Below are 57,671 nucleotides of genomic sequence, written 5' to 3' on the forward strand. Positions count from 1 at the left end.
TACTAATAAAGTTAAGACAATTTTCAAATATGCATCATTAGGTTTCAATTTATTGGGAGTCTCAGAGTATTTTAAAATTGATGACTGTTTTATTGTTAGGGGTTAGACATAGATTCAACCATTGAAGTGATTTTGCCCCAGGTGTACAACAATCCATTGGTATATATAGATCCCACTGGGCATGATGCATACTTTTTTTATGGTCTACCACATGGGAAAAATGGGGGATTCCAAGAAAGAGCGGAAAAGGATGCTGCAAGATGGCTGAAAGATCATAACACAAAAGCACATGTTGTTGGTATTGATACGGAAAAAGAATTTATTAATGAGTGGGATTCAATGGGTTCAGACGATGAAGATATTGAGTTAGTTTCATTGTATTTTCATAGTAATTCTAATAATTTGATCTTAGATTATACAAAAGATGAATATATGACTACTAATAAAAAGGAAAGCTAACGGCTTAGTCAAATATTATAGAATTGGTAAATTCCATTTTAGCTATGAAGTGATTAACCATAATAAGAAAAATTGGGCTGGCAAAAGAGTATGGGGACCAATTAAATAGGGGGAAACAATGAAATATAGGTGGGTTATTACGATTGCTTTCTGTTGTTTGGTAATAATTATATTGTCGTATTTATTCTATTCACAGAAAATAAGGTTTTACGAAGTCACATCGGTCATGAAACATAAAGATGGAACTTCCTTAGTTTATATCGTTAAGTCAAAAGATGATGCTATTCTTGAATATCATCATATTGATTTGCCTGAGATGAATTGGGAAGAAAGCAATTTAGTTATTGCTGAAGGCTGGCGATTAAAACAGATTTTATATGTGGATTTTAACCCGTTTATTGGAGGAAATGAGAGGTTAGTTAAAGTGAAGCTGGATAAGACAAGTAAAAGCTCCAGGATTTATATTTATAAGATTAAGAAGATAAATATATATTTGGATGAAAGATATGCAAATGGTGGTATTTTCATTGAATAGTGAAGGTCTGGAAAAGAGGGAGATGCTGAAGAACTCCAAAGATTGATTGGTGCAGCGTAAAGAATAAACAGTTGGCTTCGGTGGGAAATATATTCTTGGCCCGATAAAAGGGGGGGATAAGTGTATCCTAATATTGAAGTTCCATTTGAGCTTGGTTCTTTCGATACTATGAGCAAGAGAGAAGCAGATCACTTTTTTATGTGGTTCTTAGAAAATCGAAAAAATAGAATACAAGTATTGGTTGACTATTATGAAAGTACCGGAGGTGGTAGCCCAAAAGATTTAGATTTGACTACTAAATCTTTAAATTTACTATGGAATTGGTTTGTTCCGCGTATAGTCCAGATTAAAAAGACGAGTGAGGAATTAGCAGAAGAAAATGAACAGTTGCCCTGGTGGATAAAAACAGAATGTAGTGAAAATGAGTATAAATTAAGTAAAGAAACAGAAATTATGATTATGGATATAGGTCTCTATTTCGGCGAAGTTCTAATTCAACAATTTGTTCAACTGAAATGGGGGATAATCTATAAGCCCCGGAATTTCGTTGATGTAAATAGGCCAATCATCGTTGGATTTAATAAAAACATGACTTTAAATCCAGTTAGAGTAGTTAATACTTGCACCTATAAAGCAGCCAAAGGGATTCAAAGTAATGACCTTTATAGTTTATATCAAATATGGGCTGAATACGTGGAATAAGAACTTGGGATAGAGATCATTTTGGTTGAAAGGGGCTCGACAACCTAAGGGAGGCGCATATGCGGGTATGGTTACGGCTTCTAATAATAATACTAATTATATTTAGTGTCTCAGCATTCGTTTGGTTTCTTTTAGGATCTACGGCATATTTCAACGAGGGATGGATATTACAGGAACTTTTTATTTTTGGGGAGCAGGTATCCCTGTTCTATTATTGGCTACGTTGTTTACTATACTACTCATCAAAGGATGGATTCCGACGAGTAGAGTCGACTATGCTGGCATTTGTGTAATGCTAGTAATCACAATACTAATCTCGATCTCTCTAATTCAAAGCGTTAACACCAACGGTTGGGCCAACGAAAAGATAAGAAGTGATTCATTAAAGATTACAGCGGACGAAAAATATGAATATCAAATTGAGTTAATTAATTTATTTCAAAGAAATAGCCGTGCACGACTCTATCTAAAGGAAATTGCCTCGGGAGGGGAATCGTATATCATGATTAATATTCAGACACGTATGATTGAGGGACTTCGCATTGGTGATGTTAATCACTGGGTGAAACTTGAACCAACGGACGATTCAACACAGTATATTCTATATACGACAAAAGATCTTCACATTCCTGAGGAGAAGTTCACAATCGACGTTGTTGCTGGAACATCAAATAGGATTCAATAAAGCAGGATTATTCTAAACCACAGGCGATCCCCTCTCGCTTGTGGTCCTTTATTAAGTTAAGAATTGATGTTTAATATAGTTGACTCTATTTTACAGACTATACCTACTTATAATAAATTGTTCTATCCATTGAATGTATATTAATTCCAATCACATTAATTGCTTTGAAATTGTCATTATATATCATAAGATTATAATCCAAGTTATTACGTAACAGCTCAATCTCTTCATCTGATAATTCATTGTCCATAATCAGTGGCAATTCTATAGCGTACGTTCTTTTCCCAGTAGACTCGATAGGTTGAAGTTGAGAATAGTCGGATTCTTCAACTTTAAGAATATTTGAGACTTCTTTAGGAAAAAGTAATTTGTAATATATTTTTGGTTTTGTTATTAATAATTTTTGATAAAATTTCTCGTGAAATGTAAATGTCCAAGTATACACTAGTTTATTATTTCCATACTTTATATCAAATGAACTTACACTGAAGTTGGCAGGGACAAACCAAAGATTATTCTCAGTTCCAGACGCATCATCCAACTGGCGATTAATATTTTCAAACGTCATATTTTGATTAGTGCTACAACTAGTAAGAAACGAACATAGAATTATAACAAATAATAATCGTAATTTAGGCATGTATATTCACATCCACAATGTAAACTATTGATACGTAAAAGATTGAGTAAAGAGCATAACACCTTGTTTATACTCCAAGATTGTTATGCTCTTCGAATAAGTTAATTAAGAGCACCTGGTACAGTCACAACAGTCATAGGAATCTTGTGTACATTTACATCCTTAATCCCTAAAACTTGAAGCTCATTTAAGAACGATTGACCTGGTTGATAAACAGGATCGAGATAGGAGGCCACTGCCTGTGAGCCATCCCGATGTTTTGGTGCTTTATATGAAAATTGTCTATTTATAGTGCTAGATGTTGAACCAGAAGTAGCGCCATTAGGACCATAAGTAAAAACAGGAACAATTGCAGTTGTGTCACCTGAAACTTCATTAGTTACAAAAGTTAATTCTGAGTAGTGTCAGCGTTTGCTTTTACCTTAACATAAATGAGCAAAAATGGATACAGAAAATACCAATAGATAATTAGGCTACATGGAATCGCTCACAAACCGTAGAAAACGGAATACCCTTTTGGGCGTACTCGTAGACATACTTAAGGCGGTCTTGCTGAACCTGCTTGCGTACAGCACGTAATCCCTCCCCAAAAGGGCAAGATCGTCCTAAACCGACTGTGCAATAGAGATGCGTCCAGGCCAAAAGTGCCCATAAGCGGATAAACGCTTTGGCAGAACGAACTTGATAGGTGTCAAAACCCAAATTGTTCTTGGATTGACGAAAGAAGATTTCAATGGGCCAGCGCTTGGCATAGTAAGCCGCAATCATTTCGGTTTCCAGCGAAACATCCGTGCATAAGAACGCTCGTAAGGCCTTCGGTTCTCCAAAAGCCTGCTCGGGCCAACAGAGTAGCACCACGGCATTACCGATCTGATTGAGTGCCCCTTCATAACGATACATCCAGTACGAAGAACCGTTCACGGTCACGAGGCGAACGTCTGGCTTACGGATGTGTGCCGCGAAGTCTTGCACCGAAATTCGGATGCCTTGGGGATATAGAATTCGGTTCGTTTTGAGTGCACCGATAAAATGGTAGCCTGCCGCGGCGTAAGCGTCGATGACGCGGGGACAGGTAAACCAGGAGTCCACTAAAGCATAGCCGCCATGGAGTGGGGGTGGCAGAGTCTAGACCCGATCGATTTTCGTAACGACTTTACCGTCTGGGTGCTTCTGGCTCTTGTCGCACAGGTCGATCGAGTGGATCAAGGATGTATCGCCACAAGCCACAACAGTGGCTTGGATTTGATGACCAAATACGATTTTACCGAGCAAATACGAGTGATGGAAGCCAGTGCACTCCATGGGAGACTGTGCCTGTGACGAAGGCTTGGTCTTTTGTGCAATCGTATCATCATGAATGACAAAGTACGGTTCGGCGGTACGCCCCGAGATAGCCATAACCTGAGCCAGAGAATCCGCTTTGACCTGGCGCTGTAGTACGCTTTCGTCCCATTTGCCTTCAGCCAGAAAATGACCAATAGAAGTCCGATGGCAATCACTATATTCGGCCAGGTCTACGACTTTCCCTCGAAAACCTTTGGCTGTCGCAGCCACCATATACGTCTCGATATGCGCCATCACCGGTTTTGAAAAATAGAGTGGCAAGCGATGTTGGGACAAATAGTTGCGAATAGCAGTATGTTCGGGTACGATATCGGTATGAGACATAGTGATTCCTCCTTGGTTGAAAAAATTGTTGTGGTGACTACTTTTAACACAAGGGAAGCATTTTGTCTCTATTCTTTTTGATTTTACAATTTACTGGAAGTGAATTTGCTCATTTATAGTATTAAGGTTAATTGTTACTAAATGGTTTTAACTGGAACAAGATACATAATTACATTGCGAGAAATTCGTAGACTAAAATCGTTATCATAGAAATAAGGAGAACTGAGATTGATAATTTAAAATTGATGCTATTAATAAAGTTAAGACAATTTTCAAACATGCATCAGTAGGTTTCAATTTATTGGGAGTCTCAGAGTATTTTAAAATTGATGACTGTTTTATTGTTAATGTTGAAATTCCTCTGAGTATAAATTCATTAGATGAAATAAGAGACGTTCTTATCAGGTTTTTTAGTGACTGGAGATTAACCGGATTTGAGGCATTTAGTGAAGAATACGTTTTGGATGATAGTATAACATCATTGAATGTTTGGTTTAAAGAAGCGAAACTATGATATTTCAAATCACATGGTAAGCTCCCCATGTAGTTTTCTTTTTTACAAGTGCACAGTGCCTGTTGAATTATTTACACACAAGACAGCAGTTTCGTGCAATATATCATCCTGCCGAGAAAAAGTTAGAGGAATTAATTGACTTTTTGTACAATAATATGATTGTCGGGAAAGATGCCTCTATTGGTTTTGATCTATGGATTGCAATTACTGGAAATTTGGCATATGCATTAAAGTTAAATACTCTAGGAGAACAACAACAAGGTGTAGTAGTGATAGATATAAATAAAACCACGTCAAAGAAAGTAAATCCGTACTATGAATTTGTTGGGATTAATGAGTTTGCTGCCGCTTTAGCATATGCCGAAGAAGAACTTCATTCAATATGTTTATAGATCAATCAGCGATTGTGGGGTACTTGCTATGAATAAAGAACGTATTGACGAGTTAGAGAATCTATTGTTGAAATCTATGACAATTCTATTGCCTAGGCTAAAGGTTCATAAAGAAGTATTAATGGACGAACTTTACAAAATTTCGCACTATCTAAAGGAAATATATACATTAACGCATAATCAAGAGTATATAAAGCATAGTTTAGTCCACAAGCTATTCGTGTTATATAATATGCTTCAGGCAGAGTCTGGGTATCTCCCTGACTCAGAATCAGAACGCAGTAGTGAGTTGATTATTCGAGTACTTAATGAAATTAGTGATGTAATAAGTGTTGAAAAACGCTACTTGTAGCTAACTTACTTTATAGTCAGAAGAACTAAAGAAAATGATTAAATAAAGTGAGGAATTTTTGCATGAGAAATATAGAGAATATACGTGGTCATTGGGCAATTTCATTTATTAATAGTACATTTTCATTTGATCAAATTTCTCAGTTAGTTTTATTAAACCCTACAAATATAACTATGAAAGGCCAAACAGTAAGTGAGGCTCTACGGTTAAAATCAGAGAAGAATATCTGGACATATAAAGAGAACATTGAAAATTTTAACAATCTATCAGAGTCTTTAAACTCATGAACTGTAGAATTATTTGACACCACTAAACCAATAACTGCTAATATACACTTATTTTCCAATGAATGATCCCGAAATCGGAAAATAGATGCAAAAATACAACTATTTCCCGGAGAAAGCCCCGTTTGCGAGCGGATCTGTCAGATTAGATGTATAAATGCAGTTATTTCTCAAGGGAGAGCGAAAATCAGCAATATAACTGCATATTTGCATTTATTAGCTGGGCCTTACTCTACCATGGCAAATGGACTTGATGGCGATGGGGCGATTTCCAGAACGCGAGCATGCCAGAACGTAAAGAACGCCATCACCATCCATTCCACATTTATCCTTTACAAATATTTTTCAAGTTTATGCCCCGTCCTTTACGGAAATAGTTTAAAATAAGGGTATGCAGGATAAATAGGAGATGTAGATAATGGCTAATGAAGAAGAAGTAATATTGACACAAGAAGGGCTCGAGAAGCTGGAAGCTGAGCTTAAGGAACTGAAGGGACCACGGCGCAGTGAATTGGCTGCACGGCTCAAATTAGCCATCAGCTATGGCGACTTGAAGGAGAACAGCGAGTATCACTCCGCCAAAGAAGACCAGGCATTTATGGAGACACGTATTCTCACCTTGGAGAAAATGCTCAAGAACGCCAAGGTTGTGGATGCGGACAGCGTGGAAGAGGGGACAGTCGGCATTGGCTCCACTGTAGTGCTGAACGACCTGGAGTTCAAAGAAAAAGTGGAATATCAAATCGTCGGTCCGACGGAATCAGATGCGTTCGAGAACAAAATTTCTTATGAGAGTCCCCTGGGTAAGGAGATTCTGGGTAAGAAGCTCGGAAACATCATCAACGTCGAAGCTCCCGTAGGCATTATCAAATATGAAATTTTGGAAATTAAATAAAATACGATGAACTTGAGTAAAACGGGCCTGAGGTGAATGAACATTTACCTTGGGCCTAATTTTTGTTCAGAATCTCTCCTGCTTGTCGATTATTGTAGAATCAATGGAAGCTATGTATAATCCCGGATATTCTTAATTGACAGAGTTATCTAATTACGAGATGATAAGCTCGTTATTGGTTATCACCGAGGTTGCGCAAAATATTAATCGTTTCGGGGGTAATGTATGATTAGAGTTGACGAAATCACGCGAGAATACAGGCAATGGAAGAGATATGCCGGATTGATGGGTTCCATACGAGGTTTGTTCTCGAGGGAATACACGACAATCAATGCGGTGAATCAAGTATCTTTTACTATCGATCAGGGTGAAGCCGTCGGTTATATAGGCCCGAATGGTGCGGGGAAGTCAACCATGATCAAGATGTTAACGGGGATCCTAGTGCCTACAGCAGGAGAACTGACGGTTAATAATCTGATTCCGCATATGAACCGGAAGGAAATCGCCAAGCATATCGGAATTGTCTTCGGACAGAGAAGTCAATTGTGGTGGGATTTACCGGTATCCGACTCCTTTGAATTACATAAGAGAATTTATCATGTATCCGATGAAGCCTATCGAAAGAACATGGATATTTTCATGGAATTATTAAATCTGAAGGCTTTCATATCTCAACCTGTCAGGCAATTAAGCTTGGGGCAACGGATGAGAGCGGAGATCGGGCTCGCTTTATTGCATGATCCTGAAATTATATTTCTCGATGAGCCGACGATCGGCCTGGATGTGGTTGCGAAGGATAGTATCCGTTCCTTCCTCAAGTACATAAATAAGGAGCGAAATGCCACTATATTTTTAACTTCTCATGACTTGAAAGATATAGAGGAGATTTGTCCGCGACTCCTCATTGTCAATCAAGGCAAGCTCATCTTTGATGGAGCGGTCAGAGATTTTAAAGCGAATATTTCGTCGGGTAAACTGCTTACGATTGAATTTCAATTCGACCCCGGAACTCTGGAGTTCGAGGACGCTATACTTATAGCAGATGAAGGCGCCAGGAAAATGTACAAGATCGAGAAGGGCCTGTCTTTTATAAATACGTTTATTGGGCGGATCTCCGAGAAGTATATCATTACCGATTTCTCCTTGCAGGATTATGATATCGAACAAGTCATTCGCATGTACTATCAGGGACTTGAATCAGAGTCAGATCTTCAAGGTGACTTATCGAAAGTGGTGAGTTGATGAGGTCGGTGATGGCGATTGTTCAGAAAGCATTCCTTCGCAATATGTCGTACAGATTTGAAATATGGCTGCGATTAATCGGCAATATTTCCGTCGTTTTCATTCAAATTTCAATCTGGTCTGCGCTCTTGGGTACAGGTGCCATAGAGGGAATCGATCTTAGCACGATGATCACTTATTCAATCATTAGCACATCCGTATCCATGATATTAATGTATCAGATGATCCATACGATCGATGGTAAATTAAAAAATGGGGATATCGCCATGGATCTGCTTAAGCCGATTTCTTTTCCAATCCTCATGTTCTTTGATCAAGTGGGTAATATCTGCTTCCAAGTGCTGTGCACCTTAGTTCCTACAATAGTTATCTCCTCACTTTTATTTGGACTTACCTTTCCTCATGAATGGACTACACTGCTACTATTTTTCATAGCTATCCTATTTGCTGTATTGATTTCCTTTTTTATCTCTTATTTAATCGCACTGATCTCCTTTTGGTTTCTGACCACCTTTGCATTAGAGTGGATGTTTACGGCATTGATCACGGTGTTTTCCGGATCGTTTTTGCCGCTGTGGTTTTTCTCGAAGGAGTGGAGGGGCGTGGCTGAAATGCTTCCCTTTCAGTTTTTAGGCTTTATTCCTGCGGCTATTTTTATGGAGACGATTGAAGGGATGGAGGTCCTTTGGGTGCTAGTGAAAGGGGTTCTATGGATTATTACCCTGTGGATCATTGTGCAATTGCTATGGAGAAGGGCCATTCGAAGACTGGTTCTGCAAGGTGGTTAACGGTTAACGAGGCTATGGTGGGAAGAGGTGGATAAGTGTCCATACGGCTATTTACTTACATTGTACAATTGGTTATAAAATCCAAGATGGAATATAAAGAATCATTTATCTTGGGAGCGATGGGTCAGATCGTCGGCTATACTGCGAATTACTTAGTGATCTGGCTGCTGCTTCAGAAATTTGAATCGATCAATGGTTGGGGCTGGACCGAGATCGCTTTTCTGTACAGTCTGAACTTGCTTACATACGCTATTGGGGCTTCGTTTGTATATTCGCCCATGATTGGCCTGGGGCAAATATTAATCGATGGGAAGTTTGAACAGTATATCACGAAGCCATTAGCTTCTTTTCCTTACTTTATCGCCAGCTTGTTCAACATCGGATACATCGCTCATATTCTCATCTCTGGGACGGTGCTGATCTGGTCCTTAGTGAATACATCGATAGACTGGACTATCGTCAGGATTCTGTATCTGATTTTAGCGATTATAAGTGCCTCTTTCTTGCAGGCTGCCTTTATGGTCGTCATTGGCTCCTTATCGTTTTACTTTTTGCGGGTTCAATATCTGTTTACGATTTTATTCAGGGTCAGAGAGTTCATAGCCTATCCTATTTCAGTATATGGGACCTTCTTCCAAATCATTTTAACCTGGATTATACCGCTAGCTATGATCAATTATTACCCTAGCTTATTTCTGTTCTCTCATGGGAGTTCGATTGAGACGACGCTGTATGGACTGGCTGCATTGGTGGTGGGCCCTGTGGTTTTCTTATTAGCCTATCAAATTTGGAGGCGGGGGATCAATCGGTATTCTGGAGCGGGGGGTTAATACGCTTTATAAGGATTATGGATTAGCTTAAGTAGCTTAAGGGGGCTGTCCAATAAGCCTCCAAAATAAAAAGTTGGGCGGAGAAACGTCATGTTTTCCGTCTAACTTTTTTGTGGGCCAAAGCCACAATCCCAAACTCAGTGTGAACCTTGCTAGCCCCCGCAAGGAGAACTGACGGAACGAGCCAGGACTTACCACTGACAAGCGGTCAAAAATGACCGTTAGAGCATGAAAACAACAACTAGGCTCTTCTAACGGACACTTTTGACCATTAGAAGCGAAAAATGCAATTTTTCGCGGCTATTTCCCTTGTAATGGACATCATTGTCCGTTACAAGGGCAGGATGCCACCGGATTAACGCTAACGGACAATGATGGCCGTTAGCGTTAATCCGGCTAGAACATGGGGCTGTTCACATTTTAGGGCACGCAAAAGGGGCGTCTTTAAGTCGGAAGATCGACTTTTGAGACAGCCCCCTATTTTGACATGCTTCAATTAGTTACTATAATACTTCCCCTGCACTTGCTCCTCTTGTTCAACATATACCCGGTTAGTAGGATAAGCGAGGCGGACGCCTTCTTCCTCCAGAATCTGCAGGATCATCAGGTTGATGTTCTGGCGAACGGCGAGATATTCAGCCCACACGGTCGTCTTGGTGAAAAAATAGAAAAAGATGCCCAGGCTGCTCTCATTGAACTCGTTGAACCGGACCATGATCGTGCCAGGATCGATATCATCATGATGCCTCAGCTCGTCTTCAATACGAGATAAGGCCGTGGCCAAGCTCTCCCGATTAGAATTTAAGGCGACGCCGAGGTTAAAGGTAATCCGCCGCTTGCCCATGCGGCTCCAATTCGTGATCGGTTCATTGGCGAGTGTGGCATTCGGCACGGTTACGATGGAATCGGCAAAAGTACGAATCTTGGAGCTCCGGAAGGTGATGTCTTCCACGATGCCCTCGGTGCTGGGCGACATAATCCAGTCTCCCTTCGAGAAGGGCTTCTCCAGAATAATGACCACGCCTCCGAGAATGTTCCCTAGCGTGTCCTTGGCGGCGAGCGCAATCGCTAAGCTTCCCAGCCCCAAGCCCGCGACCAGGCCATTGATGCTGTAGCCCCATTCGCCGCTGACGATCGTAATGATCAGTACGATGATCACTAATCGCATCACCTTGGACAAGAAAGGGATGAGCATACTAGAGTCGTCAATCCCCAACCGCTTGCTGATGCTTCCCAGCAGGAAGGAGGACGAGGCCGACAGATTGAACACTCCCCAACCGATAATGATGACGGTTACACTGCGAAAGATCCGGTTAATAGAGCTCATGAACAGAACATGGTCATGCATGAAATAATGAATCAAGAGGTAGACGCCGATTGCCAGAATGAATAAACTAAGCGGCTTCTCGAAGGCGGAGCTCCATTTATTTGCCATTTCCGATTTGATCCAGCGTTTGTTGATCCAGTTCAACAGGACATGGGTCAGAAATTTGCGCAGCAGGAGGAATACAATCAGGATTCCGATAGAAATGGATAGATCCGTCCATCTGATTGTTTGTACTAGTTGCTGAATCCACTCCAAGTTCACAATTATCTCCTCCATCTGAACGTTCATAGTGTTATATAATAAGCTTGCATAAAAGTAATTATATCTTACCATGCGCCTCAGAGGAAATTAGCAGTAGATCCCTTAATTTGGCGCGCTTCTCAGCACAGTAAGGGTGGATAATGGCCATAAGTCAAAATAATGCACATTAAGGTCAAAAATAGCCCCTACTAGTCAGGCACAGGACTTCTTATTATAGGCTTAAGACAACATGGACTCGAAAGGAGCAAGAAGAATGTGGAATAGGGCGATTGAAGATGCGGTAAGTAAGGTCAGGGCAAATATGGAGCGGTTCGGCACGCGATTCCCGCATATCAGCACGAACGGCGTCTATCAGCTGAATGACAACGAGGATTGGACGAATGGATTCTGGAGCGGGATGCTGTGGCTGTGCTATGAGTACACGGGGGATGAGGCTTTCCGTCAGAAGGCGATCGAGACGGTTAAGGATTTCCGCCGCCGCTTCGATGCCAAGATCGTGCTGGACCATCATGACATCGGTTTCCTGTATTCGCTATCCTCGAAGGCACAGTGGATCATTGAAAAAGATGAAAGCGCTCGCCAATTGACGCTGGAGGCGGCTGATCTGCTCTTGAAGCGCTGGCGTCCAGCCGGAGGCGGCTACATCCAGGCCTGGGGACGGGAAGGAGATCCGAAGGAGGCCGGCCGGATTATCATCGACTGCCTGCTGAATCTGCCGCTTCTGTTCTGGGCGGAGCAGCAGACGGGAGACCCGAAATACCGTGAGGTTGCCGTGACACAGGCCGAGAAGACGAGACGTTATATTGTGCGCGGGGACGATAGCTCCTATCATACCTTCTTCTTCGATCCAAGCACCGGCGAGCCGATCGGCGGAGCTACGCACCAAGGATATACGAACGGATCAACCTGGACGCGGGGACAAGCCTGGGGCGTGTATGGATTCGCACTGGCTTATCGCTACACAGGCGATCCACTATTCCTGGAGACATCCAGACGAATGGCTCGTTATTTCCTGGAACATCTGCCTGAAGATCATGTGGCTTACTGGGACTTCAATGCTCCAGTCGATGAGAATACCTATCGTGACAGCTCAGCCTCCGCTATCGTAGCGGCAGGTCTGCAGGAACTGCTTGAACATCTGGATGAACAGGACCCGGATCGGGCTTACTTCAAGCAAGGCTTGACCGATTCCTTGACCTCCCTGGTGGAGAATTACTCCACGATCGGCGAGGATGCGGAAGGACTTCTGAAGCGCGGCTCTTATTATGTGCGCGGCGGCCTGTCGCCGGATGATTATATGATCTGGGGCGATTACTACTATCTGGAAGCCTTGATGCGCCTTGAGAAAGGCTTTAAGGGGTATTGGTATGAACGATAAATTATATTCGGTCTTCTCGTTGCTCCATCTGGAGACTCCGGAATTAGCGGATGTAGCTATAGCAGTCAAGCAAAGCCGCTACGAGGATGCGCTGCTGGCCTTGCATCAATATTATCGACAGCGTGAGATCCCGGGTGGCCGCTGGACGAAGGAAGAGACCGTTCAAATGACGGATTACGTCAAGCAGAACTGTGCGGATGAAGTGGCAGCGGTCATGAAGACGGCGGATGAGGTCGTTGAAAATACTTTTCTGTTCCAGTTCCCTTGGGATATGGAGCGTACGCAGGTTCCAGTTACGTTCGAGAGGAAGATAGATTGGAACTATATTCCCGACGTCGATCCGGAATGGTCGTATATGCTCAATCGACACCGTTACTGGATCGCCCTGGGTCAGGCCTATGCTATGACCGGGGACGAGCGATACGCAGCGACAGTATGTCGCCAGCTTGAGGATTGGATCGACCGCAATCCGGTGCCGAGCGAGCCTACCAGCGATACGCTAACCTGGCGTACGATTGAAGCTGGGCTGCGCGGCAGCAACTGGATCAAGACGCTGCGTTACATCTGGGATTGTCCGCAGTTCACGCCGGCCTTATTGGCCAAGCTGCTGATTTCCTTGTCGGAGCATGCCCGGTATTTGGCCGCCGCCTTCACCAGCTGGCGAAGGATTAGCAACTGGGGAGTTCTGGAGACCAGCGGGCTGCTGCCGATCGCGTTATATTTCCCTGAATTTACGGAAGCCCAGCAGTGGCGCAGCCTTGCCAAGCAGAGACTGGAGGAGACAGCCCGTATTCAGGTCATGGCGGACGGAGTACACTGGGAGCAATCCCCTACCTATCACCATGAGGTGCTGAACTGCTATCTGGACTGTCTTTATTTTGCCAAACTCCATGGATGGAAGCTGAGTGAAGACTTCCGTAGTAAAGTGCATGATATGGCCGTAGCTTCCCTCTACTGGGCCAAGCCGAACCATAGACAGCCTATGCTGGGCGACAGTGATGACAATGATGTTCGCTCGATCTTAAGCTTAGCTGCGGCCTTGTTCGCGGATGAGACCCTGCGGTTCGCTGCGGATAAGCGGCTGGATTATGATAGCGCGTGGCTGCTTGGCATCGAAGCAATTGGAAGCTACGACAGCCTGACTTCTGCTGAGCCGGCTGACATGTCCCGCGCCTTCATCCACTCCGGGCATTATGTGATGCGTTCGGGCTGGAGTGAGCAGGATCTCTATCTGTACTTCCATTGTGGCCCGCTCGGTGGGGGGCATGGCCATGCCGATATGCTGCATATTGATCTCCATGCCTACGGGAAAGACTTGCTGACTGATCTGGGGAGATACAACTACAGCGATCATACACCGCTCAGACGGGCACTCAAAGAAAGCGCAGCCCACAATACGACGACGGTCGATGGGATCGGCTTTACGGAAATCGCAGACACCTGGTCCTTTCACCGCATCGCCGGGCCGTTAGGCTGCAAATGGATCAGCCAGCCTGATTATGATTATGTCGAAGGCGGTCATGACGGCTATCTTCATCTGGATGATCCGGTATTCGTGAACCGCAGAATTATTTTTATCAAGCCGCATTATTGGCTGCTCGTGGATCGCTTCCATAGCAAGGGGACGCATCGGTTCACCCAGCATTTTCATTTTGCTCCGGGCGCCATTGAGCTTGAGGACGGCTCGTTAATCTGCCGCACGCGCAATGAAGACGAAGCTAATTTGCTCATGATCCCGGTTCCGAGTGAGGGCTTGCAAGCTGAAGTCACTGAGGGCGTCATATCCCGGGAATATAATCTGCTGGAATCAAGCAACAACGTAACCTATTCCAGAAGCGGAAGCGGGATGACTACGATGCTGCAGGTCCTGTATCCGCAGCGGGCTGGCGAGTCGGCACGTCCGCAAGTGAGCAAGCTTCCGGTGTATCGTCATACGGGGCAACAGGTAGAGGACGCGCAGGCGGAGGCTTGCCGCATTGTCCATCCTGAGCTGGACGGGGAGCATATCCTGGTCATCAGCCACCAGGTTCCCTCTGGCCATTATGATTCCTATGTAGTGGATGGCGTGCAGATTTTCGGTGAAATCGTCCTTATTTCCGGCGTAGCCAATGAGAGGAAGATAACCGTAATTAATTAATGAATGCTTAAGGGATGACAACCTGCTAGAATAGAAATGCAAGTTCACCTCAAGTAGAGAAAAAGGTTGAGAGAGGCGCTGAAGTGCATGTTCAAATTAACATACTATAGAAGGATTCAGTTGTCATTCCTTTTGCTTATTTTTATTCCGCTGATCGCAGTTTCCACCGTATCCTTCCTATTAATCCGAAGCTCTATGGTCGAGAAGCTGCAGCTTAGCAATGAGAATTTCCTGAACGTCATGACGGAAGAGATGAACAAGACGGTCGATGATGTGACGTTCGCATCGCATTTTATTGTAAACGATACCAATGTTCGAGCAAATCTGAAATCCTTTGCCGATACGAAACGGTTGGATAATTATCAGGATTATGTGCTGTTCACGCAGATCCAGGATCTGTTCAATCTGATTAATACGAAGCCGCTCAACAATAATATCCGTATGTATCTGGTGAATCGCCAGAATTTCCTGATCTCCTCCGGCACGGAGGATTTAACCGGGATCACGTCCAGTGTGGACAAGCTGATCAAACGGGTTAATCTGAATGAGCCGGAGAAGCTGCAGTGGCTCGGTATGACTGACAGTGCCCTGGGCAACAGAAGCTATTATATTGCCAGAGTGATCTATGACAGTAGAGAGAAGCAGTATATATCTGTGCTGCTGGTCTCGATCTCGGAAGCTTACTTCACGAAGCAGCTCAGACCTATAGAATTTGGCAAGGTAGCGATATTCGATTCCTCCGGTGAACGGATCGCCGGAGACGAGGGATTGTCGTTGGATAACGTAAATTCTGACGGCAGTGTCCGAACGGTTCGCAATATCTCCAAGTCCAGCTGGAATCTCGTCTACGAGGCATCTGAGAAAGAATGGGCGGGCCAGATCTCCCGTACCTTCTACATGGGATTAATCGCAGTCATTCTGTTATTTATCGTCTTCTCCGCAACTTCCATTCTGATTGCCAAGCGGCTGCATAGCCCGATTCATAAGCTGCAGCGGGTCGTTCGTCAATTCGGATTGGGCAATCTGGATGCCAGGCTGGAAGTCAAGGGTCGGGATGATATTGCAGAATTGGGCAACACCTTGAATACGATGCTGGATCAGCTGCAGCAATTGATCCATGATATCGAGCAGGAGCAGGAGCAGAAACGGGTGATGGAATTGGAAGCGCTGTTTATGCAGATTCGTCCGCATTTCCTCATTAATACGCTCAATTCAATCAAGTGCAGCCTGATTCTGTCGAATGACAAGCTGCATAGCGGGATCATCGATTCGCTGATGAGCTTGCTGCGCGCTTATTTGAAGGTGAATGAACCGACTAGTCTGGCAGAAGAATGCAAGCTGCTCGCTCATTATGTAGATATTATGAAGGTACGAAATGAGATTCCGCTCAAGCTCGTGATCAATCTCGATCCGGCAACCGAAGGACTGATCGTTCCTAAGCTTATATTGCAGCCACTTGTAGAGAATGCGATTGTGCACGGATTCGTAGATCATCCATCGCCTAGAATCACGGTCAGCTCAAGGCAAGTGGCAGACAGGGTTATTATCGAGGTTGAGGATAATGGAGACGGTATCGAAGAAGAATTGGTGGGTCGGCTTAACCGCAGACTTATGTTCGATGATGATGATGACAGTTCCTACGAACGGGTCGGCTTGATCAATGTCGTTCAGAGATTAAGACTAACCTTCGGTGAGGAAGCGGCGATGTCAATGATTAATCGGCAGGAGGGCGGAGTGACAGTGACTCTGTGTTTACCTCTAGGCACTCATCATGTTTTACAGGGGGGAATGAATAGATGTATAGAGTGATGCTCATTGACGATGATGTTCCCATGTTAAAAGTGCTGCAGCAAATGATCGATTGGGAGGCCAATAATCTGCAGATTGTCGGCACCACATATTCCAGCGTGAAGGCGATGCACATGTTCGAAGAGGTGCAGCCTGATATCGTCATTACGGACATTGGCCTGCCGCAGAAGAACGGAATTGAGCTTGCCGACAGCTTCACTTCTATTAAGCCGGATGTCCGGGTGATCTTCCTTACCTGTCACGAGGACTTTAATTATGCACAACAGGCGGTTAAACTGAAGGCCGATGATTATCTGATCAAGGATCAGCTTACAGCGGAACAGCTGGAGAAGAGTCTGGAGAAATCGGTCACCATCTTGAAATCGAGGACAGGCCTGATCCGCTGGAAGACCTCGAACTATAATAGCCAGCTATTTCGTCAGGATTTATTGAAGAGAGTGGTCGACCAGGCTCCGATGGAGATGACGATGGCATATGCTTCGCAAATCGGAATCTCCTGGAATTATCCCTGGTTCCTGCTGGGGATTGTGAATGTGCAATTCTCCAGCTTCGACAGACGTTATAAGCAGAGTGAATTTCCGTTGATCATGTATGCTATTTATAATATCGCGCTTGAGCTGTCCGAATCCTGTGAAGGAGTTACGCCGATTCTGGAGAAGGACAATCTTGCGATTCTATACAATTTCCGGGTCAATCTGGCTCAGAACGCGACTCTTCACTTCAATAATTTCATACAGCAGTTACGTTCTCAGTGTGTTAATTTTCTTAAAATTGAGCCAAGCATTGTCACCGTGACAGATAAAATGGAGCTGGATTCCATCGGCCCCGTGTATCAGCAGGTTTTGCAGAATAAATTCGAGTTCTATGAAGACTCTGATTACATGATTACGGATGCTTCCCAGCATGCAGCACCGATGTTCCAGGCGGCTCCGCAGGGCTTCCTGAATAGCTGTGTATCTCAGCTGGAGCAGGCGGTCATCAAGCATGACTTGTCCTCTATACACCATACCTTGCTGGAAATCGCCGATCATGCGCGGGAATTGATGATCGATCCGCGCGATTTTGAACGGGAGCTGTCTTTTATGCTGCGGGGCATAGAATTGATGTTCTCCAATTTGAAATTTGATGAGGATCTGTTCAAGTATTTGAAGCTATCGCGAACCTTGAGTGATTCCATCGAACTGATCGAGAGGAAGCTGGTTCAAATTACGGAGAGCCGGGACAAGCAGGGGACGAGCACGACACAGGAGCCGAAGCTGCAGGTCATTCAGCAATATATAGAGCAGCATCTCGCTGACAATATTACATCCATCGATATGGCGCGCTATCTGTACTTGAACCCGAGCTATTTCTCCCGCTATTTCAAGCGGATGACCGGGCTCACCTTCACAGATTATGTGCATCAGTATAAGATGAAGCTGGCGACCAAAATGCTGAAGATGTCCAATCAGAACCTGGAATCGATGGCGATCGGGCTTGGCTATTCGGATCGGACCTACTTCTCCAAGGTGTTCAAGAAATACGTCGGTTTGACTCCAAGCGAATATAAAGCGAAGTATTCGGCGCGTAAATAAGGAATATAGAAAAGCGTGGTAAATTGTTAAACAATTTGCTGCGCTTTTTTTGCGTCTTTAGAGTGATCTATCGCTATTTTTAGGTCAAAATCGTGCACGCTCCTGGTCATAATCACTCCTTCTTCGCGTCTTACGATGTATTACTATAATGGTAACTTATTAATTGTAGAGGTGATACAACGTGGAGGCAGTAAAACAACCTGTACCGGGCACCCAAAGAGAACCACGGAAGAGATTTATGACGCCACATCGAAAGGAAGCAATGATCGGTTGGCTGTTCCTAGCTCCGGAAATCATCGGCATGTTGTTTCTTAACGTATTCGCGCTCGGTTTCTCCTTATATCTGAGTTTATCCAAATGGGATTTACTATCAGGGGTTAAAGGAATTGAATTTATCGGGTTTGGCAACTATGCGAAGCTGTTCAATGATCCAACGATCTGGCAGGCTGTGAAGAATAATGTTCTCTATATGATCATGACAGTTCCGATTCCGATTGCCATCGCTTTCGTCTTGGCTGTTCTGATTCATAACAGCGTATTCTTCAAAGACTATTTCAAGGTAGCGTTCTTCATTCCGTATATTTCATCAATTATCGCAGTTGCTGCGGTATGGAGCGCCTTGTTCCATCCATCCCTTGGGCCAATTAACCAATTCCTGATGGATCTCGGGATTTCAGCTCCGCCAAAATGGCTGGTGGATCCGAAGACTTCCTTGCTATCTATCGCGATTATCAGTTCATGGGCAAGTCTGGGTTACACCATTATCATCTATATGGCGGGATTGACGAATATCTCGAATGAAATTTATGAAGCAGCTGAAATTGACGGGGCGGGCCCGTTAAAGAAATTCTTCTCTATTACGGTACCGATGCTGCGCTCGACAACCTTCTTCTTGCTGATCACGATGCTGATCGGATCATTCAAAGTATTCGATATTATCGCTTACCTTACCGAGGGCGGACCGAACAACTCGTCTACGGTGCTGGTATACCGGATTTATGAGGAAGGCTTCAAATACTATAATATGGGCTACGCTTCCGCCATCTCCTGGTTGCTGTTCGCCATCATCGGCATTTTAACAGCGGTGACCTGGAAAATGAGAAATGAAGACTAGGGGGAATATCGAATGCAACTCATCAGAAAAAACATGTCAAAATTGATAATCACCGTCTTCATGGGTGCTTTATCCGTAGTGTTTCTCATACCGCTTGTGTGGATGGTGTCGGCAGCTTTTAAATATGAGAAAGATGTTATGCGCTTTCCGATTCAATGGATTCCTGAGAAGATCAATGTAGCGTATAATTTTAAGACGGTCTGGATGGGGAAGGTTCCCTTCTATGAATTCTATTTCAACTCGTTCAAGATCGCGATTATTACGACGATCATTACACTGATCATCTCATCCATGTCAGCCTATGCGTTGACGAAGATTAACTTCAAAGGTAGAAATATTGTGTTCCTGGCGCTGCTATCCTTCATGATCATTCCGGATCAAGCGACCTTGATTCCGCGCTTCTTGCTGATCCGCTGGTTCGGACTGTATAACACGCATGCGGCGATTATATTAATGAGCATGTTCTCGATCTACTTTACATTCCTGCTGCGGCAATTTATGATTGGCGTCAGTGATGAATTTATTGAGGCGGCCAGAATCGATGGAGCAGGTCATCTGAAGATCTTCAACTCGATCATGATTCCGCTCTGTAAGCCGGTATTGGCTACTGTAGCTATCATTAAATTCATCTGGACCTGGAATGACTACCAGAATCCACTCATCTTCTTGCTGGACAAGGATCTGTACACGATTCCGCTGGGGATGACCCTGTTCCGCGATGACTTCACGAATAACTATGCGATTATGATGACCGCAGCAGTATCTGCAATCATTCCGCTCTTAATCGTATTCATCGCTCTGCAGAAGCAAGTTATTAACGGTATCGCACTTGGCGGCGTAAAAGGCTAATTGACTGAAATTATATCTCGCGGGCTTACGGGCCCGCGGGTATTCCAAACTTTAAGTAAGCGTTGTCAAAAAGTCAAAAATGTATTCCTATAACATCAAAATTTTGCACTTGGCCTATAAGGCAACCGCCTATAATGATAATTGAAACAAGCACACAACACTAAAATTTACAGTGCGGGGGGAAGTTCAGATGCAACAAAAGAGCAAAAAGAGTCTATCGATTATTCTTGGCACACTCCTGACGATCAGCTTGATACTGAGCGGCTGCGGTAAATCCGGGAACTCAGGAAATTCCGCTTCCAATGGGGCTGCGGCTAACGCTAACGGCGGGAACACAGCATCCGAGAAGCAAGTTACGATCAAGTATTACAACTGGGATAATGATGCTCAGGCCGCAGGAACAGATGCGATGCTGCAAGAATTCATGGATCAGAACCCGAACATCAAGGTTGAGCATGTCGTTCTCGTCCCTGGTGATTCCGTTGAAATGATGAAGAAGCTCGATTTCTTGATCTCCTCAGGAGAAGCGATCGACGTTGTGCAAATGCCAAGCTTGGGCAGCACGATTGAACGCGCAAGTCGTGGAGCGCTTGCTCCGTTGAATGAGTTCTATGAAAAAGAAGGCATCGTTCCTGAAGATGAATATTATGTAAACGCTAAAGTTGACGGTAAATATTATGGCATGCAATACACCAAGAGCATCAACTATGTTATGTTGAACAAAGATGCATTGGATGAAGTTGGACTTGAAGTGCCTAAGTTCGGATGGACTTGGGATGACTACCGTGAATATGCCAAGAAGCTGACTAAAGGCGAAGGCGTTGACAAACGTTACGGTACTTACTTCCATACTTGGGAGCTCTACATGAACGCTCCTGCGCAGACGATGATGAAGGATCCGTTCGTATATGAAGACGGTACAACGATTCTGGCTGACCCATCGTACAAGTACTTCTTCCAGTTGCGTAAAGACATGGAAGATGTAGATAAGACAGCTAAGCCTTACTCAGACGTTCTCGCGGCGAAGCTTAACTATCGTACAGAGTTCTTCAACGAAGAAGCAGCTATGATTCTGACAGGTAACTTTACGATTGCTGACCCAGGTAATACCGAGCAATATCCGCATAACTTCAAGACAGCATTCGCACCGGTACCAGTGCCTCCGGCTGGAGCTGAGCCAAAAGGCTATGAAGGCAAGTATTTCACCAGCGGTTCACAAATTGCTATGGGCGCAACTTCCAAGAACAAAGATGCTTCCTTCAAGCTGATGAGATTCATGACTACAGCTGATTCGAAGAACAGACAAGAATTCTCCGGCTACAAGAAAGCAAACAACGAAGAGCTGATGACGAAGCTGGTTGCTGGTAAAGAGGAAATGTATGATATGGATTCGCTCAAATACTCTCTGTTCAGCGATGACATTCAATTCCTCGGCGCTGCTGAAGTAATGACAAATGCAACTTCTGAAATCACAAAAGTCATCGATGATGGCTTCAGCAAATTCATGCTTAGCAATGAACCGATTGATGAAGTTCAGAAGTGGATGGTAGACGAAGCAACGAAACTCATCGACGAAAAAGGTTTTGTGAAATAATCGGTTGATGAAACAGTAAGATTTATGTTTAACTATGGATTGGAAGGGCCGTCTCAGTGATCTTACATATGAGGCGGCCCTTACTATTATTGTGAAACTCTAAAATAGGAGCAGAGCGATGAACAACGAAACCTGCAAGCTTGTAGAACGACGGCCTGCAAAGGTCTGGACGGAGGCTTTTCCGGTCGGTAATGGGAGACTTGGAGCCATGGTATTCGGCGGGATCTCCGCCGAGCGGATTGGGTTAAATGAAGATTCTGTATGGTATGGCGGACCGAAGCAGCACGACAATCCCGAGGCATTGGGGAAGCTGGAGGACATCCGCACGCTGCTTCGCAGCGGAGAGACGCAAAAGGCGGAGACCTTGGCGCTGACACATTTTACGAATACCCCGCAGTATTTTGGACCTTACCAGCCGTTAGGTGAGCTGCTGCTGCAGTTCAAGTCCGGCGCGTCAGATGCTGCTAATTACAGACGGGAGCTGAACTTGAACACGGGCGTAGCTTCCGTAAGCTGGGAAGAGAAGGGGATTCGCTATGAGAGGGAGGTCTTCGCCAGTGCGGTTCATCAGGTGCTTGTCGTTCGTATATCCGCATCGGAGCCAGCATCCATTCATTTAACAGCCCGATTAAGCAGACGCCCCTTTGATGGAGACATTCAGCGAGAGAATGAACGCACTCTGGCGATGGAGGGTATCTGTGGACCGGATGGGGTTAAATATGCGTCCGTACTTCATGCTTATACGATTGGCGGCAAGTGTCAGACGGTAGGCAATTACCTGGATATCCAGTCCGCTGATGTCGTTACTCTGCTGCTCGCCGCGCAGACGTCGTTCCGTTGTGATGATCCTTACCGGGAAGCTCTTAAGCAAGTGAAATCCGCTGCATTGCTTCCCTATGGGTCATTGCTGGATGAGCATATCGCCGATCATCGTGCTTTATTCGAGCGGGTAAGTCTGGAGATCAAGCCGGCGGATACAGCCGGAGCTTCCAAGGCCTATGCTGAAAAGATGAGCATGCCTACTTCGGAACGGCTGCAGCTCTATCGGCAAGAGGGGGATGATCCCGGGCTTGAGACGTTATTCTATCAATATGGCCGCTATTTGCTGATGGCAAGCTCAAGGCCGGGCAGTCTGCCTGCCAATTTGCAGGGCATCTGGAATGAGAGCTTCACACCGCCTTGGGAGAGCGATTACCATCTGAACATTAACTTGCAGATGAACTATTGGATCGCGGAGACGGGGAATTTGCCGGAATGCCATGAGCCATTGTTCGATTTCATAGATCGCCTGGTCATCAATGGACGGAGAACGGCGGCCTCTCTGTATGGAGCAAGAGGGTTCACAGTCCACTCTACCTCGAACCTGTGGGCGGAGAGCGGCTTGTTCGGTTCCTGGACCCCCGCGATCTTCTGGCCGATGGGTGGGGCATGGCTGGCGCTGCATCTATGGGAGCATTATCGCTATGGGCAGTCGGAAGCTTTCTTGCGTGAACGAGCTTATCCGGTACTGAAGGAAGCCTCGTCGTTCTTCCTTGATTACCTTGTCTTCGATGAGAACGGGTATCTAGTGACTTCGCCTTCGCTCTCGCCGGAGAACAGCTATGTGAATGAGCGAGGGCAGGTCGGCTCCTTATGCTCCGGTCCTTCGATGGACTCACAGATTATATATGCGTTATTTACCGCCTGTATGGAAGCAGCGGAGACTCTGGGTCTGGACGAGGAGTGGATCGGGCAGTGGAGCGGAGCGCGGGCGAAGCTGCCGCAGCCGCAGATCGGGCGCTACGGACAGATCATGGAATGGGCTGTTGACTATGAGGAGCCGGAGCCGGGTCATCGCCATATTTCGCATTTATTCGCTCTTCATCCGGGAGAACAGATTATCCCACATAGAATGCCCGAGTTAGGGGAGGCCGCCAAGGTGACACTGGAACGCCGCCTGAAGTACGGAGGCGGGCATACCGGATGGAGTCAAGCGTGGATTACGAACTTCTGGGCCAGACTCGGCGAAGCAGAACGAGCGCATGATAGCCTGCGCGAGCTGCTGGTCAAGGCGGTGCATCCGAATCTGTTCGGAGATCATCCGCCGTTCCAGATCGATGCTAATTTCGGCGGAGCGGCCGCGATCCAGGAGATGCTGCTACAATCCCATGGCGGCGAGCTTCGCTTGCTTCCTGCTTTGCCGTCTTCGTGGGCGAGTGGCTCTGTCCGAGGGCTACGTGCCAGAGGCGGTTACGCCGTAAATATAAGCTGGACGGAAGGGGAACTCGAAGCGGCTGAGATCTACGCGGAGAATTCCCGGGACTGTGTACTATTCAGCAAGCAGAAGCTTACCGTTCTTGATTCCGCGCAAGCTCCCGTACCTATGGCAAGCCTATGCTTGGGCGCAGGCTCGGGCTATCAATATACATTTGCGGCGGAACAGGGAGAGACCTACCAGATTGTTTTAATGAGGGAGTGAATAAAAATGGAGCATGAATTGAAGCAAGAGGCAGATTATCTCTCGGCTCTGCCGACCCCGGAGCAATTGGCGTGGCAAGACATGGAACTGGGATTATTCTGTCATTTCGGGATCAATACCTTCTGTGATCAGGAATGGGGAGAGGGGAAGGATTCGCCAGAGTTATTTGATCCACAGCAGCTGGATGCCCGGCAATGGGTTAGAACGGCGAAGCAGGCGGGCTTCCGTTATTTTGTGCTGACCGCAAAGCATCACGACGGCTTCTGCCTGTGGCCTACCTCTACGACCGATTACTCTGTAGCCTCTAGCCCATGGAAGCATGGACAAGGGGATGTCGTAAGAGAATGCGCCGACGCTTGTCGAGAGGAAGGGATCGGCTTCGGTATCTATCTGTCTCCTTGGGACAGACATGAGCTATGCTACTCAGATCCCGAGAGATATGATGATTTCTACTGTCGCCAGTTGGAGGAACTACTCACGGGATATGGACCGCTGGTGGAAATCTGGTTCGATGGCGCTGGCTCCGAGGGACGTGAGTACGATTGGCGCAGAATTATGAGACTCGTCAAGCAGCACCAGCCGGAAGCTATGATCTTCAATATGGGGGCTCCTACGATCCGCTGGGTGGGTAATGAGGACGGCCTTGCCCCGTATCCTTGCTGGAATACGGCAAAGACGGCCAAAGGCAGCATGTTCAGCGAGGCTTCCTTACAGTGGCTGCCTGAGACAGGGGCTTGGGTGCCTGCGGAATGTGATGTGCCAATACGTAAAGATCACTGGTTCTGGCATCCGAATGATGAGAAATCGCTATTGTCTCTGGAGCAGCTGATGGATATCTATTATCGGTCGGTCGGTCATGGGGCAACACTCCTGCTCAATGTATCCCCGGATACTCGCGGGCTGCTGCCTGAGGTCGATGTGAATCGCCTTCTGGAATTCGGCGAGGAGATCAGACGCCGTTTGGCGCAGCCTTTGGCTGAGACTTCTGACTGCGGCCACTTGATTGAACTGGAGCTGTCTGCTCCAGCGGTGATTGACCATGTAGTGCTGATGGAAGACATTGCGTATGGTGAGAGAGTACGTCAGTATACTCTTGAGGTCTTCGCGGACGGAGCTTGGAAGGAAATCGTACATGGCAGCGCAATCGGTCATAAGAAGATCGATGTTCTTGCTCCTGTACGGATCGAGAAGATTCGGCTGCAGATTACGGAAGCAGCTGCTAATCCGATCATACGGCAATTCGCTATATACGGTTCTCAGTCCACAACTACGCAAGGGACAGAATAAAAATCATCCTAATCGTACAAAAAGCTGGCTCAAAGGTCTAAAGAAACTTAGACGCATGAGTCAGCTTTCTTATTAAGAAGAATATATGTTCGATTTGTGCCGCCTGTGGAATAGAGCAATCGTATCTTGAACATTCATATTATTAGTTTAAAACAAAAAAATATATAAGTCTATACTTAATTTTCCATCTGCTTTATGCTTTGAATACCCGGCCGGGCCATTCATGAATTATAAAGGAGGAGTATAGTTGAGTCTCCGCTCATGGGATGGAAATTTAAAGATTCGCTTAACTGGTGAGACATTGTTTAACTTGTTTTATTGGATGTATTTTCCTTTTCTTACGATTTATTTCGCAGAAGGATTGGGGAATCAGACCGCAGGGATATTGATGAGCATTCCTCCGTTAATCGGCGTAGCTGGCGGAATGATCGGCGGATACTTAGCGGATGAGCTTGGGCGCCGTCCTGTAATGATCGCTGGCGTTCTATTGCAAACTGTGATGTTCGCTTTTTTTGCCGGCTCAAGCTCTTATGTGATGAATTATTTGGCCTTCATCGGTGCCGGGTTGGGCAAGGCGCTATACAGACCCGCAAGCGATGCTATGGTCGCGGATCTTGTACCGAAGCAGGAACGTCGTCAAGTCTTTGCTACCTTCATTACAGCTAATAATATCGGGGCAGTAGTCGGCCCTGCGATCGGAGCGGTCTTCTTCTTCCGATACAGAAGCGAGCTGCTATGGGGTTGCGCATCCATCATGTTATTTTATTCTATACTGATCTATCTCAAAGTTCGGGAGAGTATGCCGTATGCCAAGACTAGCCCAGGAAGAGGTAGGCTTAAAATATCCACTATATTTATCTCACAATGGAGAGGATATGGCGTGATTTTTCGTGATAGGAACTTTGTGCTGTATATTGTTGCCGGCGTGTTCTCCATCATTACGATCATGCAATTGGACTTGTATCTGGCGATTTATGTCAGGAACCATGTTCCTTCACAGCCGTTATGGAGTTGGCATGACAGAACCCTCATGCTTGGGAGCACGGAAATCCTGGGCTGGGTGCTGGGATTGAATGGACTTCTGTTTGTTCTCGGCGTATTACCTGTAACGAAATGGTTAAAAGGCTGGAAAGACCGGGATGTATTTGTCCTATCCTGTATTTTAGCGGGAGGCGGTATGTTTGCAGTCGGATTGACAACGAATATTTGGTTTTTATTCTTGTTAACGATTATTTTTACATTTGGAGAACTTGTACGCTCGCCCATTACTAGCAACTTTGTTAGCAATTATGCCCCAGCGGATATCAGAGCCCAATATATGGCCGCTTCAGATCTGCAGTTCACCATCGGAAGATTCATCGCGCCAGTCACTGTATTTCTGTCTGCATGGCTGCTGCCCCTCGGCGTCTTTAGCGTTATACTAATCTGTGCGTTAATCAGCATGGTTCTTTATATTAAACTATACCGAAATATTTGAGGTCAAGGGTATTGGGGGGTACAATAGGGGTTATCAATCATGATCGAAGTAATATTGAAGAAAATAAGAGATCGGAGAAGAATGATGAAGGAATTAGTAGAATTAAAGTCATATCCTCAGGTTGAAGATTTCATCCAGGGGCATGAGCTGAGCTTCCTATATGTGTCGCGGCCGGACTGCAGTGTATGCCATGCTATTTTGCCTAAGCTACGGATATTGCTTGATCAGTTCCCGTCGATCGATCTGGGACAAGTCAATGCGATGGAGGTAGAGGAGATAGCTGGTAATTTATCTATTTTCACAGCACCTACACTGCTCTTGTTCGTAGAAGGTAAGGAATATTTAAGAGAGGACCGTTTCGTCCGCTTTGCTGCTCTGGAAGAGAAGCTGACGAGAATATACGAGTTGTATATATCGAATGAGGATTAAACGAAACTATGGCGTTCTATAGTCCTTATTGCTATAAAAGGTATAATATGGTATATAGATGATAGATTCAAATTATACTATATCAGGAAAATTTAGAGATTCATAGAAGGGGGCGTATAGAACAGGTTATGCAACAAATTCCCGCGCAGTAGCGTCAGAATGGATGGAATAAATTTCAATAGAAACTTATGCCGAGGTGAGAATTTTGAAAATTAGATTCATGAAATTGGTAATCTCATCTTTAATCCTGCTGCCATTGGTGCTTGGCCTTAGCCTCAAAGTAAACGCGGAATTAACCGACATAGGAAGTCCCACTCCGGGTATTAATGTGAAGTCGCCGGATCATTTGAATGATACATGGAAGACGCCGATCAATAATGCGATCACCGCCTGGAACGGTACTGCCACTAAAGTCACCATCGGGTATTCAAGCGCGTCCAGCAATACAATTACAGCGGCCCAATATTCGGATACCTGGTACGGCTTGAACACCCAGTGGAGATCCCCTTATAAATACACCATTCAGTTAAATGCCAGAACGATTACTCGTGACGCCAAGAATTTCTCCAATTTTGTAAAGGGGACTGCTGTTCATGAATTCGGTCATTGCTTCTTCCTGAAGGATAATCCGAACACGACGCTTCCCTCGATTATGAAATATTCCAATGATTTTAATACGGTGACGACTCCGCGGCCATATGATATTGATGACGTGAATTCGGTTTATTAAATTGGAGGATTTGGAAGGAGAATCGGAAATGATGACAAGTAAATGGATTTCTGTGATCTCAATCTTCTGCCTCACGACCGTGCTGCTGGCGGCCTGCGGGTCGAATGAATCGAAGCCCGATAACGACCGGTCAGCGGCTTCCGATGTTCATAAGTCGACTGCTGGCAAGCAGGAGGTATTGATCGATGCGTCTTTCCCAAAATACAATAACTTGGACGAATTGGAGAATCGGGCGAATCTGATTATCGAGGGCAGAGTGCTAAGCTCCACGTTCAAATTCCTGAATGTTGCGGAGAGGCCTTCCCAACCGGGTGATGACCAGTTGAATCCGGGCACGACTCCGGCGGACAGTCCTCCCATCCCGTACACCATATATGACGTTGAGGTTCAGAAGGTGTATAAAGGGGCGGTAACGGAGAAGGAGACGATTCAGGTGAAGCAGGTCGGTGGTGAGAATCAGCAGACGATTTTCAAGGTAAATGACACCTCTGAATTGAAGGAGGAGGGCGATTATATTATGTTCCTGGCCACCTTTGACAATTCTCCGGCTTCTTTGCTGAATCCGATTCAAGGCTCCTATGAATTGGTCAACAATCAGATTATCGCTAGTGACAAGAACTTGATCAAGCTGGAGATTAATGATTTGAAGCAGCTTACCGAATAGCCTTATTTCGGGTGAAAATAACAAAAGACTCATATTCACAGGTGAGCCATTTGCCATGAGTATGAGTCTTTGCTATGTAAGCGGATCTATGCAGCTAGTGCTGCGGATAAACTACGGTTCCTTTTTGCGGCATCGGATCAGCATCGGTTCCCTTGAAGTACAATGGCAGTCCTTCGGCTAACGTAGGGTGCAGTGTGGACTCCGGGTTTTGACGCTGATGATGGATATGCAGATGGGGTTCTGAGGTGGAACCGCTATTGCCTACCCGTCCCAGGATATCTCCAGGATTAACATGATCGCCAACCTTGACGGTAACGCTATTCTGCCGAAGATGATTGAGCAGCAGGTAGGTGCCGGTCTCATCGACGACCAGGTATACATGATTGCCCTCCACGGACAATATATCCTCCGATCCCGGTGTAATATCGGGTTCCTTATCATATGCGGCTATGACCGTACCGGATACCGGGGCAAGTACCTCCTGATCCCAAATTCCATAATCCTCGGAGCTTGTGCTTCCTGAGTCGTAAGGCTCCATCACGAGGTCATAGGCCCAGCGCTCGGAGGGCCAGATCACATGGGGGAGGTTCACGGCGGTGGAATCTCCGCCCCAACCGACAACAGTGGCTTGCTTGAGCGGCCATTCAGCAGTAAGCACAGGCGTAGTCTTGTCTATTCGCGCCGGATAAGGCATCTGGATCATGTTCAGTGTAAGCAGCAAATGCAGTGCCATGATCGAGCACAAGACGACAGAGAATAGATGGCTTGCTATCTGCCTTTTCTTACATAGCGCAATTATAACGAGGATCAGGCTAATGAACAGACCAGCCATGCCGAGGAACGGAAGGACCAGCTTTAGAGCAAACCAGGCGTAGGCCGACGGCAAGCCAGTTGTGCTTAGAACGGTAGCCCATAGCAATAAAATAATGAGTATTAGTGGTGTGTTAATCATTCCGACTTTGTGAGTAATTCTAGTGATTTTCCCCATATTTACCTCTATTTAATAAGTTAATAGATTCTATTAATATAGACGGATCAAGTCATTGAATTACTACAAGGATGCACGGGCTGTAAATATCTTTTTGCGGCTATTTATTCTTCACGAAAATATTTGGGAGCCTTCCCGATCATCTTCTTGAACATCTTCGAGAAAAGAAATGGATCGGTATAGCCCACAGAGCGAGAGATATCGCTGATCGACAGCCCTGGATTGGCGAGCAATTCGACGGCGCGGTTCATTCGATACTCCACGAGGAAGCTCTGCAGCGAGCTGCCGAATTTGGCCTTGAATAAGCTGGACAAGTAAGTTCTGTCCAGGCCGACGAAGTTAGCAATATCCTGCACCGTTATTCTCTGACTGTAGTTCGTCTCGATATATCCAATCGCCTGGTTAATGTATGTCTCCTTGGAATGGGAGGGCTTCGGTGGCTCTGCGAAGGAAGCCTCGGAGCAGGAAATTAGCTCAGCGATCAGCCGATAGAGAATGCTCTGGCTTAGCACGTCGCTGCTTCGCTCCGAATAGACGGCCAATAGATCATCATAGAACGATTCGAAGTATGGGCTTTGCTTCGCATCATAGACGAGCTGCGGCGCTTCAAGCTGTGCGCGTCTCATGAAGGATTTGGCGCTAAGCCCCTTGAAGGCGACCCAGGAATAAGTCCAGGGATCGAGCTCATCCGCCTGATAATGGACGATGATGTCCGGCGGAATCAGGAAGCCTTGACCGGCAGACAGGAGATGGCTCTCCTCTCCGCTTCTAAACCTGCCGCAGCCGCTGTGAACATAATGAAGGACGTAGGAGTCCCGGACTCCAGGCCCCCAGCTATGATTAGGAAGGCATTCCTCTTTGCCAAAAAATATTAAATTCAGATCGAGCCGATCCGACGGCATCTCAGAATTAATCGTTACATTGATCCGCGACATAGGGCAGACTCCTCCCATACCTGTTAAATTGCTTATGCTATATTACATTATAACAGGCAATATTAAGGTATTTTGCTGGATAGAGTGAATAAATATTGGATTATGACATGTGAATCATGGGTAGCTCCATGTCTCTATCTGTGGTCAGCGCCTATACTCAAGATAGACTATAGATGGAGGCGATGATTCAGTGTCGAAGATCACTTTTCTAGGTGCAGGCAGTACAGTTTTTGTCAAAAATGTTCTGGGCGATGTGATGCTCACGGAAGCTCTGCAGGGCTTCGAATTGGCTCTGTATGATATAGATGAGGAGCGCTTAAGTGACTCGGAGAGATTGCTGAACAGCATGAGGGAGACCCTCGGAAGCAGCTGCACAGTCAAGGCGTATCATGATCGCAAGGCGGCTCTTAAGGGCGCCAATTACGTCATTAATGCGATTCAGGTCGGCGGCTATGATCCTTGTACGATTACGGATTTTGAAATCCCGAAGAAGTATGGCTTGCGTCAGACGATTGCGGATACTCTGGGGATCGGGGGGATCTTCCGTAATTTGCGGACGATTCCGGTTATGCTTGATTTTGCACAGGATATGCAGGAGGTATGCCCGGATGCCTTGTTCCTGAATTATACGAATCCGATGGCGGTACTGACGAATGTGATGAATACGGTAGGCGGGATTCAGACGGTGGGATTGTGCCATAGCGTGCAGGTCTGTGTGCCGGGGCTGTTCGAATCATTAGGCATGGATCATGAAGGGGTGCAATCGAAAATCGCCGGTATCAATCATATGGCCTGGTTGCTCGAAGTTACGAAGGACGGGGTCGACTTGTATCCCGAGATCAAGCGCCGGGCGGCGGAGAAACAGAAGGAGAAGCATCATGATATGGTGCGGTTCGAGCTGATGCTGCGCTTCGGCTACTATGTCACAGAATCGTCTGAGCATAATGCCGAGTACCATCCTTACTTCATCAAGCGCAATTATCCCGAGCTGATCGAACGCTTCAATATTCCGCTTGACGAGTATCCGCGCCGCTGTATCGAACAGATCAAGGGCTGGAAGGAAATGCGTGAGAAGCTGTTCGCCAGCGAGAGTATCGAGCATGTCCGCACTCATGAATATGCCTCTTATATTATGGAAGCGATCGAGACGAACAAGCCGTTCAAGATCGGCGGCAATGTGATGAACACCGGGCTGATTACCAATCTGCCGTCCGAAGCTTGTGTGGAGGTGCCTTGTCTGGTCGATGCATCCGGAATTACACCAACCTATGTAGGAGCGCTGCCGCCGCAGTTGGCCGCCCTGAACAGGACGAACATCAACACGCAGCTACTGACGATGGAAGCAGCCGTAACCGGACGCAAGGAGCATATCTACCATGCTGCCCTGCTCGATCCGCATACCTCTGCCGAGCTGTCTATCGATGACATCGTCTCGCTCTGCGATGACTTGCTCGAAGCACATGGCAGCTGGCTGCCGGAATTTAAATAGAGTATTGAGGGACAGTCTCCCGTAGCTCTAACGAAACACCATATCGTTATTTTCAAGAAATCAGCACCTGCTCCAATCTAACGAAACACCATATCGTTATTGAGGTGAAAAACTATCATTTAACCTCTTTTTGACCTCAATAGCGATCCCCTGTTTCGTTAGATTTCCTAGTCCCCCTTTTTGCCACAAATAGCGCTCCCCAGTTTCGTTAAAATTTAGCGCGTTAGATTAAGCGTTAGAGAAGGCAGTTAGTGTTAAATAGCATACAGACTGATACAGCCGTAGTCTGAATACAATGCTAAATAATCTTCAGTAAAGACCAGCTTGCAGTTCTTCACGACATGTTCGGGTTTGAATTCGAGGATCCGCTGCCAAGACTCTGTATGATACAGTTCCACTTTTCCAAACCTGAATAGGGCCAGTAACGGCTTGGCAGGATGCACAGCAAAGCTACTGACCTGCTCTTTTCTCCATTCCGATCTTCTTGTTAGAGAGTTCATATCATAGCATGCTAGCTCCCCTGAGCCGTACCGCTCTTGAGTGAATAAGTAGCGATCATCGGCTGAAAAATACATGGCAACGGTCATAGCACTGATTTCTTTGGCTATCGAATGTTCTATGCCAGTGTCGAGATCATAAATGACCATAGTATCAGGGTGAGTACAGTAGGCTATTCTTCGCCCGCTTCGCGCCAGCCCTCCGCATAGCTGACGGCTATAACCGTTGACCATTTCCGGCGTGGCCTCGGTCTGATAGAGGTGTTCCTTCGTCAACAGATCCATCACTATCAATCGGGCACCATCGTACCAGAGCCCCCGGTTTCCCGACAGGTAGAGTATGCTATCACGTGTGAACGAGGTGTAGCTGTGAACGCCCCCATCCGCAGACAGGCCTGAAATTTGATGGCTATCGTCGATCAGAAGCTCACCCGCTTCCGGGCAATAAAACATATCATAGATCAAATGATTGCCCTCTAGCACCCAAATGAGCTGCTTCTGCCCATGCTCGTCCAGATGATAGATTTCTTCCTTTTCAAATTGGCCAACCACATATCCTGCATAGAACTGATTGGTGCCGGGGACAGCAGCCAACGGCATGAAACCGGTGTAACCGGAGCCGATATGGAGCTGAAACAACGGAGAGCCCGGCGCTGCTTCGGGATTTCTATAAATGAAGCCCTTTTTAAGCTTGCTCCACATCTCTTTCTCCGCGTATTTGGCGGCTTGCTGCGGATCGTCGAATAATTTCTCCCTAGGCTTGCCTCCGTTATTGGATCGGATGACGCGTTCCCCTTCACAGGTGATCTCCCAGGTTTTATCGTTGTCTGGATTTAGAAAGACTCTTCTCATAGGACGCCAATCCCCTTTTCATTTTAGATCCGTAAAATTATACCATGGAAATAGGTCCTGGAAGGCGCTGGACAGGAAAATTCAGGTGAAAAGGCCGAGCCCGATGCGTCGATAGTCCTGTGTGTTTTGTAAAATGTATCCTTTATACTGGAATAGTGCTGCCAGAAAGGAGGTGATATGCGATGAGTGTGATTCATATGCTGGTCGGGATTCCGGGCAGCGGGAAAAGTCATTATGCCAAGGAATTGGGCAAACGGGAAAGAGCAGTGCTGGTAGCGACCGATTCCATTCGGGAAAGATTGTTCGGCAGCGAGTCGAAGCAGAAGAACACGTATTTGGTGTTTGATGAGGCTTTTGCGGAGATAGAGCAGGCACTTGGGGCGGACAGGAATGTGATCTTTGATGCCACGAATGTCAGCCGGGATCGGCGACTTAAGTTTTTGAAACGTTTCAGAGAAATCCCGGTTCAGTGTCACGTATTCGATACTCCTTATGAGGTAGCGAAGGCAAGAATCGAGGGGAGAAAGCGGCAGATCAGCGACAAGGTACTCACCAAGTTTGCCAGAAATTTAGAATTCCCTGTTCTGGGTGAAGGGTTTCACGCTTTGCATCTGGTTCATGCTGCGGCTAAGACCGGCCTTGATCGCTCCAGATTGGAACAACTGCTGGACATGCAGCCGGGGCATGATGAACTGTTTGCTTACTTGGCAAGCTCGCCTCATTTCCAGGTGATGCTGGGATATGATCAGGAGAACCCGCATCATTCCAGAACCCTATCCGAGCATACCTATGCCGTCCTGGATTATATCAATGTCTTCTATGAAGGCGAGAATTTGCTGGCGATGCAGCTTGCAGCCCTATTCCACGACGCGGGCAAACCGTTCTGCAAAGTATGGAAGGAGGCGCGCGGGTACTACTCGTATTACGGGCATGAGCATGTGTCGGCCATCATAGCCTGCCATGTGCTGAAGGAGCTTGGCTATGAAGATGATTTTATTCTGCATGTCGTGAATTTGGTCAGCTTCCATATGGAGATTTTGCACGGCGGGGATGCGGGAGCGTCGCAGATTTATCATCTGCTCGGCGAGGAACGGCTGGCGGAGCTGTATTTTTTTGCCGAGGCGGATTCCTTTGCTAAATGAGGAGGCTGTATAGCATCAAGACAGAAAAGAGGTGAATCAAAACTATGAAAATCAAATATCCGAGGACGATGCATCTGCCATGGTCGCGTGGGTATACCGATGATGACAGGATTTTGCGGGATACCGATCATTTTACCGGTCAGGAAGTCGTGATTACCGAAAAAATGGACGGCGAAAACACCACGATGTACCCGGACTTCATTCATGCCCGATCCCTGGACAGCAAGGACCATCCTTCCCGGCATTATGTCAAAACGCTGCATGGTGGCATAAAGTACCTGATTCCGGAAGGATATCGGTTATGCGGTGAAAATGTGTACGCGAAGCATTCCCTGTATTATTCGGCGCTGCCAAGTTATTTCATGCTGTTCTCTGTGTGGAATGAGCAGAATGTTTGCCTGTCCTGGGACGAGACGGTGGAATGGGCGGCACGGCTTCATTTATCGGCAGTTCCTGTGCTGTACCGGGGAATATGGAGCGAGGAAGCGGCGAAAGCGTGTTATACCCGGCAGTCTCGCTGTGGCGGAGAACAGGAAGGATACGTCGTCAGACTGGCTTCAGCTTTTGCCTATGAGGATTTCAAACGGTCCATGGCCAAATTCGTCCGTACCAATCATGTCCAAACCGATGAGCACTGGCTCAGCAAACCGGTTGAACCGAACCTGCTTGCCGAGACAACGGCAGAGTAAGAGAGAGTAAAGGTGCAGAGTCGTCAATAAGCAGTATTTTGAAAAGAAAGAGGTGTTGATCATGTAATTCCGAGCAGAAGTACCTTTACAAGCTTTCTAACTACAAACGTTCTAACGAAACTGGATATCACTAGGGGTTGAACTTGGTCCTGAGGCCATAGCGATCTGCAGTTTCGTTAGAAAAATAAATTAGCCAATGAATACATAGGAGGAAAAATAATGAGCGAAGAAGTAAATGCCCCCGGTTGGGATGCGATTGATCTGGAATTAGGTAAAATCTACGGGGAGCAGCAACCGAAGCATTATGGGACGATGATCCCTTATGCCCTGGGAGGGCCGGACCCGCTCGATGGGATTAGCGCTTATAAAAGTGAGACGCCGGTGCCGCATTGGCATTTTGTCACGTATGGATTCTCGGAATTGTATGAGAAGGAATCCGAGAATGCCGAGCATAGCGGCTACGGGTTCGAGCTTACGTTCCGGCTGGTACGGAAAGAAGACGAGGAAGAGCCGCCAGCATGGGCGCTCAATCTGCTGCAAAATATGGGAAGATACGTGTTCGGCAGCGGCAATGTGTTCCGTTCCGGTGATTATTTGGATGCCAACGGCCCGATTTGTCTCGGCGCGGATACGCTTCTCACCGCCCTTGCTTTTACACACGACCCAGAGCTCCCGGCGATCGATACAACGAATGGTCATGTAGAATTTATTCAAATGGTCGGCATTACAGGCGATGAGCTTGAGGCGATGCAGACCTGGAATACCCTGGGTGTGCTTGAGGCGGGCCTGGCGCAGATCCCAGGGTATGTTACGGATTTATCGCGGGATTCCCTTCTGGAGGTTCCGGCGATTGCCGAGGCGGTTGAACGGGGCATGGAGCAGGAAGGCTCCAATACAGGCTTTTTGTTCGTGGATCAGCTAGGCTGGGAGCCCGGAAAGAAAGGATTGTTCAAAAAACAGCCGGATCGCGTAAAGCTTGGTGCAAAGCAGGCTGGAATTATCGGCAAGCTGCTGCGTGGGCGGATTTTAAAACAAAAAGACCTTACTCTGGTCAGTCAAGAGATCCGCGTTATATTTGAGCCAGGAGAAAGCGCCGGGTTTCATATGGAGGATCAGGAGGTCAGTATCCGTTTGAACCGAGAGGCTGTCACGGAGCTGAGTCAAAGGCTGGTCCCGCTGGAAAGCGAGTTCGGGCTAGCATCGCTGCCCGGGCTGTCCTTCCAAATCGTGAAGACGCATATTAAAGATCAAGAGGGCAACGTCGTCGAGACGATCGGTTAATAGGAGCAAGGGAGAAGGGGCAGAGGAAGATGACAGTGAAAGTTGCGTGACGGGGTGGGTGCAGGATGTCGGTTATCCGAATTGCCCATGCTGCGGTCGAAACATGCACTTTATCGGGCAGTTGGACTGGTCGGATTTGGAGAATTATATGTTTATTTAACCGTATTTATTCGCGCAAGAGACAAACACGGACCGTCAGGACTCTCCCCCTGATCTAGCGGTCAAAAATGTCCGTTAGAGCCTGAAAACAACAACAACTCTCCTCTAACGGACACTATTGACCCTTAGAAGCACAAAATGCCATTTTTCGCGGCTATTTTCCTTGTAATGGCCATAAATGTCCGTTACAAAGGCTGGAGTGCCACAGAATCAGCGCTAACGGACATTTATGGCCGTGTCCAAATGATCCGACATGAACAGGGGGATGTTCCCATTTTTGGACATGCAAAAGAGGCGTCTTCCAAGTCGGAAGATCGACTTGGAAGACGCCTCTTGAATATTATTTTAAACCTTCAGCAGTTTGATCTCATGCTCCGCACAGTATTCCACATACTCTCTCGGCACATTGCCGGTTGTAACGAGCGCGGATACACCGTCTAGCGGCAGATAGGTCAGCAAGGTTGATTTGCCGAACTTGGAATCATCGACGAGCAGGATGATTTCATTTGCCTTAGCGCAGATGGAATGTTTGATCTCGTATTCAAGCGGATTACTGTTGGTCAGCCCGCTCGCGATCGTTACGCCCGTAGCTGCCATGAATGCCTTGTTAATATTGAAACGCTGGCTGTAGGAATCCCCATCCACATTCACGAATGAACGAGTATTGCCCTGATAGAGCGAACCGACGACGAACAGCCGGATGTTCGGCATCTGTGTGCATACATGAATCACATCAAAGTTATTCGTAAAAACCGTGCAGGTAATGTTCGGGTCCAGGTAACGCATAATTTGCGATGTGGTGGTGCCGGAATCAATAAAGATGATGTCATTAGGCTCGATCATGCTGCTGGCCAATTTTCCGATCGCTTTTTTCTGGTCATGCTGCATCGTATCCCGTTGCTCAAAGGAGATCAGCGTATTATTCTTCTTGGCTCGAACTCCCCCATATACCTTCTCAATCGTACCCCGTTTGACCAATGCATCGATATCCCGGCGAATCGTATTCACAGAAACTTTAAAGATGGAGCACAGGTCCTGAATCGTCACATGCTCCCGTTCTATAACTAACTGCTCTATATCTTCTAATCTCTGTATCTTCATACGATATTCTCCTTTAATTATACTTATCTAGTGATCTATTTTATCACAACCACTCATAAACTGATATACTAACTTACAGTATTATATGAACTTTACTAACTTATATCAATATTTTGGGCAACTTTGCTTCGGATAATACCTATTTTTTGCAAAATAATCACAATAAACTGCCGATGTTTTACGCCGGATAGGGCCAATTTAACAAGCGTTAGTTTCCTATATTTGGACGAGCCCATTATAGAGGTAGGGTTTGGAAATTTCACGCTTATCAGCGGAAAAACAAGAGGTGATTAAGTGCATTTCTCAGAATTAAAGGGAAGTGTACTTTTTTGTTAATTTAACATAGTCTGTTTGGTTAGTTTGTAATTTAATCTTGAAAATACATAGGTTTTGCACTAGAATATGATCATAAGTTATTCATAATGTTTCAATTATATGACCAATCAAGCGGCAATCAATCAAGAGGAGATGTGTAGACGATGACTTTGGTATCGATGAAGAAGATGCTGCAGACCGCCTTGGACGGGCATTATGCCGTCGGGCAGTTTAATGTGAATGGGCTGCAATGGGCGCAAGGGATCTTGGAAGCAGCTGAAGAGGAGAAGTCTCCGGTCATATTGGCTGCTTCTGACCGGTTAGTGCCCTTCCTGGGCGGCTATCCTGTCATCGCGGCGATGGTGCGATCCATCGTAGAGGAAATGGGGGTTACGGTGCCCGTTGTGCTTCACCTCGATCATGGGCAAAGCGTGGACAACTGCAAGGGGGCCATTGACGCCGGCTTCAGTTCCGTAATGATCGATGGCTCGCACCATCCGATTGCCGAGAATATAGCCATGACTGGTGCGGTGACAGCTTATGCCGAGCCTCATGGTGTGTCTGTAGAGGCGGAGGTTGGCACCGTCGGCGGGATGGAGGATGGACTGATTGGCGGAATCCGTTATGCAGATCCTGGGGAATGCGCAGCTCTAGTCAAGGAGACAGGGATCGATGCACTGGCCGCAGCTCTCGGTTCTGTGCATGGCCCATACCAGGGAGAAACGGTGCTTGGATTTGCTGAAATGGAGCAGATCTCCAAGCATGTCGGCATTCCGCTGGTGCTGCATGGTGCCTCTGGCATCCCTAATCATCAGCTTCAACGGGCTATCCAGCTTGGACATGCCAAGATCAACATCAATACAGAATGTATCCAGGCATGGGCTGCTGCAGTACGGAGTACCCTGAAAACCAACCCTGCGCTCTACGATCCCCGCGCGATTCTGACGCCGGGAACGGCGGCGATTAAGGAGACCGTGCGCGGTAAAATCCGTGAATTCGGTTCTGCCGGTAAAGCGGTGGTTGCTAGTACAGCCCACTGATATCCGCATTATTAACGCGGTAATTCGGTAGCGATATGCCATACAAGGAATGAAGGAAGGAAGGAAGGTTAAGATGCCATTACTGAGATTTGATCTTATTCAAGGCCGTGATCAGGCCAGTCTGAAGAAGCTGCTTGATACAGCGCATGAGGCGATGGTAGAGGCGTTCGCCGTACCGAAGGACGACCGCTATCAGATTGTCCATCAGCACCCGGCTGAGGAGTTCGTCATTGAAGATACGGGACTTGGGTTCCGGCGTTCTGACCAGCTGGTGGTTCTCAGCGTGACGACGAAGCAGAAGACACAGGCGCAGAAGCAGCAGCTATATAAGCTGTTGGCGGAAAGGCTTAAGGAGCGCTGTGGCATCTCCCCAGACGATCTGATGATATCGATCGTGGAGAATACCGATGCCGATTGGAGCTTCGGACAGGGAGAAGCTCAGTTCATTACGGGGAAGTTGTAAAACGATTAGAGATATGGATATATCTTTGGCAAATGAGCATATACATATCTAAAATTTTAATAAATGATAATATTGTGGTCGATAAATGAGTATTTTATTGTTATGTTACAGATAATTCACAACATTTTACGTGAAAAATTGTTGACCTTATGATCAACTGAGGTTAGTATGTTGAAAGAGGGGTTAACACCAGAGGAGGATTCCATTGATGAGCAGAAAATTGAAAAACTACATTAACGGCCAATGGGTTGAAAGTGCAACTTCCCAATATGAAGACGTTTACAACCCGGCAACAGAAGAAGTGTTATGTAAAGTCCCTTTGTCTACAAAAGAAGATCTCGAGCAAGCGGTACTGGCTGCAGATACAGCATTCCAGACCTGGAGCAAAGTTGCAGTGCCGCGTCGTGCACGTATATTATTCAAGTTCCAACAATTGCTGATCCAGCACAAGCAAGAGCTGGCAGAGTTGATCACTAAGGAGAACGGCAAGGCGTTGTTCGAATCGCTGGGCGAAGTACAGCGGGGGATCGAGAATGTCGAGTTCGCGGCAGGAGCACCGAGCCTGATGATGGGCGATTCGCTGTCTTCGATCGCTACGGATGTTGAAGCGACGAACTACAAATATCCGATCGGTGTCATCGGCGGGATCGCACCATTCAACTTCCCGATGATGGTACCATGCTGGATGTTCCCGATGGCGATTGCTCTGGGTAACACCTTTGTGCTGAAGCCTTCGGAGAAAACACCACTGCTTGCAGAGAAGGTGGTTGAGTTGTTCACGGAAGCCGGGCTGCCAGCAGGTGTGCTTAACATCGTCTACGGCGCTCATGATGTCGTGAACGGACTGCTTGAGCATCAGAAGGTCAAAGCGATCTCCTTCGTCGGCTCGAAGCCAGTGGGTGAGTATGTGTATCGCGAAGGCACGAAGAACCTGAAACGGGTGCAATCCCTTACAGGTGCGAAGAACCACACCATCGTATTGAAGGATGCGAACCAGGAGGAAGCGGTTCAGAACGTAATCAGCGCTGCCTTTGGTTCGGCGGGCGAGCGTTGCATGGCCTGTGCAGTATTGACAGTCGAAGATACGATCTATGACGAGTTCATGGAGAAGCTGGTTAAAGCGGCTAAGGCGATTAAGATCGGCGATGGACTAGATAAGGATACATTCCTGGGTCCGGTTATCCGTCAAGAGAACAAAGACAGAACCTTCCGTTATATTGAGCAAGGGGTTGCGGATGGAGCTAAGCTGACACTGGATGGACGTACAGGCATTCCGGAAAAAGGCTACTTCGTTGGACCGACGATCTTCGAGAATGTTACAACCGACATGACATTGTGGAAAGAAGAGCTATTCGCTCCAGTATTGTCTGTCATCCGCATCAAGGACGTGAAGGAAGGCGTTGCGCTTGCGAACAAATCTCCGTTTGCTAACGGGGCATGCCTGTTCACGAACAATGCAAGTGCGATTCGCTACTTCCGTGAGAATATCGATGCAGGTATGCTCGGCGTGAACCTCGGTGTTCCGGCACCTATGGCCTTCTTCGCTTTCTCGGGATACAAGGATTCCTTCTACGGCGATTTGCACTGCAACGGCAAAGATAGCGTAGAGTTCTACACCAGAAGAAAAGTAGTTACGGCTCGTTACGGAGAGAACAACATCTAAGCATGTTGATTAAATAGTCTATTTCATTAAATGAAGGAAGCGTGCGACAAGTATGGTACAACTCAAAAGATCGCCAATTCGTTATCAAGTTAGTGATGGAGTAACCTTACTCCATCACATCACCAAAGAGAATGCACCTCTCGAATTTATCGAGGCCCAAATGTACGGGCTGGCGGAAGGCGGAAAGATCGAACTGGAGCTTCGCTCTCATGAGCTATGCGTTGTAGCGCTGACAGGCAAGTATACAATTACGGATGGCGAACATCGATTTACCCACGTAGGAACACGCAGCAGTGTATTCGAGAAAGTACCGACGGATAGTGTATATGTGCCTGTGGGCAAGAAGGTGAGCATTACCTGCGAGCAACAAGGTAAAGTGCTGCTGGCCTATGCTCCTACTGAAGATCGGACACGCCAGACGACGTTGATCCCTGCAGAGGCCAATCGCATCGAAGCACGTGGTAAATATCACAACCAGCGGCTGGTACACAACATCCTTGATGATCAGAGTCCGATTGCTGAGAAGCTGCTCGTCGTCGAAGTGTACACGGATACTGCGAACTGGTCGAGCTATCCGCCACATAAGCATGATCAGGATGATCTTCCGAAGGAGTCTTTCCTCGAAGAGACTTACTATCATGAGATCAATCCGCGTCAAGGCTATGTTATGCAGCGTGTCTATACAGATGATCGTCTGCTTGATGAGACGATGGCCGTGTATGATGAAGAGATGGTCATTGTGCCAAAAGGTTACCACCCGGTAGGGGTTCCTGATGGTTATGAATCCTATTATATGAACATAATGGCCGGACCTAAGAAGATCTGGAAATTCAACAATGATAAGGACCATGAATGGATCATAGAGCGTCCGTAAGGGAGAAGAATGAAATGGCAAAAAAATATGATGTAATCGCGATTGGTCGGGCATGCATTGATTTGAACGCTGCCGAGTACAACCGACCGATGGAAGAAACGATGACATTCTCAAAATATGTAGGCGGCTCGCCGGCTAATATTGTAATCGGTGCAGCTAAACTGGGATTATCTGTCGGTTTTATCGGTAAAATTCCGGACGATCAGCATGGTAACTATATCAAGCAATATATGGCTGAAGCCGGTGTCAATACAGACGGTATGGTCGTCGATCAGGAAGGTCATAAATCCGGGCTTACGTTCACAGAGATCAAGAGTCCGGAAGAATGCAGCATTTTGATGTATCGTGACGAGGTAGCTGACCTGTATTTGCGCCCGGAAGAAGTATCGGCGGAATATATCAAGCAAGCATCCAATCTTGTCGTCTCCGGTACGGCATTATCGAGAAGTCCTTCGCGGGAGGCTGTGCTTAAGGCCATCTCCATCGCCAAAGCGAATGATATCCGCGTTATCTTTGAACTGGACTATCGTCCATACACATGGACGAATGCGGAAGAGGTATCGATCTACTATTCCCTTGCAGCGCGTCAGGCTGATATCATTATTGGTACAAGAGATGAATTCGATATGCTGGAAAATCGCCAAGGCGGGGACAATGATGCGACCGTAGCCGAGCTGTTCAAATATGCGCCGCAGCTGATCGTCATCAAGCACGGTGTAGAAGGCTCCTATGCTTACGAGCGCGGCGGCAAAATGACCCGCGGATTTGCTTACAAGTCCAATGTTCTGAAGACATTCGGCGCCGGGGATTCCTACGCAGCGGCCTTTATTACTGCACTTCATAACGGTAAAAATGTAAAAGAAGCACTGAAATACGGTAGCGCAGCCGCTGCGATTGTCGTCAGCAAGCATAGCTCCTCGGAAGCGATGCCGACGATCAAGGCGATTGAGCAGCTAATGAGCGAGCAAGCTGCAACCTATGGCAAATAAGCTAATACATCCTATACAAACAACATTGGGAGGTTACGTACAATGAGTATTACACTTGGGATTGCACCAATCGCGTGGACAAATGACGATATGCCGGAGCTTGGTGCGGAGAACTCATTCGAGCAATGTATCAGCGAGATGGCTTTATCCGGTTTTACCGGTACGGAGATCGGCAACAAGTATCCCCGCGAGCCGCAAGTGCTGAAGAGCTATTTGGAGCTGCGAGGCCTTAATGTGGCCAGTGCCTGGTTCAGCGCGTTCCTGACTACGAAACCTTATGCTGAGACTGAGGCGGCTTTTGTACAGCACCGTGATTTCCTGCACGCGATGGGCGCCAAGGTCATTGTCGTATCCGAACAGGGCCATAGTGTTCAAGGCCAGATGGATACCCCGGTTATCGATAAGAAACCCGTGTTCACGGATGAGGAATGGGACAGACTCACAAGCGGCCTGGAGAAGCTTGGTGCGTTAGCTCGTGAGAAAGATATGCGCATCGTCTATCACCATCATATGGGTACAGGCGTACAGACGACCGCTGAAATTGACCGCTTGATGGCGAACACGGACCCGGACAAAGTATCCCTATTGTTTGACACAGGGCATCTGGTATTCTCCGGTGAAGATCCACTGGTGATTTTCAAGAAATATCAGGACCGTATTTTCCATATTCACTTCAAGGATATCCGCGAGGATATGCTAAGACAAGTAAAAGAAGAGAAGCTGAGCTTCTTGCAGAGTGTGAAGAATGGCGTGTTCACAGTGCCAGGCGACGGGATGATCGATTTCCGTCCGATCTGGGAGCTGATCGATGCTAGCGGTTATGAAGGCTGGATTGTCGTCGAAGCCGAGCAGGACCCAGCTAAAGCTAATCCATTCCTGTATGCTCAAAAAGCGCGGAACTATATTCGTCAAGTCACGAAAATATAATCAAAAAAGGCATTTCGTTCATTTTTGAATGAAATGCCTAATTTCTCGCTTGAGCTTTCTTTCATCTTCTGGCGGCGGGTCATAGGCGGTCCATAATGATGAATGAATTCGGCATCTGAGATATGAATACGGATACATGAAATTAAGTTTGGGAGTGTGTGGGGAATGAGCAAAACAATCCGATTAACGACGGCGCAAGCTTTGATCAAGTTTTTGAACGCGCAATATGTGAGCGTGGATGGGACAGAAACACCCTTTGTCGATGGGGTTTTCCATATCTTCGGCCATGGCAATGTACTCGGTATAGGACAGGCACTGGCTGAGGAGCCTGGTCATTTACGTAATTTCCAGGGCAAGAATGAACAGGGCATGGCTCATGCCGCAATCGCCTTCGCTAAGCAAAATCTGTGCAAGAAGATTTATGCAGTCACGGCTTCTTCTGGCCCGGGATCGGCGAATATGCTGGTGGCGGCAGCCACGGCATTTGCCAACAATATTCCGGTATTGTTCCTGCCAGCTGACACCTTTGCCAGCCGTCAGCCAGACCCGGTATTGCAGCAAATGGAGCATGAGCATAGCCATGCCTTGACCACCAATGATGCCTTCCGTGCCGTAACCCGTTACTGGGATCGCGTGCAGCGGCCAGAACAGCTTATGAGCGCGCTGATCCGCGCCTTTGAAGTGCTTACGAATCCGGCCACGACCGGCCCGGTTGCGATCTCCATCCCGCAGGATACGGAGGCGGAGGCCTATGACTATCCAGAGGAATTCTTCAATAAGCGCGTGCATTATTTGGATCGCCGTCCGGCGACGGAGCGGGAAATCGAAGCGGCAGCGGCGCTGATTAAGGAGAGCAAGCGCCCTGTCATCATTATCGGCGACGGTGCCAAATACTCCGAAGCGGGTCCTGCGCTTGAGCAGTGGTCCTTGCAGTGCCATATTCCACTGGTAAGCACACATTCCGGCAAATCGACGATTACGAATGAATTTGTCAATGATCTGGGCGGTCTGGGTGTGCATGGGACGAGCGCGGGCAATAAGGCTGTACAGGCGGCGGATCTGATCATCGGGGTGGGTACGAAATACGATGATTTCACGACCTCTTCCAAGACGATCTTCAATTTTGAACAGACGAAGTTTATCAATATCAACATCAACCGCAGTCAGACCTATAAGATGGATGCCCTTCAAATGGTAGCCGATCCGAAACAGGCGATAGAGCAATTGACGCCGAAATTAACAGGCTACAAGACGGCATTCGGCGATGAGATCGCTACGCTGAAGCAGGAATGGCTGAAGGAAAGAGAGCGCCTGGCAGTGACGCAGTTCAACCGTCAGAGCTTCACCCCTGAAATCGCCGGACATTACACTCAGGAGCGGATGAATGAATACGCGGAGGCGTTGGGGACGGAACTGACCCAGACCGAGGTGTTCATCAAGCTTAACGATCTGGCTGACGATGATGCGATTGTTGTCGGATCAGCGGGATCGCTACCGGGCGATATGCAGCGGCTGTGGAATGTCAAGGTACCGAACACCTATCATCTGGAGTATGGTTATTCCTGCATGGGCTACGAGATCGCAGGCAGTGTTGGCGTGAAGCTGGCCGCGCCAGATCAAGAGGTCTATGCGCTGCTTGGCGACGGCAGCTTCCTGATGCTGCATACCGAGCTCGTTACGGCGCTACAATATAGACAGAAGATTAATATCGTCCTGTTTGACAATTCCGGCTTCGGCTGCATTAACAATTTGCAGATGGCGCATGGCTGCGATAATTTCGGGACGGAATTCCGCGATAGCGATGGACAGATCATGAATATTGATTATGCTGCGATCGGTACGGCATATGGTGCGAAGTCCTATGAAGTGCATACGATGAGGCAATTCGAAGCGGCTGTGCTCGATGCGAAGCAGCAGAATGTATCGACCCTGATCCATGTCAAGGTGCTGCCGAAGACGATGTCAGCAGACTGTGAGGGCAGCTGGTGGAATGTCGGCGTATCCGCCGTCTCGAAGCGTGAGGAAGTTGAGCAAGCCTACGCGGCGAAGCAAGAGAAACGCAAGTCAGCGAGGAAATATTAATCGCCAGTAAGATTTTGAAATGAAAGCAGGATGGGGAGCAAAATGTGAAGTCTTTCCCCGTCCTGCTTTTTGCTGTGTGTAACGGAAATGTAGATCCTTATTTGCTCTCAAAGGGGCTGAAAGTGGGAGGGAACTAAAGAATAAGGCCAGCTATTTCCGTTACATTTTTTAAATGGACGAAATTGTGGAAATAGCGGCCCTCAGTTCCGTTAGAAACTTTATTTTACTTCTTGATCAGCACAATGCCGGCAATCAGGAGAAGGGCGCCCAGAATATGGCGCAGCGAGATTGGAGTGACATCGGAGCCGAATAGGCCAAAGTGGTCGATGATCATCGCCATGATGATCTGTCCGCTCAGCAGGATGGAGATGAATGTCGCATAGCCGATGCGTACCGGCGCTACGATCATTGTCGTGACGATGACTGCGCTGAGTACACCGCCGCCCCACATCCACCAGTTGCCCGCCGACGTGTGCGGTACCAGCATCGGAATTTGCTTGCGGAAGAGAAAGCCGATGAAGATCATGATAGCCGCGCCGATCAGATTGCTGATCCCTCCGGATAGATAAGGGGAGCCTACATTTCTTCGCAGCTCAGCATTAAATCCGCTCTGCAGCGGGAAGAAGACACCGGCTATCACAGTGAGTAAGATGAAGAATATCGTTTCCATAGTCGTCTCCTATACATAGCAAAGTAAGAAGCCAAGCGAGATACGCTTGGCTTTTATTATAAAGCAGTCATGCCATTATTGTTTAGATACTAGCTGATCAAAATTCATTATTGACGCGAACTGGCTTGCCTGTCCGCAGTGATTCAAGCCCAGCAGCGGCGGCGCGTTGCGCCAGGATAACGTCTTCGATCGAGCAGACAACTGGAGTGCCGCTTTTAACGGATTGAATGAAGCTGTCCATTTCGGAGATATAAGCTTCTTCATAGCGCTCCATGAAGATAGGCAGAGGATTTTTCAGTTGAGCATTGTCTTTATTGTAATACTCGACTGCTGATTTGTTTACGTTTTCGACTTTGAGCATGCCTTCGGAGCCGAATACTTCAACACGCACATCATAGCCATATACCGCTTGGCGGCTATTATCGATTAAACCGAACGTGCCGTTCTCGAATTCAAGAACCAGGGCCAAGGTATCGATATCGTCGACCTCTTTCAGTTTCGGTTCGATCAGGACACCGCCTTTAGCGTACACTTCTTTAATATTGCTGCCCATCATGTAGCGGGCCATATCGAAGTCATACGTGGTGAAGTCGACGAGCAAGCCACCAATGCGTTTGATCAGATCGATAGAAATAACGAACGGATCGCGGGAGGTAATCTTAACGACTTGTGGATCACCGATTTTTCCTTCTTGAATTTGCTCATAGGCAGCACGATACTGTTTGTCCATACGGCGGTTGAAGCCAATTTGGAACACGACGTCCGCTTGCTTTACCAGATTGTAAATCTTCATGCTTTCCGTCTCGTCGTTTACATTCATGTCTAATGGTTTTTCGCAGAAAATATGAATCTTCTTCGGATGCTGCAAGATGTATGCGCACATTTCTGTATGAAGATCTGTTGGCGATGCCACGATAATCGCTTCGATGTCCTCTTTATCAAGCATCTCTTTATAATCTTTGTATACCGCCTTGAAGCCAAGTTCTTTGGCCACGGCCAGTTGTCCGTCATCAAGTGCACAAGCTGCCAGCGCTTCGACTTGACCTGCATTAGCTGCGATATGCTTGGCATGCTCCATTCCCATACGTCCTAATCCGATAATGCCCATCTTCAACTTGCTCATGTTGTTTCCCTCCATAATAGAATGTCATCCTTACTGCTTAGGCAGCGCTTACATTTGAACTGCAATAGCTCACCTCTTTTGCACAATTGTATAATAGTCTAAAATGAGCAAATGGTCAATAACAAAACTATGATTAAACATAAAACATTCAAAAGTTAACCTAAAATATCAACAAACTTATTCATTATGGATGATAACGAGTTTTCCAGATGAAATACTAAGGAGATATATGCGATTTTAATCGTGAATAACCTTTACACCCTCTAAGTTCAAGCTATGAATGGGTAAGTTTTCATCAAATAAAACCAAAGAATTACTATAAAAGTTCAATAGTTAATCAAAAATACAAATTAAAATCCGTTTTTGAGCAAAAAAAGTATTGCATTTCTGCCGGAAAAATTGTTTAATACATTGTAAGCGATAACAAGGAAATACAAGTTTCTTGCTACACCGGGTTTTTCATAATTTCAGCTAGAGGAGTGGTAAGTAGTGAGTAAAATTTCAATATCATTGATTGGTTTTGGTAGAATTGGCCAAGTTCATATGAATCATTTGCTTAAAAATGAACGATATTCCATCAAGTCAGTCTGTGACATCAAGCCAGCTAGGGACTTTGCGCAGCGGTATCCAAACATTGAATATGTTCAGGATTATCGGGATGTGCTAGCCGATGAAGAGGTGGATGCGGTACTGATCTGCACGCCGACATCATTACACCCGGAAATGATCAAGGCAGCTGCCCAGGCAAACAAGCATATTTTATGTGAAAAACCGATCGGATCGGATCTGGACGCCATTATGGATGCCTATCATGAAGTGAAAAAGCATAATATCGTCTTCCAGCTTGGTTTTAATCGTCGCTTTGATGATGATTTCTTGAGCATCAAGGGACAAATTGATAAGATTGGTGTACCACATATACTCAAAATTACATCACGTGATCCTGAAGCTCCTGGGCTGGACTATGTGAAGGACTCAGGCGGGCTATTTATGGATATGGCGATTCATGACTTCGATATGGCGCGCAATATGTTCGGGGAAATTGAGGAAGTGTATGTGAGTGGGGCGAGATTGATTAATCCGGACTATGCCCAATACGGAGATATCGATACAGCAATTACGACTTTGAAATTCGCTAACGGTGTTATCGGAGTGATCGATAATAGCCGTCAGGCCGTTTATGGCTACGACCAACGTCTCGAAGCGTTCGGCTCGGAAGGGATGCTTCAGAACGCCAACCATAGTGACTTCAACACCGTATATTCGTCAAATCAGGGAATTCAGTCGGAGAAGCCGCAATACTTCTTCTTACAGCGTTACATGAAATCGTATGCAACCGAGGCTAAATTCTTCGCCGATTCGATTCAAAATAATGCAGAGGTGGCTTGTACCATCATCGATGGAATTATGGCCGTCAAAGTTGCGCAGGCAGCCCGGCAATCTTTAGTTACTGGCAAGCCTGTCAGAGTAGAAAGGGTTCCAGACTAAAAGGATGCGTCCAATAAATATGAGCATGAAGGGTTCATAGGATGGATGCAAATTAATTATTCATCATCTGTGAAATGAATCACAATCTAATTGGAGGAATATATAGTGGCAAAGTCAAGCAATAAATTGCTTATGATTGCGATTATCGTAACGATTGGAGGATTGCTGTTCGGTGTGAACACCGCGGTCGTCAACGGAAGCTTAAGCTTTATCGTCCGGGACTGGGGGATTAACGACTGGACCCAAGGGTTTATCTCTTCCGCATTGACACTGGCAGCGGCGTTCGGAGCTATTTTCGGCGGTAGTATCAGCGACTCTATAGGACGTAAGAAGACGCTGCGCATCATCGCCTGGATTTTCTTGATCGGGGCTCTGGGCTGCGCCTTGGCACCGAATGTAGGCGTATTGATCGCGGCCCGCTTCTTCCTGGGGCTGGCTGTAGGTTCAGCCTCGGCGGTAATTCCGATTTACTTGGCGGAGGTATCTACGCCGTCGCAGCGCGGTAAGATGGTCGGGCTTAACCAGGTTATGATCGTGGGTGGACAGTTCTTGGCCTTTTTACTCAATGCGATTCTCGGTAATGTCTTCTATGACAATGCGGGCACATGGCGTCTGATGATGGGTGTAGCCGCTATTCCAGCGGTCATTATGATTATCGGCATGACGAAGGTCATGGAATCGCCTAAGTGGCTGGTGAAGCAAGGCAAATTGCAGGATGCCGTGCAGATTATAAAAGGAATCTACAGCAATGAGGAAATGCAACAGGCTGAGATCCATGAACTGCAAGCATTACAGCAGAACAAGCAGGGAGAAAAATCCGCCATGGGTAAAATCCCGGGCTGGGCTTACAAAGTGCTAGTGATCGGCTGCTTGCTCGGCATCATTCAACAGTTCGTCGGCATCAATGCCATGATGTATTACAGCACGAATATTTTGGAGAAATTCGGCTTTGGTGAACAAGCGGCACTTATTTTCAATGTACTTAACGGTGTGATCTGTGTCTTGGCTTCATTCGTCGGTATGTCGATTATCGATAAGATGGGACGCAAGAAGCTGGAGAACCTGGGACTTATATTCTGTGCAGTGGCCCTCGTACTTGTAGCTGTATTGTCGGTTGTGCTGGCTGGACAGTCTTATACGCCTTATGTTCTGCTCGTTCTGATCTTCGTCTATATTTTCGCTTTCCAAGGTGCGCTTGGGCCATGTACATGGGTGTTAATTTCAGAGATTTTCCCGGCAAAATACCGCGGCAAGTTTACAGGAATCGCTACTTTCGTATTGTGGATGGCTAACTTCTGTGTCGGGCTGTTCGTACCTGTGCTGATTAATCAGGTCGGCATCAATGCTATTTTCTATGGCTTCGCCGGTTGTGCGGTGTTGGGCATGATCGTCGTCAATACGATGGTTCCAGAGACAAAAGGCAAAACATTGGAGGAAATCGAGAACTACTTTGCAGGTGAACGTGATGCATCTACTTCGGCAGCATCATAAGAGCAAAGGACAACTGTTGCATAGTCGTGTGTTGAAATGTGACTTGGGCTGACGTAGAGGGAGGAAGCAATAGTGAGTGAACGCGTGAGTAAGAGTAAAGTGTTACTGATTGCTTTAATTGTGACGATTGGCGGATTGTTGTTTGGACATAACACAGCGGTTGTAAATGGTAGTTTAAGCTTTCTGGTGGATAGCTGGAATATCAGCTCGTGGATGCAAGGTCTCATCTCATCTGCACTGGAATTGAGCGCGGCAATAGGTGCCATCTTCGGTGGCGGTATTAGTGACAAGATTGGGCGCAAGAAGACACTGCGCATCATCTCCTGGATATTCCTGATCGGTGCTGTCGGTTGTGCGATGGCGCCAAGCGCATGGTTCCTGGTCGGCGCGAGATTCTTCCTGGGGTTAGCGGTTGGTTCGGCCTCGGCTACCGTCCCGATCTATCTGGCGGAGATTTCAACCACTGCAAGTCGCGGACGGGTTGTTTCGATCAATCAGGTGATGATTGTCAGCGGACAATTTCTAGCATTTCTACTGAACTGGCTGCTCGGACGATTATTCATCGGTTCCGATGGCACGATCCTCTATAGCGGTGCATGGCGTCTCATGATGGGGGTAGCTATCATTCCGGCGCTGGTAATGATCATTGGTATGACGAAGGTATTCGAGTCTCCAAAATGGTTAGTCAAGCAAGGCAAGCTGCAAAAAGCGGTTGAAGTGATTAAATCAATCTATTCGCGGGATGAAGATCAGAAGGCACAAATTGCTGAACTTCATGAAATGCAGGAGCAACTGCAGCAGAAGTGCAAAGTGGTCAAGACACGCGGTAAAATTCCAGCCTGGGCCGTCCGGGTAGCTGTGATTGGCTGTTTGTTAGGAATCATTCAGCAATTTGTCGGCATTAACGCCATGATGTACTATAGCACGAATATTATGGAGAACTTCGGATTTTCCAAGCAAGCGGCGCTGATGTTCAACGTATTTAATGGAGTCCTCTGTGTTGCTGGCGCGATGATCGCAATGAATGTGGTCGATAAAATGGGGCGCAAGAAGCTGGACAGCGTCGGTCTGATCGTCTGTGCTGCTTCCCTAGTTCTTGTCGGGGTTCTGTCGAATCTGTTAGCAGGCATGAGCTATACTCCTTATGTATTATTGGCACTGATCTTTATCTATATTTTCGCCTTCCAGGGTGCGGTTGGCCCTTGTACATGGCTGTTGATTTCTGAAATTTTCCCGGGTGAGTATCGTGGTATGTTCATGGGGATTGCCACCTTCGTGCTGTGGACAGCGAATTTCCTTGTAGGCTTGTTGTTCCCGCCGATGCTTGAAGCGATTGGCATCAACGCGATCTTCTATATCTTTGCCGGCTGTGCTGTGATCGGTTTAATTCTCGTGAATACTTTACTGCCAGAGACGAAGGGCAAATCACTGGATGAAATTGAGGAATTCTTCTGCAACAGAGGCAAAAAGGACAAACAAAGCTCAACACAAGTAAATGCAGGTTAAATTCAAATTTTAGCGGGATCTGCTTGAGGCAAGTCATCAGGTGTTCCGATGTGCGGATAAGGCCTGAAATTGCTTCTAAGTTCATCTATATATTGTTATCCATATCATTCTCGTAGAAGGAGTGTCTATCAACATGGAAAAAGTAAAAATTGGCGTAATTGGTTTGGGACGTTTGGGTATGGTGCATGCCGATCATCTTGTTAATTTAGTAAGTGAAGCAGACGTGAAGGCGGTCTGCGCTCTGGATCAAAGCCAGCTTGACTATGCCAAGAAGAACTTTGGCGTTAACACATACACCGATTATAAGGAAATGATCGATACTGAGGATATTGATGCAGTTGTCATTGTAACACCAACCGGCTTCCACCCGGAAATGACGACATACGCGCTGAATGCGGGCAAGCATGTATTCTGTGAGAAGCCGGTCGGCCTTCATCTGGATGAAGGCGTACGCGAGATGGAAGCGGCGATCCAGGCTCATCCGGAACTGACCTTCCAGCTTGGCTTCATGCGTCGTTACGATGCTTCCTACCGTCATGCTAAAGAGCTGGTAGACAACGGTAAGATCGGCGACATTATCTACATTCGTGCTTATGGCATTGACCCGATCTCGGGCATGGAGAGCTTTACGAAATTTGCTACAGACAATGACAGCGGCGGTATCTTCGTTGACATGTGTATCCATGACATCGACCTGATCCGTTGGTATACAGGCAAGGAACCCGTGCAAACCTGGTCGCTGGGCAACAATATTGCTGCACCTCAACTGGAAGCGATCGGCGAATACGAGACTGGCGTAGCAACCCTGAAATTTGCCAATGGCATGGTGGCAACTCTAATCGGCGGACGTCATGCTGCGCACGGTAATCAGGTTGAAATGGAAATCATGGGCTCCAACGGCTGGATTCGGATCGCGCAAGAGCCGGAGAAGGATTTTGTAACGCTGTTCACTGAGGCTGGTGTGGTACGCCCAAGTATGCAAAGCTTCGCAGAGCGTTTTGAACAAGCCTTCATCAATGAATTGAAGGACTTCATCCACCGTGTACAAACCAAGCAACCAGGCAGCGTAACGATGGAAGACGGAATCAGAGCTTTGCTGATCGCTGAGGCGTGCAAGAAATCGGCAGAAACCGGCGAGCTGGTTAAGATCGGCTAAATCTAGGATAGAGATAATAGATAGAGGGAGAGAAATTAACTTGAAAAAAATTAAATGTGGTGTAATTGGTGCAGGTCGCGTAGGCATGATGCACATCAGCAATCTGATCCAGATGTCCGAGGTGCAAATTGTGGCGGCAGCTGATCTTTTCATCGACAATGCTAAAGCTGAGCTTGGCCAAATGGGAATCAACCATACCTATCAGGATTATCACGAGCTGTTGGTTAATGATGATATCGAAGCCATATTCGTCTTCACCTCGACAGATACACATGAAGAGATTGTGATCGCCGCTGTCAGAGCGGGGAAGCATATTTTCTGTGAGAAGCCCCTCAGCATGGATCTGAACGAGGAAGCCAGCATCAAGGTGCTGGAGGAAGTGAAGAAGCATGGAGTCAAGCTGCAAATTGGGTTCAATCGCCGGATCGACCAGCAGTTCCGGAATATCTACGAGCAAGTGCGCGCCGGCAAAATCGGCGATCCGCAAATCGTCAAGATCACTTCACGTGATCCGGATTTGCTGCCGTACGATCTGATCAAACGCATCGGCGGTCTGCTGTTTGACTTCACCATGCATGACTTCGATATGGCACGTTATATGATGGGAAGCAATATTACGGAGGTATATGCCAAGGGAGGAACCTTGATTGATCCTAAGCTGCAGGAAATTGGCGATGTCGATACTCTAGCGATTGTCCTGCAATTTGAGAACGGTGCCTTTGCTCTGATCGATAACAGCCGCCGCGCTGTATATGGCTATGATCAGCGGGTGGAAGTATTCGGCACGGAAGGGATGCTGAAGGCCGAGAACGTGAATCAATCAACGGTAGAGCATTATACCAGCAGTAGCACCAACCTGAAGAAGCCGTTGCCGATCTTTAACGAGCGTTACCGTGATGCTTATATGGAAGAGACGCGCTTCTTCGTCAGAGCCTTGCTGGACGGCACGCCGCTGCTCGCAACTGGCGAAGACGTCATTATGGCCCAGCGGGCTGCCGTGGCCGCTCAGCGGTCGCTGGAGACTGGCGAACCGGTGAAGGTCGATCCGGTGCTGCCAAGCATCTGAGCCTGAGCTTATTGATGAGGCATAGAGCCTGAAGACCATAGCAAAAGCACTGCTCCACAGAGATAGAGGGGCAGTGCTTTTTATTTCTGAACTATCTTATTGGGCTTTACAGGGTCGAGAAGGCCAGAACAGGAGCAGGAAGGGAACAAAAAAGATGCAAAAATGCATCCTTTTCTCCGATTTAAGTGCTGTAATGGGAAAAGCCTGCAGAAGTGCAGGCTTTTGCAAAGTTTTATGCTCACAACTCACTTTTCCGCCTAAAAAGATGCATTTTTGCAGGAATTTTCTTGAATCTCGCGTAATCTCCGAAAAAAGATGCACTTTTGCAGGCTTTTGCTATTAGAAGTGGCTGATGCTTGTTCGCTGACCGAGATGCGTTTTCGTATCATATCACCCTCCATACAGACGAAGTATCCCTTCCGGATTTCAAGTATATCCCAAGCCTCTTCCATCGGCAGTAGCCCGAACGACGGTCGCAACGTATTGGTCAGCCAGCTATTGAACGGTAGCGTCATAAGTACCTCCATCATTTTACTTTTATCCATCGCGACAGATTATTACATCAAGTATACCGAAGCCGCTTGGACGCGAGAATATCCACCACGTAATAGGAATAACAAACTAGCGATCCTAGGCCTAAAGCATCGTTTCCTACCCTCATATGATGATAGAAATTGATTACAGAACTTGCCAAGCTTTATACTTATTTTGATTGAGATTCGGATGATGTGTCAGTTCAATAATTGTTGTGATGGGGAGATGTAGATGAAGCTGACCGTGACGGTGAAGAAGCCGGGAAAACGTAAGGAGCTTGTGGCGCAGGAGCTTGAATTGTCTAGCCCGCCGCAGACTCTCCGCGAATTGATTACGATGGTGGTGGAAGGGAGCGTGCAGGCGTTCAAGGAACGACAGTCTGCGAAAACTGTGATTCCCTACTTAACGGAAGCACAGATCGGGGAAAGCGCGGCACAGGGGAAGGTTGGCTTTGGAACCATGTATGATGATAGACAGGCAGATCCTGAGCAGGCGGTGGATGCGGCTTTGACCGCTTTTGCAGACGGTTTGTACCGGGTGTTCATCAATGAGATGGAAGTTGAGCATTTGGATGCTCCGCTAGTGCCCCGAGAGGGCGATCGTGTCGTCTTTATGCGCTTTACGATGCTGGCGGGAAGACAGTGGTAAATATGGAGGGGAGAAGATGGATAATTTGAACCAGGAAGAGCAGTATTGGCAAGCGATTGAAGCCAGAGTGAAAAAGGCCGGAGCGGCCGGGAATACGTTAGTGGAGACATTCTATAAGCTGATCCGTGAAGGCCATATTAATCCCGATAGTGATGGATATCTGGCCTTGCAGAAAGAATTACAGAGGCTTAACGCTGCAAGCTCGGAGAGCTTCTATGCTCCTCTTGTGGGAACGGTGTCTGCGATTGCGAGTGAGCGAATAGCGGAAATTGTAAAGTACATAACTCAGCATGCGGCAGAATATCCCTATGCGTTCGGTTATTATCGGAGACCGTATCGGACTCAGCGGCCAGAAGCCCAGCTCAATATGGTGCTTAGTAAAATTATGGAGCTTTTCTCGGCCGAATCTCTGCAATTCTCGCTACGAGACTACTTAACCAAGCCGGATTATACGATCGAGCGCATCTATTGGCTGAATCGCGTGGTTCCGGATCTGATCGCCTATGAGCTGGATCGGGGCGAAGACTGGGTGGAAGAGGCATTACGAGAGATTATATACGGCGATAATCAGACAGCGCTGCTAAAGGCTGAAATGATCAAGGGGATTCTGCTAAGCCACCGCAAGGATTTATATACGATGATTGGCGAGCTGTTGATCGCGGCGCGGCTGCAGGAGGGACTTCGTCAATCGATCGCTGAACAGATGGATGCGGGTACGCTTGAGGCGAATTTATATTTGCTGAAAATCATTCTGGATCACAATCTGGCTCGCTTCAGTTCTATTGTGCGGGCGCTCGGCACCTGGACCGGAATGGGATTGGAAGCGGCGAATCAGCGTGTGGTTGGTCAACTATTACAGCAGGCTTACACTGCGCTGACCGATGAGGCGCAACGTCAAGCGTGGCTGGGTTCCGCCAATGCGAATCAGGTCTATATCAGCCTGTGGGCTACCGCCGTACATGAGGAAGAGGATTTGCCGGGTCAGATTAAGTATTTAATGGAGAACGGAGAACGTTACCAGAAGGTCGTCGCTCAATATGTGCTGGCGAACAGCCAGAACAAGTTGGTACAGCTGGAAATCGCCCGGAATAGCTTGGATGAGAGAGATCCCGAGCTGCTGTACTGGATTTTACAGAATTATTGCTTTGATTATGGTAAGGATTGGCGTTTTAGCGAAAATAGAGACCATTTGCTGAAGCTGAATTCCACGCCATTGTTGGAGGATAAAACGGCGAGAAGGCAGGATTATGCTCGATTCAAGGCGATCCTCGCTGAGGTTCCGATCAAGGAGAAGTCGGGGGTATCCGCAGTGCTTGATTTTGTGCAATTCAGCTACTCCTCCCGATCTGGTGCTTCGTAAAATGATGTATTTGACCGCCTATGATATGGATGCCGAGTGGATCGCCGAGCTGATTGAAAAGTCTGGGGA

48 protein-coding genes and 2 pseudogenes (1 of these 50 cut by a window edge) are annotated in these 57,671 nt (G+C 46.9%); 41 read left to right on the forward strand and 9 right to left on the reverse strand.

Annotation, left to right across the window (positions count from 1 at the left end):
• The first annotated feature begins 156 nt into the window (after nt 1–156).
• From BFJ94_RS04550 to BFJ94_RS04565, 4 genes are all read left to right on the forward strand, one after another.
• Nucleotides 157–459 carry a hypothetical protein gene (locus tag BFJ94_RS04550; protein WP_120461598.1) on the forward strand — a complete coding sequence of 101 codons (303 nt, stop codon included), beginning with the start codon at nt 157–159 and terminating at the stop codon, nt 457–459.
• A 226-nt stretch (nt 460–685) separates the two neighbouring features.
• Nucleotides 686–994 carry a hypothetical protein gene (locus BFJ94_RS04555; protein WP_162944165.1) on the forward strand — a complete coding sequence of 103 codons (309 nt, stop codon included), beginning with the start codon at nt 686–688 and terminating at the stop codon, nt 992–994.
• Between the two features lie 120 nt (nt 995–1,114).
• The gene (locus tag BFJ94_RS04560) at nt 1,115–1,696 is read left to right on the forward strand and encodes a hypothetical protein (protein ID WP_120461600.1); all 582 of its coding nucleotides are present in this window, start codon (nt 1,115–1,117) and stop codon (nt 1,694–1,696) included.
• A gap of 160 nt (nt 1,697–1,856) precedes the next feature.
• On the forward strand, nt 1,857–2,381 hold the full coding sequence (locus tag BFJ94_RS04565) for a hypothetical protein (protein WP_120461601.1): 525 nt from the start codon (nt 1,857–1,859) through the stop codon (nt 2,379–2,381).
• A 103-nt stretch (nt 2,382–2,484) separates the two neighbouring features.
• Here the strand turns inward: BFJ94_RS04565 and BFJ94_RS04570 are convergent, their stop codons facing one another.
• Nucleotides 2,485–3,021, reverse strand: coding sequence for a hypothetical protein (locus BFJ94_RS04570; RefSeq protein WP_120461602.1), 537 nt, complete (start codon nt 3,019–3,021; stop codon nt 2,485–2,487).
• Between the two features lie 468 nt (nt 3,022–3,489).
• Nucleotides 3,490–4,689: pseudogene (locus BFJ94_RS04575) on the reverse strand (IS701 family transposase).
• A 576-nt stretch (nt 4,690–5,265) separates the two neighbouring features.
• Between BFJ94_RS04575 and BFJ94_RS04580 the strand changes: the two are divergent.
• The 6 genes from BFJ94_RS04580 (at nt 5,266) to BFJ94_RS04605 (ending at nt 9,986) form a co-directional block, all read left to right on the forward strand.
• The gene (locus BFJ94_RS04580) at nt 5,266–5,595 is read left to right on the forward strand and encodes a hypothetical protein (protein ID WP_120461603.1); all 330 of its coding nucleotides are present in this window, start codon (nt 5,266–5,268) and stop codon (nt 5,593–5,595) included.
• A 28-nt stretch (nt 5,596–5,623) separates the two neighbouring features.
• Nucleotides 5,624–5,947, forward strand: coding sequence for a hypothetical protein (locus BFJ94_RS04585; protein WP_120461604.1), 324 nt, complete (start codon nt 5,624–5,626; stop codon nt 5,945–5,947).
• 702 nt (nt 5,948–6,649) lie between these two features.
• Nucleotides 6,650–7,126 carry a transcription elongation factor GreA gene (greA, locus tag BFJ94_RS04590; RefSeq protein ID WP_120461605.1) on the forward strand — a complete coding sequence of 159 codons (477 nt, stop codon included), beginning with the start codon at nt 6,650–6,652 and terminating at the stop codon, nt 7,124–7,126.
• A gap of 225 nt (nt 7,127–7,351) precedes the next feature.
• Entirely contained in the window at nt 7,352–8,368 is a 1,017-nt protein-coding gene (locus BFJ94_RS04595; RefSeq protein ID WP_120461606.1) for an ABC transporter ATP-binding protein, read from the forward strand.
• Between the two features lie 11 nt (nt 8,369–8,379).
• Nucleotides 8,380–9,156: an ABC transporter permease gene (locus BFJ94_RS04600; RefSeq protein ID WP_162944167.1), complete on the forward strand. Its 777-nt coding sequence runs from the start codon at nt 8,380–8,382 to the stop codon at nt 9,154–9,156.
• Between the two features lie 35 nt (nt 9,157–9,191).
• Nucleotides 9,192–9,986: an ABC transporter permease gene (locus BFJ94_RS04605; protein WP_120461608.1), complete on the forward strand. Its 795-nt coding sequence runs from the start codon at nt 9,192–9,194 to the stop codon at nt 9,984–9,986.
• A 496-nt stretch (nt 9,987–10,482) separates the two neighbouring features.
• Here BFJ94_RS04605 and BFJ94_RS04610 read toward each other — a convergent pair whose 3' ends face one another.
• Nucleotides 10,483–11,574 (reverse strand): mechanosensitive ion channel family protein, encoded by a 1,092-nt coding sequence (locus BFJ94_RS04610; protein WP_229717121.1) that lies wholly within the window; start codon nt 11,572–11,574, stop codon nt 10,483–10,485.
• Between the two features lie 253 nt (nt 11,575–11,827).
• On the opposite strand from BFJ94_RS04610, the gene BFJ94_RS04615 reads away from it, so the two are divergent.
• The 13 genes from BFJ94_RS04615 (at nt 11,828) to BFJ94_RS04675 (ending at nt 29,074) form a co-directional block, all read left to right on the forward strand.
• Nucleotides 11,828–12,952 carry a glycoside hydrolase family 88 protein gene (locus tag BFJ94_RS04615; protein ID WP_120461609.1) on the forward strand — a complete coding sequence of 375 codons (1,125 nt, stop codon included), beginning with the start codon at nt 11,828–11,830 and terminating at the stop codon, nt 12,950–12,952.
• Nucleotides 12,942–15,089: an alginate lyase family protein gene (locus tag BFJ94_RS04620; protein WP_120461610.1), complete on the forward strand. Its 2,148-nt coding sequence runs from the start codon at nt 12,942–12,944 to the stop codon at nt 15,087–15,089. The genes BFJ94_RS04615 and BFJ94_RS04620 overlap by 11 nt, the downstream gene beginning before the upstream one ends.
• An 87-nt stretch (nt 15,090–15,176) precedes the next feature.
• Nucleotides 15,177–16,898, forward strand: a complete 1,722-nt coding sequence (locus BFJ94_RS04625; protein ID WP_120461611.1) for a sensor histidine kinase — start codon at nt 15,177–15,179, stop codon at nt 16,896–16,898.
• Nucleotides 16,886–18,472 carry a response regulator transcription factor gene (locus BFJ94_RS04630; protein ID WP_120461612.1) on the forward strand — a complete coding sequence of 529 codons (1,587 nt, stop codon included), beginning with the start codon at nt 16,886–16,888 and terminating at the stop codon, nt 18,470–18,472. Before BFJ94_RS04625 ends, BFJ94_RS04630 begins: the two co-directional genes overlap by 13 nt.
• 181 nt (nt 18,473–18,653) lie before the next feature.
• Nucleotides 18,654–19,586 (forward strand): carbohydrate ABC transporter permease, encoded by a 933-nt coding sequence (locus tag BFJ94_RS04635; protein WP_120461613.1) that lies wholly within the window; start codon nt 18,654–18,656, stop codon nt 19,584–19,586.
• Nucleotides 19,587–19,598: 12 nt separating this feature from the next.
• Nucleotides 19,599–20,435 (forward strand): carbohydrate ABC transporter permease, encoded by an 837-nt coding sequence (locus tag BFJ94_RS04640; protein WP_120461614.1) that lies wholly within the window; start codon nt 19,599–19,601, stop codon nt 20,433–20,435.
• A gap of 190 nt (nt 20,436–20,625) precedes the next feature.
• A complete protein-coding gene (locus BFJ94_RS04645; protein ID WP_120461615.1) occupies nt 20,626–22,029 on the forward strand; it encodes an ABC transporter substrate-binding protein in 1,404 nt (467 codons plus the stop codon).
• Nucleotides 22,030–22,147: 118 nt separating this feature from the next.
• Complete coding sequence (locus BFJ94_RS04650; protein ID WP_120461616.1) at nt 22,148–24,487, forward strand: glycoside hydrolase family 95 protein; 2,340 nt, start codon at nt 22,148–22,150, stop codon at nt 24,485–24,487.
• 6 nt (nt 24,488–24,493) lie between these two features.
• Nucleotides 24,494–25,774, forward strand: coding sequence for an alpha-L-fucosidase (locus BFJ94_RS04655; protein ID WP_120461617.1), 1,281 nt, complete (start codon nt 24,494–24,496; stop codon nt 25,772–25,774).
• Between the two features lie 247 nt (nt 25,775–26,021).
• Nucleotides 26,022–27,251: an MDR family MFS transporter gene (locus BFJ94_RS04660; protein WP_120461618.1), complete on the forward strand. Its 1,230-nt coding sequence runs from the start codon at nt 26,022–26,024 to the stop codon at nt 27,249–27,251.
• 84 nt (nt 27,252–27,335) lie between these two features.
• On the forward strand, nt 27,336–27,680 hold the full coding sequence (locus tag BFJ94_RS04665; protein ID WP_120465086.1) for a thioredoxin family protein: 345 nt from the start codon (nt 27,336–27,338) through the stop codon (nt 27,678–27,680).
• A 205-nt stretch (nt 27,681–27,885) separates the two neighbouring features.
• Nucleotides 27,886–28,410, forward strand: a complete 525-nt coding sequence (locus BFJ94_RS04670; RefSeq protein ID WP_120461619.1) for a zinc metalloprotease — start codon at nt 27,886–27,888, stop codon at nt 28,408–28,410.
• Nucleotides 28,411–28,438: 28 nt separating this feature from the next.
• Entirely contained in the window at nt 28,439–29,074 is a 636-nt protein-coding gene (locus tag BFJ94_RS04675) for a hypothetical protein (RefSeq protein ID WP_120461620.1), read from the forward strand.
• Nucleotides 29,075–29,168: 94 nt separating this feature from the next.
• Here BFJ94_RS04675 and BFJ94_RS04680 read toward each other — a convergent pair whose 3' ends face one another.
• On the reverse strand, nt 29,169–30,062 hold the full coding sequence (locus BFJ94_RS04680) for a M23 family metallopeptidase (RefSeq protein WP_229717123.1): 894 nt from the start codon (nt 30,060–30,062) through the stop codon (nt 29,169–29,171).
• Nucleotides 30,063–30,166: 104 nt separating this feature from the next.
• A complete protein-coding gene (locus BFJ94_RS04685; RefSeq protein ID WP_120461621.1) occupies nt 30,167–30,997 on the reverse strand; it encodes an AraC family transcriptional regulator in 831 nt (276 codons plus the stop codon).
• Nucleotides 30,998–31,187: 190 nt separating this feature from the next.
• On the opposite strand from BFJ94_RS04685, the gene BFJ94_RS04690 reads away from it, so the two are divergent.
• Nucleotides 31,188–32,486: an alpha-glucosidase/alpha-galactosidase gene (locus tag BFJ94_RS04690; protein ID WP_120461622.1), complete on the forward strand. Its 1,299-nt coding sequence runs from the start codon at nt 31,188–31,190 to the stop codon at nt 32,484–32,486.
• 254 nt (nt 32,487–32,740) lie between these two features.
• Here BFJ94_RS04690 and BFJ94_RS04695 read toward each other — a convergent pair whose 3' ends face one another.
• Complete coding sequence (locus BFJ94_RS04695) at nt 32,741–33,835, reverse strand: hypothetical protein (protein ID WP_120461623.1); 1,095 nt, start codon at nt 33,833–33,835, stop codon at nt 32,741–32,743.
• 182 nt (nt 33,836–34,017) lie between these two features.
• Here BFJ94_RS04695 and BFJ94_RS04700 point away from each other — a divergent pair, with 182 nt between their 5' ends.
• From BFJ94_RS04700 to BFJ94_RS04710, 3 genes are all read left to right on the forward strand, one after another.
• Nucleotides 34,018–34,977 (forward strand): AAA family ATPase, encoded by a 960-nt coding sequence (locus BFJ94_RS04700; RefSeq protein WP_120461624.1) that lies wholly within the window; start codon nt 34,018–34,020, stop codon nt 34,975–34,977.
• A 44-nt stretch (nt 34,978–35,021) separates the two neighbouring features.
• Entirely contained in the window at nt 35,022–35,666 is a 645-nt protein-coding gene (locus BFJ94_RS04705) for an RNA ligase family protein (RefSeq protein WP_120461625.1), read from the forward strand.
• A 219-nt stretch (nt 35,667–35,885) separates the two neighbouring features.
• Nucleotides 35,886–36,947, forward strand: coding sequence for a suppressor of fused domain protein (locus BFJ94_RS04710; protein ID WP_120461626.1), 1,062 nt, complete (start codon nt 35,886–35,888; stop codon nt 36,945–36,947).
• A gap of 504 nt (nt 36,948–37,451) precedes the next feature.
• On the opposite strand, the gene BFJ94_RS04715 is transcribed toward BFJ94_RS04710, so the two are convergent.
• On the reverse strand, nt 37,452–38,207 hold the full coding sequence (locus BFJ94_RS04715) for a DeoR/GlpR family DNA-binding transcription regulator (RefSeq protein ID WP_120461627.1): 756 nt from the start codon (nt 38,205–38,207) through the stop codon (nt 37,452–37,454).
• Nucleotides 38,208–38,686: 479 nt separating this feature from the next.
• Here BFJ94_RS04715 and fba point away from each other — a divergent pair, with 479 nt between their 5' ends.
• From fba to iolD, 7 genes are all read left to right on the forward strand, one after another.
• A complete protein-coding gene (gene fba / locus BFJ94_RS04720) occupies nt 38,687–39,562 on the forward strand; it encodes a class II fructose-1,6-bisphosphate aldolase (RefSeq protein ID WP_120461628.1) in 876 nt (291 codons plus the stop codon).
• A 73-nt stretch (nt 39,563–39,635) separates the two neighbouring features.
• Nucleotides 39,636–40,025, forward strand: a complete 390-nt coding sequence (locus BFJ94_RS04725) for a tautomerase family protein (protein WP_120461629.1) — start codon at nt 39,636–39,638, stop codon at nt 40,023–40,025.
• A 208-nt stretch (nt 40,026–40,233) separates the two neighbouring features.
• A complete protein-coding gene (locus BFJ94_RS04730; protein ID WP_120461630.1) occupies nt 40,234–41,688 on the forward strand; it encodes a CoA-acylating methylmalonate-semialdehyde dehydrogenase in 1,455 nt (484 codons plus the stop codon).
• Nucleotides 41,689–41,740: 52 nt separating this feature from the next.
• Nucleotides 41,741–42,562 (forward strand): 5-deoxy-glucuronate isomerase, encoded by an 822-nt coding sequence (gene iolB / locus BFJ94_RS04735; RefSeq protein ID WP_120461631.1) that lies wholly within the window; start codon nt 41,741–41,743, stop codon nt 42,560–42,562.
• 14 nt (nt 42,563–42,576) lie between these two features.
• Nucleotides 42,577–43,551: a 5-dehydro-2-deoxygluconokinase gene (gene iolC / locus BFJ94_RS04740; RefSeq protein ID WP_120461632.1), complete on the forward strand. Its 975-nt coding sequence runs from the start codon at nt 42,577–42,579 to the stop codon at nt 43,549–43,551.
• Nucleotides 43,552–43,593: 42 nt separating this feature from the next.
• The gene (iolE, locus tag BFJ94_RS04745) at nt 43,594–44,478 is read left to right on the forward strand and encodes a myo-inosose-2 dehydratase (protein WP_120461633.1); all 885 of its coding nucleotides are present in this window, start codon (nt 43,594–43,596) and stop codon (nt 44,476–44,478) included.
• 165 nt (nt 44,479–44,643) lie between these two features.
• Entirely contained in the window at nt 44,644–46,560 is a 1,917-nt protein-coding gene (gene iolD, locus BFJ94_RS04750; RefSeq protein ID WP_120461634.1) for a 3D-(3,5/4)-trihydroxycyclohexane-1,2-dione acylhydrolase (decyclizing), read from the forward strand.
• A gap of 223 nt (nt 46,561–46,783) precedes the next feature.
• On the opposite strand, the gene BFJ94_RS04755 is transcribed toward iolD, so the two are convergent.
• On the reverse strand, nt 46,784–47,230 hold the full coding sequence (locus BFJ94_RS04755; RefSeq protein ID WP_120461635.1) for a DMT family transporter: 447 nt from the start codon (nt 47,228–47,230) through the stop codon (nt 46,784–46,786).
• Nucleotides 47,231–47,327: 97 nt separating this feature from the next.
• A complete protein-coding gene (locus tag BFJ94_RS04760; protein WP_120461636.1) occupies nt 47,328–48,353 on the reverse strand; it encodes a Gfo/Idh/MocA family protein in 1,026 nt (341 codons plus the stop codon).
• A gap of 489 nt (nt 48,354–48,842) precedes the next feature.
• On the opposite strand from BFJ94_RS04760, the gene iolG (BFJ94_RS04765) reads away from it, so the two are divergent.
• The 7 genes and pseudogenes from iolG (BFJ94_RS04765) to BFJ94_RS04805 all read left to right on the forward strand — a co-directional run.
• A complete protein-coding gene (gene iolG, locus BFJ94_RS04765) occupies nt 48,843–49,841 on the forward strand; it encodes an inositol 2-dehydrogenase (RefSeq protein ID WP_120461637.1) in 999 nt (332 codons plus the stop codon).
• 105 nt (nt 49,842–49,946) lie between these two features.
• Nucleotides 49,947–51,332 (forward strand): sugar porter family MFS transporter, encoded by a 1,386-nt coding sequence (locus tag BFJ94_RS04770; RefSeq protein WP_120461638.1) that lies wholly within the window; start codon nt 49,947–49,949, stop codon nt 51,330–51,332.
• 72 nt (nt 51,333–51,404) lie between these two features.
• Complete coding sequence (locus BFJ94_RS04775; RefSeq protein WP_162944171.1) at nt 51,405–52,838, forward strand: sugar porter family MFS transporter; 1,434 nt, start codon at nt 51,405–51,407, stop codon at nt 52,836–52,838.
• 133 nt (nt 52,839–52,971) lie between these two features.
• A complete protein-coding gene (locus BFJ94_RS04780) occupies nt 52,972–53,994 on the forward strand; it encodes a Gfo/Idh/MocA family oxidoreductase (RefSeq protein WP_120461640.1) in 1,023 nt (340 codons plus the stop codon).
• Between the two features lie 40 nt (nt 53,995–54,034).
• Nucleotides 54,035–55,060, forward strand: coding sequence for an inositol 2-dehydrogenase (gene iolG, locus BFJ94_RS04785; protein WP_120461641.1), 1,026 nt, complete (start codon nt 54,035–54,037; stop codon nt 55,058–55,060).
• A gap of 765 nt (nt 55,061–55,825) precedes the next feature.
• The gene (locus tag BFJ94_RS04795; protein WP_120461643.1) at nt 55,826–56,242 is read left to right on the forward strand and encodes a hypothetical protein; all 417 of its coding nucleotides are present in this window, start codon (nt 55,826–55,828) and stop codon (nt 56,240–56,242) included.
• A gap of 16 nt (nt 56,243–56,258) precedes the next feature.
• A pseudogene (locus BFJ94_RS04805) lies at nt 56,259–57,671 on the forward strand (DUF4132 domain-containing protein); it runs 3,586 nt beyond the window's last position.

The sequence above is a fragment of the Paenibacillus aceti genome (assembly GCF_003614185.1).
GTDB lineage: Bacteria > Bacillota > Bacilli > Paenibacillales > Paenibacillaceae > Fontibacillus > Fontibacillus aceti.

Bases quoted from the DNA above. Each gene is read 5' to 3' on its own strand.
- BFJ94_RS04565 (WP_120461601.1), top strand. From the start codon at position 1,857: ATGGATATTACAGGAACTTTTTATTTTTGGGGAGCAGGTATCCCTGTT.
- BFJ94_RS04730 (WP_120461630.1), top strand. From the start codon at position 40,234: ATGAGCAGAAAATTGAAAAACTACATTAACGGCCAATGGGTTGAAAGT.
- BFJ94_RS04630 (WP_120461612.1), top strand. From the start codon at position 16,886: ATGTATAGAGTGATGCTCATTGACGATGATGTTCCCATGTTAAAAGTG.
- iolD (WP_120461634.1), top strand. From the start codon at position 44,644: ATGAGCAAAACAATCCGATTAACGACGGCGCAAGCTTTGATCAAGTTT.
- BFJ94_RS04760 (WP_120461636.1), bottom strand. From the start codon at position 48,353: ATGAGCAAGTTGAAGATGGGCATTATCGGATTAGGACGTATGGGAATG.
- iolE (WP_120461633.1), top strand. From the start codon at position 43,594: ATGAGTATTACACTTGGGATTGCACCAATCGCGTGGACAAATGACGAT.
- BFJ94_RS04650 (WP_120461616.1), top strand. From the start codon at position 22,148: ATGAACAACGAAACCTGCAAGCTTGTAGAACGACGGCCTGCAAAGGTC.
- BFJ94_RS04625 (WP_120461611.1), top strand. From the start codon at position 15,177: ATGTTCAAATTAACATACTATAGAAGGATTCAGTTGTCATTCCTTTTG.
- BFJ94_RS04595 (WP_120461606.1), top strand. From the start codon at position 7,352: ATGATTAGAGTTGACGAAATCACGCGAGAATACAGGCAATGGAAGAGA.
- BFJ94_RS04585 (WP_120461604.1), top strand. From the start codon at position 5,624: ATGAATAAAGAACGTATTGACGAGTTAGAGAATCTATTGTTGAAATCT.
- BFJ94_RS04795 (WP_120461643.1), top strand. From the start codon at position 55,826: ATGAAGCTGACCGTGACGGTGAAGAAGCCGGGAAAACGTAAGGAGCTT.
- BFJ94_RS04655 (WP_120461617.1), top strand. From the start codon at position 24,494: ATGGAGCATGAATTGAAGCAAGAGGCAGATTATCTCTCGGCTCTGCCG.
- iolC (WP_120461632.1), top strand. From the start codon at position 42,577: ATGGCAAAAAAATATGATGTAATCGCGATTGGTCGGGCATGCATTGAT.
- BFJ94_RS04640 (WP_120461614.1), top strand. From the start codon at position 19,599: ATGCAACTCATCAGAAAAAACATGTCAAAATTGATAATCACCGTCTTC.
- BFJ94_RS04725 (WP_120461629.1), top strand. From the start codon at position 39,636: ATGCCATTACTGAGATTTGATCTTATTCAAGGCCGTGATCAGGCCAGT.
- BFJ94_RS04615 (WP_120461609.1), top strand. From the start codon at position 11,828: ATGTGGAATAGGGCGATTGAAGATGCGGTAAGTAAGGTCAGGGCAAAT.
- BFJ94_RS04600 (WP_162944167.1), top strand. From the start codon at position 8,380: ATGGCGATTGTTCAGAAAGCATTCCTTCGCAATATGTCGTACAGATTT.
- BFJ94_RS04755 (WP_120461635.1), bottom strand. From the start codon at position 47,230: ATGGAAACGATATTCTTCATCTTACTCACTGTGATAGCCGGTGTCTTC.
- BFJ94_RS04700 (WP_120461624.1), top strand. From the start codon at position 34,018: ATGAGTGTGATTCATATGCTGGTCGGGATTCCGGGCAGCGGGAAAAGT.
- BFJ94_RS04680 (WP_229717123.1), bottom strand. From the start codon at position 30,062: ATGGGGAAAATCACTAGAATTACTCACAAAGTCGGAATGATTAACACA.
- BFJ94_RS04570 (WP_120461602.1), bottom strand. From the start codon at position 3,021: ATGCCTAAATTACGATTATTATTTGTTATAATTCTATGTTCGTTTCTT.
- greA (WP_120461605.1), top strand. From the start codon at position 6,650: ATGGCTAATGAAGAAGAAGTAATATTGACACAAGAAGGGCTCGAGAAG.
- BFJ94_RS04715 (WP_120461627.1), bottom strand. From the start codon at position 38,207: ATGAAGATACAGAGATTAGAAGATATAGAGCAGTTAGTTATAGAACGG.
- fba (WP_120461628.1), top strand. From the start codon at position 38,687: ATGACTTTGGTATCGATGAAGAAGATGCTGCAGACCGCCTTGGACGGG.
- BFJ94_RS04675 (WP_120461620.1), top strand. From the start codon at position 28,439: ATGATGACAAGTAAATGGATTTCTGTGATCTCAATCTTCTGCCTCACG.
- BFJ94_RS04555 (WP_162944165.1), top strand. From the start codon at position 686: ATGAAACATAAAGATGGAACTTCCTTAGTTTATATCGTTAAGTCAAAA.
- BFJ94_RS04695 (WP_120461623.1), bottom strand. From the start codon at position 33,835: ATGAGAAGAGTCTTTCTAAATCCAGACAACGATAAAACCTGGGAGATC.
- BFJ94_RS04620 (WP_120461610.1), top strand. From the start codon at position 12,942: ATGAACGATAAATTATATTCGGTCTTCTCGTTGCTCCATCTGGAGACT.
- BFJ94_RS04685 (WP_120461621.1), bottom strand. From the start codon at position 30,997: ATGTCGCGGATCAATGTAACGATTAATTCTGAGATGCCGTCGGATCGG.
- BFJ94_RS04645 (WP_120461615.1), top strand. From the start codon at position 20,626: ATGCAACAAAAGAGCAAAAAGAGTCTATCGATTATTCTTGGCACACTC.
- BFJ94_RS04705 (WP_120461625.1), top strand. From the start codon at position 35,022: ATGAAAATCAAATATCCGAGGACGATGCATCTGCCATGGTCGCGTGGG.
- BFJ94_RS04710 (WP_120461626.1), top strand. From the start codon at position 35,886: ATGAGCGAAGAAGTAAATGCCCCCGGTTGGGATGCGATTGATCTGGAA.
- BFJ94_RS04780 (WP_120461640.1), top strand. From the start codon at position 52,972: ATGGAAAAAGTAAAAATTGGCGTAATTGGTTTGGGACGTTTGGGTATG.
- BFJ94_RS04665 (WP_120465086.1), top strand. From the start codon at position 27,336: ATGAAGGAATTAGTAGAATTAAAGTCATATCCTCAGGTTGAAGATTTC.
- iolB (WP_120461631.1), top strand. From the start codon at position 41,741: ATGGTACAACTCAAAAGATCGCCAATTCGTTATCAAGTTAGTGATGGA.